The sequence below is a fragment of the Pseudomonas sp. B6001 genome (assembly GCF_013386015.1).
Classification (GTDB): domain Bacteria; phylum Pseudomonadota; class Gammaproteobacteria; order Pseudomonadales; family Pseudomonadaceae; genus Aquipseudomonas.
Window position 1 is genome coordinate 57,672 of record NZ_JACAOX010000016.1, and the last position, 49,215, is coordinate 106,886.

The 49,215-nt window shown below is 61.9% G+C and carries 47 protein-coding genes and 1 pseudogene (1 of these 48 cut by a window edge); 19 read left to right on the top strand and 29 right to left on the bottom strand.

Going from position 1 to position 49,215, the window contains the following annotated elements:
* The 8 genes from HX821_RS16895 to HX821_RS16930 form a co-directional block, all read right to left on the bottom strand.
* A protein-coding gene (locus tag HX821_RS16895) for a LysR family transcriptional regulator (RefSeq protein WP_003209726.1) crosses the window boundary here: on the bottom strand, nt 1-78 show its beginning. The gene continues 816 nt to the left of window position 1, outside the view; the window shows 78 of its 894 coding nt (coding positions 1-78); it begins with the start codon at nt 76-78; the stop codon falls past the left edge of the window.
* Nucleotides 79-159: 81 nt separating this feature from the next.
* Nucleotides 160-1,212 carry an alpha/beta hydrolase gene (locus tag HX821_RS16900; protein WP_008432604.1) on the bottom strand — a complete coding sequence of 351 codons (1,053 nt, stop codon included), beginning with the start codon at nt 1,210-1,212 and terminating at the stop codon, nt 160-162.
* A 47-nt stretch (nt 1,213-1,259) separates the two neighbouring features.
* Nucleotides 1,260-2,204 (bottom strand): alpha/beta fold hydrolase, encoded by a 945-nt coding sequence (locus tag HX821_RS16905; RefSeq protein ID WP_173406085.1) that lies wholly within the window; start codon nt 2,202-2,204, stop codon nt 1,260-1,262.
* Nucleotides 2,205-2,325: 121 nt separating this feature from the next.
* A complete protein-coding gene (locus HX821_RS16910; RefSeq protein WP_003209734.1) occupies nt 2,326-3,099 on the bottom strand; it encodes a carboxymuconolactone decarboxylase family protein in 774 nt (257 codons plus the stop codon).
* Nucleotides 3,100-3,327: 228 nt separating this feature from the next.
* Nucleotides 3,328-3,795, bottom strand: a complete 468-nt coding sequence (locus HX821_RS16915) for a cupin domain-containing protein (RefSeq protein WP_008432610.1) — start codon at nt 3,793-3,795, stop codon at nt 3,328-3,330.
* Nucleotides 3,796-3,857: 62 nt separating this feature from the next.
* Nucleotides 3,858-4,850, bottom strand: coding sequence for an aldo/keto reductase (locus HX821_RS16920; RefSeq protein ID WP_008432612.1), 993 nt, complete (start codon nt 4,848-4,850; stop codon nt 3,858-3,860).
* Between the two features lie 24 nt (nt 4,851-4,874).
* Complete coding sequence (locus HX821_RS16925) at nt 4,875-5,465, bottom strand: flavodoxin (protein WP_102605912.1); 591 nt, start codon at nt 5,463-5,465, stop codon at nt 4,875-4,877.
* Nucleotides 5,462-6,451: an aldo/keto reductase gene (locus tag HX821_RS16930; RefSeq protein ID WP_003209745.1), complete on the bottom strand. Its 990-nt coding sequence runs from the start codon at nt 6,449-6,451 to the stop codon at nt 5,462-5,464. Before HX821_RS16930 ends, HX821_RS16925 begins: the two co-directional genes overlap by 4 nt.
* 316 nt (nt 6,452-6,767) lie before the next feature.
* Here HX821_RS16930 and HX821_RS16935 point away from each other — a divergent pair, with 316 nt between their 5' ends.
* Entirely contained in the window at nt 6,768-8,081 is a 1,314-nt protein-coding gene (locus HX821_RS16935; protein WP_102605913.1) for a phospholipase D family protein, read from the top strand.
* Nucleotides 8,082-8,298: 217 nt separating this feature from the next.
* Here HX821_RS16935 and HX821_RS16940 read toward each other — a convergent pair whose 3' ends face one another.
* Together HX821_RS16940 and HX821_RS16945 are read right to left on the bottom strand one after the other, a co-directional pair.
* Complete coding sequence (locus HX821_RS16940) at nt 8,299-8,628, bottom strand: DUF6124 family protein (protein ID WP_177036107.1); 330 nt, start codon at nt 8,626-8,628, stop codon at nt 8,299-8,301.
* Nucleotides 8,629-8,987: 359 nt separating this feature from the next.
* Nucleotides 8,988-10,214, bottom strand: a complete 1,227-nt coding sequence (locus HX821_RS16945; protein ID WP_003209751.1) for an MFS transporter — start codon at nt 10,212-10,214, stop codon at nt 8,988-8,990.
* A gap of 321 nt (nt 10,215-10,535) precedes the next feature.
* On the opposite strand from HX821_RS16945, the gene HX821_RS16950 reads away from it, so the two are divergent.
* On the top strand, nt 10,536-11,795 hold the full coding sequence (locus HX821_RS16950) for a serine hydrolase (RefSeq protein WP_177028428.1): 1,260 nt from the start codon (nt 10,536-10,538) through the stop codon (nt 11,793-11,795).
* A gap of 134 nt (nt 11,796-11,929) precedes the next feature.
* Here HX821_RS16950 and HX821_RS16955 read toward each other — a convergent pair whose 3' ends face one another.
* The 3 genes from HX821_RS16955 to HX821_RS16965 all read right to left on the bottom strand — a co-directional run bounded on the left by HX821_RS16955 (nt 11,930) and on the right by HX821_RS16965 (nt 14,249).
* A complete protein-coding gene (locus HX821_RS16955; RefSeq protein WP_177028427.1) occupies nt 11,930-12,739 on the bottom strand; it encodes an AraC family transcriptional regulator in 810 nt (269 codons plus the stop codon).
* Nucleotides 12,740-12,744: 5 nt separating this feature from the next.
* Nucleotides 12,745-13,284, bottom strand: a complete 540-nt coding sequence (locus HX821_RS16960; protein ID WP_003215583.1) for a kinase inhibitor — start codon at nt 13,282-13,284, stop codon at nt 12,745-12,747.
* A 101-nt stretch (nt 13,285-13,385) separates the two neighbouring features.
* Nucleotides 13,386-14,249 carry a LysR family transcriptional regulator gene (locus HX821_RS16965; RefSeq protein WP_177019879.1) on the bottom strand — a complete coding sequence of 288 codons (864 nt, stop codon included), beginning with the start codon at nt 14,247-14,249 and terminating at the stop codon, nt 13,386-13,388.
* A gap of 114 nt (nt 14,250-14,363) precedes the next feature.
* Between HX821_RS16965 and HX821_RS16970 the strand changes: the two genes are divergently transcribed.
* Entirely contained in the window at nt 14,364-14,972 is a 609-nt protein-coding gene (locus tag HX821_RS16970; protein WP_087694681.1) for a LysE family translocator, read from the top strand.
* A 96-nt stretch (nt 14,973-15,068) separates the two neighbouring features.
* Nucleotides 15,069-15,932: a sensor domain-containing diguanylate cyclase gene (locus HX821_RS16975; RefSeq protein ID WP_177036108.1), complete on the top strand. Its 864-nt coding sequence runs from the start codon at nt 15,069-15,071 to the stop codon at nt 15,930-15,932.
* Here HX821_RS16975 and HX821_RS16980 read toward each other — a convergent pair.
* Both HX821_RS16980 and HX821_RS16985 read right to left on the bottom strand, forming a co-directional pair.
* Nucleotides 15,929-16,555, bottom strand: a complete 627-nt coding sequence (locus HX821_RS16980; RefSeq protein WP_177022092.1) for a LysE family translocator — start codon at nt 16,553-16,555, stop codon at nt 15,929-15,931. The two genes, HX821_RS16975 and HX821_RS16980, sit on opposite strands and share 4 nt — an antisense overlap.
* A gap of 95 nt (nt 16,556-16,650) precedes the next feature.
* Nucleotides 16,651-17,277 (bottom strand): glutathione S-transferase family protein, encoded by a 627-nt coding sequence (locus tag HX821_RS16985; RefSeq protein ID WP_102368774.1) that lies wholly within the window; start codon nt 17,275-17,277, stop codon nt 16,651-16,653.
* A gap of 145 nt (nt 17,278-17,422) precedes the next feature.
* Between HX821_RS16985 and HX821_RS16990 the strand changes: the two genes are divergently transcribed.
* Nucleotides 17,423-17,584 carry a DUF2986 domain-containing protein gene (locus HX821_RS16990; RefSeq protein WP_177036109.1) on the top strand — a complete coding sequence of 54 codons (162 nt, stop codon included), beginning with the start codon at nt 17,423-17,425 and terminating at the stop codon, nt 17,582-17,584.
* Between the two features lie 46 nt (nt 17,585-17,630).
* Nucleotides 17,631-18,163 (top strand): annotated as a pseudogene (locus HX821_RS16995) (hypothetical protein).
* Here HX821_RS16995 and HX821_RS17000 read toward each other — a convergent pair.
* Nucleotides 18,158-18,598: a helix-turn-helix domain-containing protein gene (locus HX821_RS17000; protein ID WP_003215603.1), complete on the bottom strand. Its 441-nt coding sequence runs from the start codon at nt 18,596-18,598 to the stop codon at nt 18,158-18,160. The pseudogene HX821_RS16995 and the gene HX821_RS17000 overlap by 6 nt on opposite strands.
* A 109-nt stretch (nt 18,599-18,707) precedes the next feature.
* Here HX821_RS17000 and HX821_RS17005 point away from each other — a divergent pair, with 109 nt between their 5' ends.
* Nucleotides 18,708-19,487: an SDR family oxidoreductase gene (locus HX821_RS17005; protein WP_177036110.1), complete on the top strand. Its 780-nt coding sequence runs from the start codon at nt 18,708-18,710 to the stop codon at nt 19,485-19,487.
* A 9-nt stretch (nt 19,488-19,496) separates the two neighbouring features.
* Here the strand turns inward: HX821_RS17005 and HX821_RS17010 are convergent, their stop codons facing one another.
* From HX821_RS17010 to HX821_RS17025, 4 genes are all read right to left on the bottom strand, one after another.
* On the bottom strand, nt 19,497-21,062 hold the full coding sequence (locus HX821_RS17010; RefSeq protein ID WP_177036111.1) for a DHA2 family efflux MFS transporter permease subunit: 1,566 nt from the start codon (nt 21,060-21,062) through the stop codon (nt 19,497-19,499).
* Nucleotides 21,059-22,168, bottom strand: coding sequence for an HlyD family secretion protein (locus HX821_RS17015; protein ID WP_177036112.1), 1,110 nt, complete (start codon nt 22,166-22,168; stop codon nt 21,059-21,061). The genes HX821_RS17010 and HX821_RS17015 overlap by 4 nt, the downstream gene beginning before the upstream one ends.
* Before the next feature lie 22 nt (nt 22,169-22,190).
* Complete coding sequence (locus tag HX821_RS17020) at nt 22,191-22,712, bottom strand: helix-turn-helix domain-containing protein (protein WP_177036113.1); 522 nt, start codon at nt 22,710-22,712, stop codon at nt 22,191-22,193.
* A gap of 185 nt (nt 22,713-22,897) precedes the next feature.
* Nucleotides 22,898-24,082, bottom strand: a complete 1,185-nt coding sequence (locus HX821_RS17025; RefSeq protein ID WP_177036114.1) for an MFS transporter — start codon at nt 24,080-24,082, stop codon at nt 22,898-22,900.
* 94 nt (nt 24,083-24,176) lie between these two features.
* Here HX821_RS17025 and HX821_RS17030 point away from each other — a divergent pair, with 94 nt between their 5' ends.
* The 4 genes from HX821_RS17030 (at nt 24,177) to HX821_RS17045 (ending at nt 29,389) form a co-directional block, all read left to right on the top strand.
* Complete coding sequence (locus tag HX821_RS17030) at nt 24,177-25,070, top strand: LysR family transcriptional regulator (RefSeq protein ID WP_177036115.1); 894 nt, start codon at nt 24,177-24,179, stop codon at nt 25,068-25,070.
* Nucleotides 25,071-25,320: 250 nt separating this feature from the next.
* Complete coding sequence (locus HX821_RS17035; RefSeq protein WP_003215609.1) at nt 25,321-25,776, top strand: (2Fe-2S)-binding protein; 456 nt, start codon at nt 25,321-25,323, stop codon at nt 25,774-25,776.
* Nucleotides 25,776-28,028: a xanthine dehydrogenase family protein molybdopterin-binding subunit gene (locus HX821_RS17040; RefSeq protein ID WP_177036116.1), complete on the top strand. Its 2,253-nt coding sequence runs from the start codon at nt 25,776-25,778 to the stop codon at nt 28,026-28,028. The genes HX821_RS17035 and HX821_RS17040 overlap by 1 nt, the downstream gene beginning before the upstream one ends.
* 17 nt (nt 28,029-28,045) lie before the next feature.
* Nucleotides 28,046-29,389, top strand: a complete 1,344-nt coding sequence (locus HX821_RS17045; RefSeq protein WP_003215611.1) for a cytochrome c — start codon at nt 28,046-28,048, stop codon at nt 29,387-29,389.
* 139 nt (nt 29,390-29,528) lie between these two features.
* Here the strand turns inward: HX821_RS17045 and msrA are convergent, their stop codons facing one another.
* The 7 genes from msrA to HX821_RS17080 form a co-directional block, all read right to left on the bottom strand.
* Nucleotides 29,529-30,035, bottom strand: coding sequence for a peptide-methionine (S)-S-oxide reductase MsrA (msrA, locus tag HX821_RS17050; RefSeq protein WP_003215613.1), 507 nt, complete (start codon nt 30,033-30,035; stop codon nt 29,529-29,531).
* Nucleotides 30,032-31,519, bottom strand: a complete 1,488-nt coding sequence (locus HX821_RS17055; protein WP_003215615.1) for an MFS transporter — start codon at nt 31,517-31,519, stop codon at nt 30,032-30,034. Before HX821_RS17055 ends, msrA begins: the two co-directional genes overlap by 4 nt.
* Nucleotides 31,520-31,720: 201 nt before the next feature.
* Entirely contained in the window at nt 31,721-32,191 is a 471-nt protein-coding gene (locus HX821_RS17060) for an Lrp/AsnC family transcriptional regulator (RefSeq protein ID WP_003215617.1), read from the bottom strand.
* Between the two features lie 27 nt (nt 32,192-32,218).
* A complete protein-coding gene (locus HX821_RS17065) occupies nt 32,219-33,526 on the bottom strand; it encodes an FAD-binding oxidoreductase (protein WP_177036117.1) in 1,308 nt (435 codons plus the stop codon).
* Nucleotides 33,527-33,609: 83 nt separating this feature from the next.
* Nucleotides 33,610-34,449: a transporter substrate-binding domain-containing protein gene (locus HX821_RS17070; protein WP_177036118.1), complete on the bottom strand. Its 840-nt coding sequence runs from the start codon at nt 34,447-34,449 to the stop codon at nt 33,610-33,612.
* Between the two features lie 74 nt (nt 34,450-34,523).
* Complete coding sequence (locus tag HX821_RS17075; protein WP_177036119.1) at nt 34,524-35,288, bottom strand: amino acid ABC transporter ATP-binding protein; 765 nt, start codon at nt 35,286-35,288, stop codon at nt 34,524-34,526.
* Between the two features lie 15 nt (nt 35,289-35,303).
* Nucleotides 35,304-36,269 (bottom strand): amino acid ABC transporter permease, encoded by a 966-nt coding sequence (locus HX821_RS17080; RefSeq protein WP_177036120.1) that lies wholly within the window; start codon nt 36,267-36,269, stop codon nt 35,304-35,306.
* Between the two features lie 215 nt (nt 36,270-36,484).
* Between HX821_RS17080 and HX821_RS17085 the strand changes: the two genes are divergently transcribed.
* The 5 genes from HX821_RS17085 to HX821_RS17105 all read left to right on the top strand — a co-directional run bounded on the left by HX821_RS17085 (nt 36,485) and on the right by HX821_RS17105 (nt 42,318).
* Entirely contained in the window at nt 36,485-36,892 is a 408-nt protein-coding gene (locus HX821_RS17085; protein WP_003215625.1) for a VOC family protein, read from the top strand.
* 684 nt (nt 36,893-37,576) lie between these two features.
* Nucleotides 37,577-39,634, top strand: coding sequence for a methyl-accepting chemotaxis protein (locus HX821_RS17090; RefSeq protein WP_177036121.1), 2,058 nt, complete (start codon nt 37,577-37,579; stop codon nt 39,632-39,634).
* A gap of 70 nt (nt 39,635-39,704) precedes the next feature.
* Entirely contained in the window at nt 39,705-40,610 is a 906-nt protein-coding gene (gene gcvA, locus HX821_RS17095) for a transcriptional regulator GcvA (RefSeq protein WP_087693730.1), read from the top strand.
* A gap of 75 nt (nt 40,611-40,685) precedes the next feature.
* Nucleotides 40,686-41,513: a DMT family transporter gene (locus HX821_RS17100; protein WP_177036122.1), complete on the top strand. Its 828-nt coding sequence runs from the start codon at nt 40,686-40,688 to the stop codon at nt 41,511-41,513.
* A gap of 43 nt (nt 41,514-41,556) precedes the next feature.
* A complete protein-coding gene (locus HX821_RS17105) occupies nt 41,557-42,318 on the top strand; it encodes an SDR family oxidoreductase (RefSeq protein ID WP_102368785.1) in 762 nt (253 codons plus the stop codon).
* 61 nt (nt 42,319-42,379) lie between these two features.
* Here the strand turns inward: HX821_RS17105 and tkt are convergent, their stop codons facing one another.
* Nucleotides 42,380-44,440 (bottom strand): transketolase, encoded by a 2,061-nt coding sequence (tkt, locus tag HX821_RS17110; protein WP_177036123.1) that lies wholly within the window; start codon nt 44,438-44,440, stop codon nt 42,380-42,382.
* A gap of 189 nt (nt 44,441-44,629) precedes the next feature.
* On the opposite strand from tkt, the gene HX821_RS17115 reads away from it, so the two are divergent.
* A complete protein-coding gene (locus HX821_RS17115; protein WP_003215657.1) occupies nt 44,630-44,869 on the top strand; it encodes a DUF465 domain-containing protein in 240 nt (79 codons plus the stop codon).
* 125 nt (nt 44,870-44,994) lie between these two features.
* Here HX821_RS17115 and HX821_RS17120 read toward each other — a convergent pair whose 3' ends face one another.
* Nucleotides 44,995-46,353: a VOC family protein gene (locus tag HX821_RS17120; RefSeq protein ID WP_177036124.1), complete on the bottom strand. Its 1,359-nt coding sequence runs from the start codon at nt 46,351-46,353 to the stop codon at nt 44,995-44,997.
* Nucleotides 46,354-46,391: 38 nt separating this feature from the next.
* On the opposite strand from HX821_RS17120, the gene HX821_RS17125 reads away from it, so the two are divergent.
* Both HX821_RS17125 and HX821_RS17130 read left to right on the top strand, forming a co-directional pair.
* Nucleotides 46,392-46,589 carry a hypothetical protein gene (locus HX821_RS17125; protein WP_177022110.1) on the top strand — a complete coding sequence of 66 codons (198 nt, stop codon included), beginning with the start codon at nt 46,392-46,394 and terminating at the stop codon, nt 46,587-46,589.
* Entirely contained in the window at nt 46,549-49,185 is a 2,637-nt protein-coding gene (locus HX821_RS17130; RefSeq protein ID WP_177036125.1) for a glucosidase, read from the top strand. The genes HX821_RS17125 and HX821_RS17130 overlap by 41 nt, the downstream gene beginning before the upstream one ends.
* Nucleotides 49,186-49,215 lie beyond the last annotated feature (30 nt).

Below are 49,215 nucleotides of genomic sequence, written 5' to 3' on the forward strand. Positions count from 1 at the left end.
CGCGGCAGCACGGGTAAAACTGCCTTCGCGGGTGATGACCACGAAGGCTTGCAGGTCGTTGAGATTGGGGCGGGACATTGATGAGAACCTCTCATGAGGAGCGCGTGATTATTCCATGAAAGCAGGTCGCGCACGGATGTGCGACCCTTGGCGCGCTGATCACAAGGTGCGTGCGTAAAAATCCGTCAGTTTGCCGATCGCCGCATCGACATAACGCGGCACCCAGTAGGTTTCAATGTGGGTGGCGCCATCGATGATGAACACTTCCTTGTCGGTGGTGCCGGCGGCTTTGGGAAACGCATCCTGAGTCATGTACAGGCTGTCGGCCTTGCTGCCGGCGATCATCAGCAACGGTTGATTGATCAACTCGATATGGTCGGTGGCGTCGAAACGCATCAGGTCAATAAGGCTGCTGGTGGTGTATTTGAAGGTCGAGTTCGGGTGCGCGTGGGTTTTCCAGTAGTACTCATAGCCTTGGCGATACAGTTCGAAAGGCAGTTTGGCAGTCTGCTCATCGGTGAGGTTGGCATCCCCCGTATACAGCACCGCGCCCCCCGCTGCTTCTTGCGCGCGGGCTGCTGATGCCTGTTGCAAACGTTGCTGGATGCTGTCCAGTTGCGAGTCGCTGTAGCCGTTGCGGCGTACTCGACCCGAGTTGAACATGCTCACCGTTGCCAGGGATTTGAAGCGTTTGTCGGTTTGCGCCGCCGCCAACGAATAACCACCGCCGCCACAAATGCCGAGCAGGCCCAGACGATTGTCATCCACGCCAGCGAACTGGCTGATGAAATCGGCCATGCCGTGAATGTCTTCGATGCGATACGCCGGTTTATCGATGCTGCGCGGCTGACCACCGCTGGCGCCCTGATAGGCCGCATCGGCCGTGATGGTGATGTAGCCCTGTTCGGCGAGGCGCTGGGCATACAGACCGGCGACTTGCTCCTTTACGCCGCCATTTGGATGCGCAACCACCACGGTCGGGTAGGTCTTCTTCGCGTCGTAGTTGGCAGGCGTGTAGACGTTGGCGGCGATGTCCAGACCGTTGAGCTTATAGCTGACCGGGTGGATGTTGACCCTGCCCGGTTCGTTGCGGGTGATCGCGCCGTCGTAGGCGAGGGTGAATGGGTTCTTCTTGTAGTCGGCGGCCAAGGCTTCGCCTGCCGAGAGGCCGACCAATGCCGACATGAACGTGGCTTTGAGGGTGTTCTTCACGTGAAGCTCCTGAGCAAAAAAGGACGGCAGTTGCGAAAGTATTTGGGTCAGTCCAGCTGTTTTTCTTTGAGGAACTGCGCGACCAGGTCAGCGATCTGCACGTTGTTCAGATCCGACATGGGGAAATGGGTATTGCCGTGAATGCCAATCTCCGGCAGGTGTATCAGTCGCACATCACCGCCATGGCGATTGACCGCGTCACGCCAGAGCCGGGCCATTTTCAGGCGTGCGCGCCAACTGTCCTGAGCGGGCAGATCGACTGCCTGTTCCGGGATGTTGTCGCCGTACAGGATCAGAATCGGAATGCGCGTCAGTGCCATGAATTGCTCCATCGGCACCGCTGCGCCTTGCACCGTGTCGAACGCGCTGGGGATCGGCGCCGGCACTTCACCGTCAGCAAACACGAAACTGCTGCCCGGTTCGAACGCCACGATGGCTTTGACCTTGTCGTTCTTGATCGCCGTCAACCAGCCCGGCCCGCCGCCCTGAGAATGGGTAAACAGGATGCCGGGGCCGATTTTGTCGAACAGCGCCGACACACCATCGGAGACCACGCCCATGTCAAACGGCCCGGTGTTCGGTGTCATAGCCCTGAAAAACTGCTCGCGGGTCTGGGCGTCCTGTGCCACTTGCACGCCGTTGAAGTAGCGGGGCCAAAGGCCGATACGGAACTGGTTGAACCACAGTTGTTCGTCCGGCACAGGCTTGATGGTAGTCTCGACCATGCTGCGCCCGGCATCACCACGCCGGGGTTGATCGATCAGATAGACGCCGTAGTGGCGGCGCAGAAAGATGTTCTGAAAACCCTCGCGACCATCGGCGGTGGTTTCCCAGGTCTTGGAAAACTGACCTGCGCCGTGCCACATGACGATGGGCAGTTTTCGCGCGTCCACCGGGATTTGATAGAAGGCGTAGGCGTGGTCACCGTGGTAGGTCTGACCGTTGGGCGTCATCGGTTGGCGCGGGTTGAAGGTGCCCGGTGCCGTGGTCATCGTTCCGCCGGCGGCGAAGCTGCCTTGTTTCTGGATCAGCAGCGGGCCTTCGGAGTGGTTCGCGCAGGCCGCCAACAGGCTCAACAGCATGACGCTCAGCAGACGTTTTGCAGTTCTCATGTCACTTCCTCGACGCCGCGAGGGCTTGGACCAGCGCTGCGTTGGCCCGCTCGGCAGTCTGTGCATCGCCATGCTTTTTCAGCAGTTCGGTGACTAGGTGCAACTGTGCTGCGCTGAGCCCGACGCGCAGGCTCGCCGCCATGTGCGAGCGCAACTGAGGCTCGACCCCCGGCGTCGCTGCCAGCGCTCCGACAGTCGCCAATTCGCGACTTTGCCAGTCGAGGTTGTCGCGCTCGAAGATGTCGCCGAACAGGTGCGTTTGCAGGAACTGGTTGATCACTGGGGCGAACTCGAACACCGGGCCTTTGACCGGGGCGCCGGAGATTTTCGTTTGATTCGCCGTACCCGCTGCCAATAGCTCATCCCCCACCGGTATCACCCGGCTCGGCTCACGCCCCGGCGCATCGTCAAGGCCGCGTTGTTTGCGCGCCTGCACCACGGTCATCAATTCATTCAAGGCGTTGAGGCTGCGCGGGAAGCCGACGTAGGCGTAGAGCTGCACGAGGACTTCGCGGGTTTCGCTAATGGTCAGGCCGGCATCAAGCCCTTGGTTGAGCGCCGTGTTGAGGTTGGGCATGTCGCTGGTCGCCATGAACGCCGCGATCAGTGGAATGGCTTGTTGCTGGCTCGACAAGCGGGCTGCGCTGGCGGGTGTGCTGGTCATGGTGGGCGAAGCCTCGGCTGCTTGAGTGGTGACGCTGAACATCGCCCCGACGCTCAGGCAGAGCGCCATGAGTGTGGGGAGGGCAGTGCGGTTGCGGGTGTCAGTGATCATCGTGAAGGGCTCCATCCATTGCGGGGCGCTGCGGTGTTGCTGGATCGTAAGGAGGATGGTTGTGGCGATTAACCCCGAAATAGCGCATGGACTCATGAGCAGAACTCATGAGTCTACGTGCGATAACCGCTGGAATCCCGGTGCGGGCAGGTTGTTACGGGGCATTGAGGTTACGTGGCGGTTCGCCGCGAACGTGCCGGTCGAGCAGCTTCGACACATTCCGTAACTTTATTGGCCGGCGTATTGCGCCTCCGAGACCTGCTCCGCCCAGGTGACGGTCTTGCCATCCTCGGCTTCAGCGATGGCGATGTGGGTCATGCCGTTGCTGGCCGTGGCGCCGTGCCAGTGACGGGTGTTCGGTGGAATCCAGACAGTGTCGCCCGGATGGATCTCCTGACGCGCGCCACCCTCTTGCTGCACATAGCCGACGCCGGCAGTGACGATCAGCGTTTGTCCCAGCGGATGGGTGTGCCACGCCGTGCGTGCGCCGGGTTCGAAGGTCACCGTGCCGCCACCGATGCGCGCGGGCGCTTCACCTTTGAACAGGCCATCGACGCGTACAGAGCCGGTAAAGTTTTCCGCTGCGCCCTTGATCGAAGGCTGGGATCCGTTCGGCGTAACGCGGATTTCGCTGGCGGCCTGGGACTCTGCCGCCATCAGTGACAAAGCAACGAGTGGCGCAATCAATCGGTTCATCGGATGAGTTCTCCGGTCAGACAGAGAAAGCGACGCCGCACATGGCGCCGCGTCGGGCAGACTCAGAGTCCGGTCATTTTCAGTGCCGACTCCGGCAGACGTTCGCCGTGCACCCGAATCTGTGCCATCTGTTCGTTGATCACGCGCAGATCGTCGCCGTTCAATTGCAGCTCGACCGCGCCCAGGTTTTCTTCCAGGCGATGCTGTTTGGTCGTGCCCGGTATCGGCACAATCCACGGTTTCTGTGCGAGCAACCAGGCCAGTGCCACTTGCGCCGGCGTGGCGTGTTTGCGTTGCGCGACGGCTTTCACCACATCGACCAACGCCAGATTGGCCCTGCGCGCTTCAGGGGAAAAGCGCGGGACGAAATTGCGGAAATCGCTCGCGTCGAACTGCGTGTTCTCGTCGATCTGACCGGTGAGGAAACCGGCGCCCAGCGGGCTGAACGGTACGAAGCCGATCCGCAGTTCTTCCAGCACGGCTAGCAGTTCCAGCTCCGGGCCACGCCAGAACAGCGAATATTCGCTTTGCACCGCCGTGACCGGTTGCACCGCGTGGGCCCGGCGAATGGTTTCCACACCCGCTTCAGAAAGGCCGAAATGCTTGACCTTGCCCTCGGCGATCAGATCCTTGACGGTGCCGGCCACGTCTTCGATGGGCACCTGGGGATCAACGCGGTGCTGATAAAACAGGTCGATGCAATCGGTGCGCAGACGCTTCAACGCCGCTTCGGCCACGGCGCGTATATGCTCCGGGCGGCTGTTGGTGCCGCCGCCACGTGCGCCGGTGATCAGGTCGATATCGAAACCGAACTTGGTGGCGATGACGACCTGCTCGCGGATCGGCTGCAAGGCCTCCCCCAGCAGCTCTTCATTGGCGAACGGGCCATACGCTTCGGCGGTGTCGAACAAGGTGACGCCTTGCTCGTGGGCCGAACGAATCAGCTTGATCATGCTGGCTTGGTCGGCTGCCGGCCCGTAGGCCGACGTCATGCTCATGCAGCCAAGACCCAAGGCGGACACTTCCAGGCCATTACCCAACGTGCGGATTTTCATGGAGTTACTCCGTACAGAATTCGATTAGTGCGTGAGAGGGTGATCTTTCAGCCAGCCGTTCACGCGTTCCATGGTCTTGCGCTCCTGCTCACCCTCCATCACAAAACCTTCCAGCACTTTGGCCTTCGGCGCATGCTTGACCAGCACACGGCGGCTGTTGCCCAGGCCATATCCACCATGGGTGTTGAAGGGGATGAGGGTCTTGCCGGTCAGATCGTGGGCGCTGAGGAATGCGCGCACGATCGGCGGGGCGGTTTCACCCCAGATCGGAAAGCCGAGATAGATCGTGTCGTAGTCGCTGAGGGCGTGAACCGTGTTTTGCAGCTCGGGTTCGAAGCCACTGTCACGTTCCTGGCGCGCCTGTTCCACGGTTTGCAGATAGTCCTCGGGGTAGGCGTGGGCGGGGCGAATCTCGAACAGATCGGCACCCAGTCCACGCTGGATCAGCCCGGCGACCACGCGGGTATTGCCCGAGCGCGAGAAATACGCGACCAGAATCCGCGAGCCCGAACGCGGTGTTTCACTGGCGCCTTGCGCGTCGGCGAGCGACAGCAGCGGGGCGCTGGCCAGTGCGGCGATGACCGTGCGCCGCAGCGGATCGTGATCGGTACTCATCGACCGACGCGCGCCTTGAGAGCCTCGGGATAGCGCTCGCCTTCGATGCGGATCTGCGCCAGCGCGGTATCAATGGCCTTGAGTTCGGCAGCGTCGAGGGTGATGTTCGCGCCGCCGAGGTTTTCTTCCAGGCGATGCAGTTTGGTCGTGCCCGGAATCGGCACAATCCACGGTGCCTGCGCGAGCAGCCAGGCCAGCGCGATCTGGGCCGGTGTCGCTTGTTTCTGCGCAGCAATCTGACGGATCAACACCACCAGACCCTGATTTGCCTGCAGCGCCGACTGGCTGAAACGCGGGACGATGCTGCGGAAGTCGTCACTGCCATAAGTGGAATCGGCCGACACCGTGCCGGTGAGAAAGCCTTTACCCAATGGACTGAACGGTACGAAGCCGATGCCCAGCTCCCAAAGGGTCGGCAGGATTTCCAGCTCAGGCTCGCGCCACCACAGCGAGTATTCGCTTTGCAGCGCCGTGACCGGCTGTACCGCATGGGCGCGACGAATGGTTTGCGCGCCTGCCTCCGACAGGCCGAAGTGCTTGACCTTTCCTTCGCTAATCAGGTCTTTCACCGCCCCGGCAACGTCCTCAATCGGCACGTCCGGATCGACGCGGTGTTGGTAGAGCAAATCGATGTAATCGGTCTTCAGTCGACGCAACGAACCCTCGACGGCTATTCGAATACGTTCGGGCCGGCTGTCCAGAGCCTGTTTTGTATTGTCGGTGCCGACGGCGAAGCCGAATTTTGTAGCGATCACAACCTGGTCGCGAACTGGCGCCAGCGCCTCGCCGACTACTTGCTCATTGATATAGGGGCCGTAGAATTCGGCGGTATCGAAGAACGTGACGCCTCGTTCAACGGCTGAGCGGATCAGTGCGATGGCTTGCTCGGTATCCGTGGCCGGGCCATAGCCATGGCTCAGACCCATGCAGCCGAGGCCGAGGGCGGATACTTCGAGTGAACTGTTGCCGAGTGTGCGTTTGTGCATGTTGATCTCCCGTTGGGCGTGGGGAGACAGTAAGCGCGCTAACGACTGAGGACTAGACGGGTAAATCGGCAAGGCTTCATGAGGTTTGCTCATCAGTCCCGGAAGAGGGGCGGTGGCGACTGTCGAATGAAGGCTTGCCTCACGGTAGGCCATCACCGCTCGTACACAAAAAATCTGACACTCTCTTGATCGTTCGCTTTTGGCTGTTCTCTGCCGATCAAGGTTACAGCCTGTGATGGTCAGCTGCGCCGGCGGTATACTGGAGGGATTGCAATATACCCCGCGCCTCGCGCCCAGGCAGACCAGGGACGGTTGAATGATCCGCATCAGAACCAATTTGGCTCCTCGATGGAATCGGCAGATCCGAGAAGCCACCACGCCTCTGACAGTGCTGTCCCCCTACATCACAGAAAACAGCACGCTTAAGCTCTTGGCCAACAAGCAAGCAACGTTTTACACACGGTTCGAGGTAAGGGACTTCGTCTGTATGGCGTCAACAATCGCTGCCTTCAAGCTGTTGCTCATCAACAAGTGCACGATTTACGAGGTGAAGGACCTTCATGCGAAAGTCATCATGGACGAGGCTGACTTCGTCACACTTGGCAGCCAGAACCTTACCTTCAGGGGGGCCTCGAAAAATAAGGAGTTGAGTGTTTGTTTCGATAACAGTAAAGCCAATTCTTGTGAGCGAGTTCGGAGCGTGGTCAATGATTGGATTGACGACCCGGATCTGGAATTGATCGACTGGGCCAGGGTGTTGCGGATGGAGAAGGATGTTCGCTTAGCCAAAAAGGCTTTCGAAGAATTCAACGAAGCGATGTCCAAGATTCAGGGTAAAGCCGATACCTACCAAGCCAAGCGAGTCCAGGTTGCTCGGGATCAGCAGGAACAAGAGAGAGCTGCACGAAAGGCTAAGAACCTAGCTGCAATTGGTGCTGCCGTTCGGTCTGGCGCACCTTCCGGCACGAAATACACCGGAACAGTAAAGCCATCTGAGGGCTCTGCACGACTGAAATTTGATGCGAAGGTTGACCTGCTCCAGTGGACCAGGAAGAACGGCATCGTGCTCCCCCGGATGATTAAGTCGAGCCGTTGCCTATGCGTGCTCAATCAACAGAAGGTCGGCTGGGCAAGGCTTGCGAGCCAACAAATCACGAAATTCGCTCAAAGCATGACCATTGGTGGGATTCTGCCTAAACCGTTCGATCGGGTGGATGTGACACTCTCCGTCACCCCAAAAGATCTTGCTCGGGCGCCTTCCGACACGACTCTTGTTGCCATCTTGAAGAACGAGAACGGGACCGAACTGTGCATGGTCCCGGTTCTCTACTCAATCGACGAGATCAGCGTTCTCGACACGCTAGGACCCAAGCGAAAGCCGTCGGGTAAAAAGCTCAAGCCAATCGAGCAGCTCAGAACCGATCTGAAGAGGTGGATTGATAGCAATAGGGCTGACTTTGAAAGCCTACTGAGCCGCCACATCACCAGTACTACCCCTCTGAAGAAACGGCTCGATGGGGTCAACGCGGATGTGTTTTTTGAGGGAATGGATACGGTGGTCGATGTGACAATGGTCTTTAAAGGGCGCAACGGTACAAAGCCCATTCTTGTCGCGACCACCAGAAGCTGAAATCCCACACCTGCCTGACATCAGTGGAGTGTCCGTTTGGAGTCGAAAACGGCGTTTCGTAATGGCGGCAAATGGCCTGAAACCGCTATTGAGCGCAGCATGAGCGGCGACTTACTCAACTAAAGCGGCATCGTCGTCGCTGAGCCGCCGTAGATGCCTACAGCGCCTCGGCGATCAGTCGATTGAGCTAGTTGAGTAGCCTGGACAGCGTCCGGTTTCAGCTAGACGGCACCTCCCGATCCATCAACTTACCCATCAACAGCACCCCCAACTCACTAAGCTGGTGAATAGCCAACGCCACATCACGGTCTTTCCCGCTCAGCTCTTCCGACAGATCAAGCAGCAACGCGCTGACCGAGGCAAAGGTTTCATAGCTATTGATGATCAAACTTTCACTGCTGGCATCAGCAGCCACACTGAACAACGCACCCGACGGCGGGGCGGTTTTGGCGGAGGAGGGATTGAGATAGTGATCCAAGGCGCGCTGCGCGGCTTGGTTGAGTTTCAAATCGGGAGTGCCCGGAGGATTCGGCGTTACCTTGAACATTGTTTGGATTCTCTATGTGGGCCGCCACCTTTTCGCTACTAAACGAATGGGGTGGCAGCTGTGCACAGGTTAGTAGACCGGGAATCCAAACAAAGACCGGCGCGCCCGAAGACGCCCTGCGCACAGCCACCATCAAGCACAGACAGAGACGTCTGATTGATGAAGCTCATGCACATTGCTTGGATAATCTAGGGCTACTAAACCCGATCACTGAGTTTTCAGCGACCGAGCAACCTTAGAGACGCCCACCCAGGTGCACAAGCCGGCGGATTCTGACGCAACTGTAGGCAATGGAGCAAGGTGCGGTGCTCACTGCCTCCAGCCACGGGACTGAATTCAATCAGTCCCGTTTTCCTCGATTAAGCAGGCTGAGCCGCCAGGCTATTACTCACCTTGCGCCCCAACACCAGCACCGTCACAAACCCGGCGCCCACCAACGCGGTCGCCAAACTCAACAGCACCGACGTCCCCATCTTGTCGACAATCTGCCCGCCAAAGAACGAGCCCACGGCAATGATCACCTGGAACAACGCGACGAACAGCGGCATGCCACGCTCCACATCCTTGGGCGCAACCACAAACATCCAGATACTCGCGCAGGCCGGGAAGGCACCGAAAGCAAAGCCCCACAGGGCGATCAGCATTACTGCGCCGCTCATGCCGGTGGCGAAGTAGGGGAACAGGGCGGTGCTGGTGCCGATCATCAGCGCGACCAGCAGCAAGGTGTGGCGCACGCTGCGGTTGGCGGCGAAGCCGGCGAAGACGTTGCCCATTACGCCGGCCACGCCGTAGAGCAGCAGCAGGGAGCCAATGGTCGGGCCGTCGAAGCCGGAGCTGTTTTTGAAGAACGGGGCGACGTAGGTGTACGCGGCAAAGTGGGCCAGGCCGATCAGCAATACGGCGATCAAGCCAACCCGGGCTTGTGGGTTGATGAACAGGGCCGGCAGGTCGGCGATGCGAATGGCTTTTTCCGGTTCGAGGCGGGGCAGCAGGAACATCTGTGCCAGCAGTACCGGTATGCCCACCAGTGCGGTGACGAGGAAGGTCATGCGCCAGCCCATCAGGCCGCTCAGCCAGGTGCCGACGGGTACGCCGAGGACGGTGGCCAGGGTCACGCCCATCATGATGATCGAGGTGGCCTTCGCGACGCCCACGCCCTTGGGCGCCAGGCGGCCGCTGAGGGCGATGGCGGTGGCCCAGAAGCCGCCGATGCTGATGCCCAGCAGGACGCGGCCGAACAGCAGCAGGCTGAAGTCGCTGGCGTAGGCCACTACCATGTTGGCGATGATCATGATCAGGGTCAGGCCGATCAGCAGGTAGCGACGGTCCATGGCGCCAATGCCCACCGACAGCAACGGGGCGGCGAGGGCGGCCATGATGCCGGGCAGGGTGACCATCAGCCCGGCGTGGCCGGCGCTGATGCCGAGGTCGGCGGCGACGTCGTTGAGTACGCCCACCGGCAGGAACTCGCTGGTGACCAGGGCGAAGGCGCCCACGGCCACCGAGAGAATCGCCAGCCACTGCTGCAGGACGGTTTGTTGATTATGTTCGGGGAGGCCGCTAGGGGCCCGGCTTGCGCTTGGCATGGTGTTGGGTTCCGGGAGGAGATTTCGCCTGCGGACAGACGGGAGGGGGAAAAGTGGAGGTGATTATAGGAATCGGTTTTGGTAAGCCAATAGGCGACCGGTTCGATAGTAATCATCAGTCTCGTTGATAAGACTGCCTGCGTAGAGCGTTCTCTTCCGTATAGACCCTCGCGATTGCCCATGGCCCGACTCCGCGCGTAATCCGGCCCGATCCCGCGCGCCAGAAAAAATCCCCCGCTGCATCCTAAGCCTCGGCATGTCGGTTTTTGCTGATGTGCCGAAGCGTTTCAAGGCCGATCAAACAATAATAAAGAGGTGCTTATGCCCGTGCTTCATCGCCCTTCATCCCCGGTTGAACGCAGCGCGCTTCATGTGTTGGTGTGTGCGTCGACACTTGCGCTGTCGTTAACCGCCTGCGCGGCCACCCCGGATCCCGCGAAGCCTTATCCCCATGCACAGGAACCGATCGGCGACGTGCAGGCCATCTATGACGGCAGGCTCAGCGAGGACTTGGCCGTCACTACCTTCCGTAATACCGACCGGTTGTTCCCGACGCGCACGATCAAGGCCGGCGGCCATCCGTTCCCGTTACCCCGCAGCAGCCAGCCACTCGGGCCGGTTGCCTTTGACTACAAAGGCAAGCATTACAGCCTCGATGACTACGTGGCGATCAACCGGGTAACCGGGCTGTTGGTGCTCAAGGACGGCAAGATCGTTGATGAGCGTTATGAAAAAGGCAACACCGCCGACACCCGGTGGATGTCGATGTCGGTGGCCAAGTCCATCACTTCGACGCTGGTGGGCGCGGCGCTGCAGGACGGCGCCATCAAGAGCCTGGATGACAAGGTCACCCGTTATTTACCCGCGTTGGCCGGTAGCGGTTATGACCAGGTCACCGTGCGCCAGATTCTCTCCATGCGCTCCGGGATCAAGTGGAACGAGCAATACACGGACCCTACCTCGGACGAGCGCCACTTGATCAAACTGCGTAGTGAACAAGTGCCCGGGTCGCTCCTCAAGTTCATGGCCAGCCTGCCCACCGCTGCGCCGCCTGGCACTCGCACCAACTACAGCACCGGTGAAACTCAAGTGTTGGGGCAACTGGTGAGCGCTGCGGTGGGCAAGCCACTGACGCAATACCTGAGCGAGAAGATCTGGGCGCCTTACGGCATGCAAACCGATGCCAAGTGGTGGCTCGACGGCCTCAATGGCAATGAAGTGGGCGGCAGCGGTATCAGCGCGACGCTTGAGGATTACGGGCGTTTTGGGCAGTTCGTGCTTAGCGGTGGCAAGGCCGGTGGGCAGCCAGTGTTGCCTGAAGGCTGGTTGAGTTTTGCCAGCGCGACTACGGGTTCAGATGCGGCGTACGGTGACTTTGCGTCCATGTGGTGGCCAGGTTGGACCGACGCCTCCAAAGCGGATAAAGCCTTTACGGCGGCCGGTACGTTTGGTCAGTACCTCTACATCAATCCGACCAGGAATGTGGTGATTGTGGTGTGGCAGGCGCAGACCAAACCCACGGGTGGCAAGGTGATCGACGATATGTTTGCCTTTGATGCGGTTGCCAAAGCGCTTCAATAACCGCGAAGTACCTGTGGCGAGGGAGCTTGCTCCCGCTGGACTGCGCAGCAGGCCCATTTTTTGGGGCCGCTGCGCGGCCCAGCGTGAGCAAGCTCCCTCGCCACAGGCTACGGGCTACTCAGCGAGTGTGTACCTCACATCGCCGCCCGCAACGAGCGCGGTGAAAGCCCGTAATGTGACTTGAACCTCACCGCAAACCGCGACGCCGACGCATACCCGCACGCACTGGAAATCTCCCCGATGGAATCCCTGGAGGTTTGCAGCTGTTGCAACGCCGCCCCCAGCCGAACATTTTCCAGGATGGCCCTGAAGCTAGCATCCTCATTGGCCAACTGCCGACGCAACGTCGATTCCCCCAGATTCAACTGCTGCGCAACCGTGGCAACGGTCCAGTCCCTGGACAGGTTGCTGCCGATCAACCGCTGCACGCGTTCACTCAAGGGGTCGTTGCGATCCATCAGCAACGGTCCCGCCTGGCCGGCCAGGCACAGGCAGAGCAACACGGCCTCGCCATAGTGGGTGCACAAGGCCGACGGGGCGCCGGTGCTCAGTGCGGTCAGCAGTTGGTCCCAGGCTTGTCGGGTCTGTTTGTCCAGGCGTACGCACAGGTCGGCATGCATGCTGCCCTTGAACTGCGCGCCATACCGGGCAACGAAGTTACGCAACACCGGCACCGGAAACGACACCACGTCGGCGATGTAGTCACCCTGGGCACCGGGAAAGTTGGTCACCCCAAGCTCGCGGCCCGCCGGCAGTAGAATCAGGTGCTGTGGGCCGGCGCGCATTTCGCGCTCATCCCACTGCATCAGTTTTTGCCCCTGGCGCACGCGGCACAGGGCGGTCATGAAGATCGGCACGCGTTGCAGGGTATGGTGTTGCCGGGCCCTGATCACGCAGCTTTCGATGATGCTTTCCCGGTGCCGCAGACCTTCGTGAACATCCATCGTGACTAGCGTCCGTAAGGGGCCGTGATTGTGGCCTTGGCCAAGCTGTTGGCATTGAGCATGTAGCCGACCAGGGCGCCGCTGGATTGATTGTCGATCGGCAGGGTGTCGACTTTCAACGCCCACACGGTGAATTGATAGCGATGCGGTTTATCACCCACGGGCGGGCAAGCGCCGCCGAAGCCGGGTTGGCCGTAGTCCGTGCGGCCTTGCACTGCCCCGGCCGGCAGGTGGGTGCCGACATTGCTCGGCAGGCTGGAGACGGTGACGGGCAGGTTCACCACCGTCCAGTGCCACCAGCCGCTGCCGGTCGGGGCGTCGGGATCGTAGACGGTGATGGCGAAGCTTTTGGTGCCCGCCGGGGCGTTGGCCCAGGACAGGGCAGGGGAGGTGTTGCCCCCGCTGCAGCCGAAGCCGTTGAATTCCTGCAGGTGCGTCAGCGGGCGTTGGTCGGCAATGTCCGGGCTGTTGAGTGAGAAGCTGGCGGCGTGTCCGCTGGCGGCCATGATCAGGGTGATCGCGGGGGCAAGTGCTTTGAGTTTCATTGCGGTGATGTCCAGGCGTGGTTTGAGCCTTGATCCTAAACAGCGCGTAGGCACGGCACTGCGCCGAAGCGCTCGATGATTGTGCCGAAACGCTCTGCTCACTAAGGCTGAGCCCTCAGCGTTCGGATGATGAACGCATGCAGGCTATTGACCGCCTTGGACCCGCGGGACGCCCGGCTACGCAGAATCGAAACCTCCATGGGCTCAATGCTGCCCAAACCGTGCTCGTCACCGAGTACCTGGAGCGAATCCTGCACGGTGCATTGGGTGATCGCGGCAATCGCGAGCCCGCCCTCGACGGCGGCCACCTGGCCGGCAAGGCTGGAGCTGTTGTACACCACCTTGAATTCGCGGCCTTGCTGGGTGAGTGCGTTCACCGCATATCGCCGGGCGAGGCTTGCGCTTTCGTAGACGGCGATGGGGATCGGGTCGCGCCGCCACAGTTCGAACTGCGGTGAACCTACCCATACCATGGGCTCCTTGAACAGGAAGGTGCCGCTTTGGGGCGAGTCCCGAGACACCAGCGCCAGGTCAAGATCGCCGCTGCGCAACTGTGGGATCAGCGTGGTCGACTGTTCACAGGTCAGTTCGATTTCCACACCGGCGTAGCGCGGCGAATAGCGTTTGAGCAGCGGCGTGAGGTACCGGGCCGCGTAGTCTTCGGCAACGCCAAGGCGGATGCGCCCGGTCAGCTCTTCACCGTGAAACGCCGCCTGGGTTTCAGCGTGCAGGGCGAGCATGCGCCGGGCGTAGCTCAGCAGCGTCTGGCCATCGGCAGTCAGTTGCAGGTGCCTCGGGCCGCGACTCAAGAGCTGTCGTCCAAGGGCGGCTTCGAGTTTCTTCATCTGCATGCTGACGGCGGACTGCGAGCGGTTGACCTCGTGGGCGGCGCCAGACAACGAGCCGGCATCCACCACGGCCACAAAGCATTTGAGCCAATCGAGTTGCAAATCGCTGGCGGGCATCGCGCTGACCTCTATTCGTTAATCGAATGGCTAAGGCCTGAATTATGCGCTTTTCATGGACGCTTGTTCACCCGCAACATTCTGCCTTGAACCAACACCTTCTGGATCGGATCCATGCCCTTTGATACCTGGTTGCTTTACCTGGTTACCTGCTTCGGCATCTCGGTGGTGCCAGGGCCCAATGCGTTATTGGCGCTGACCCACGGTGCCCTTCACGGCAGCCGCAAAACGCTGTTCACCATCAGCGGCGGCGTGCTCGGTTTTGCGATTGTGCTGGCGCTGTGTGCGTTGGGGTTGGGTGCGCTGATCCAGGCATCGGCCAGTTTGTTCACGGCCTTGAAGGTGGCGGGTGGGCTGTACCTGATCTGGCTGGGCTTCGGGCTGTGGCGGGCGGCACCGGTCAGCCTTGAGGCGACCGGCACTACCAGCTCGCGGAGCTGGCCGCTGTTCCGCCAGGGGCTGGTATCGGCGATCTCAAACCCCAAGGCCTTGCTGCTGTTCACCGCGTTTATTCCACCGTTCTTGGACCCGCACCGGAGCATCATCGCGCAGACGCTCACCATCGCCCTGACCTACGCCGTGGTGGAGTTCATCGTCGAGTACCTGGTGGCCAGCGCCGCGCACCGGGTAAGGCCCTGGCTGGCGCGAACCGGGCGCCGATTCAATAAAGTCTGCGGCGGTTTTTTTGTGCTGTTCGGGTTGGCCCTGCCTATCCACGCCTGAGCACGGGCTCACCGGTCGGGCCGTGATGATTCCTTTTTGCCATCCATCATGATCGGGCTATGATCGGCAGATCCGAACCAGACGCTTCCCAGACCTATGCCCGTTGACCTGCAAGCCCTCTATCCGAAACTGATCCACTTGATGCTGGATACAGTGTTCGTGGTCGACAGTGAAAACCAGATCGTGTTTGTGAGTGATGCCTGCGAAGCGCTGCTGGGGTACCGCGCCGAGGAACTGACCGGCACCCTGATCACCCACTACATGCACCCTGAAGACCTGGCCCGCACCCGGGCCTCGATTGTGCGGGTCATGAATGGCAAACCCCACGTCGACTTCCGCAACCGCTACATCCGCAAGGATGGCAGCGTGGTGCATATCCTGTGGGCTGCTTTCTGGTCTGAAGAGGTGGGCGCGCGGATTGGTGTCGCGCGGGACATCACGGCCCTGACGCAAGCCGAGGAGGAGCTGCGCTTCCTCGCCCACCATGACCCGCTGACGGCTCTCACCAACCGGTCACTGTTCAATGACCGGCTGGACGAGGCCCTGCAAGTGGCGCGCCACCACAAAAGCCCATTGGCCTTGCTGTTTCTGGACGTGAACGACTTCAAGGGCATCAACGATGTGCATGGGCACGCCATGGGCGATCGCGTGCTCTGCGTGATCGCGCGGCGGCTGGAAGGCTGTGTGCGTGAAACCGACCTGGTGGCCAGGATGGGCGGGGATGAATTTACGGTGCTGCTGACGGATATTCAGTCGTCGGACGCCGTGTCGGCGAAAGTGCAGCAGATACTCGCGGTGATGGCCCAGCCACTCAGCGCGGAGTTCGGCGCGGTGAAAATGCCGTCCTGCAGTATCGGCGTGGCGTTTTATCCGGCGGACGGCGAGGATGCCGACAGCCTGCTCAGCCACGCGGACGGTGAGATGTACCGGGTTAAAAGGCAGCGGTTTGCAACCGATTAACGCTGCTGGAAAGCAATCTTCAGCCCCAATCCCATGAACAACGTCCCAATGATCTTCCCCTCCCAACGGCGCAGCCTTGAAAGGCCCACCATCCATTGGCTCAACGGACGAATCGCCACCGAAATCAGCGTGGTGTACACCGCACTGAGCCCCGAGAAGATCAACCCCAACACCGCGAACTGCGCCAGGGAAGAACCCGATTCCGGGTGAATGAATTGCGGCAGGAAGGCCAGGAAGAAAATCGCGGTTTTCGGGTTCAGCACTTCGGCACCCACCGCCTGGAAATACGCCTGGGTCGAGGTCACCGTGGGCAGGTCTTTGCGCGTGGTTACGCCAGGCTTGGCCATGAAGGCGCGTACGCCCAGGTAGATCAGGTAGCAGGCACCGACGATTTTGACCACGTTAAACGCCACGGCCGAGGTCATCAGGATGGCCGACAGGCCTAGCGCCGCGCACAGCGTATGGATCAGGTCGCCCGAGGCCACCCCCAGCCCGGTGGCAATCCCGACCTTGCGGCCACCCTGGAGGGTGCGGGTGATCACCAGCAGCACGGCTGGGCCGGGAATCAGGAAAAGGCCGATGACCACGGCGACATACGTCAGGATGGGGGCGAGTTCGAACATGCTGTGTTATCTCAATGCCGGATGCGTCCTACAGTAATCCTCATCCCGGGGATTAACGCAATACAGATGAACTCCCGCCGGAACCGCCTGGCCTTTTACTTCGCGAACGCGTATGCGCCACCCTGTTCCAGCGCCTTGCGATACGCCGGCCGTTCCTGAAAGCGTTGCACCCACGCCGCCACATTCGGGTAGGCCTGCAGCTTGCCCTGAGCCCGGGCGATTTCGCCGATGAAGCTCATCTGGATATCCGCGCCGGTCAATTCGTCACCCACCAGGTACGGCGTGAGCCCCAGTGCGTTGTCCAGATAACCCAGGTAGTTCGCCACCTCGGATTCGATACGCGGATGCAACGGCGCACCCGCGTCACCCAGGCGCCCGACGTACAGGTTGAGCATCAGTGGCAGCATGGCCGAACCTTCGGCGAAGTGCAGCCATTGCACGTATTCGTCATAGGTTGCAGTGGCCGGATCCGGTTGCAGGCGGCCGTTACCATGGCGGCGAATCAGGTAGTCGATGATGGCGCCGGACTCGATCACCACGTGGGGACCGTCTTGAATCACCGGTGATTTGCCCAGGGCATTGATCGCCTTGAGTTCAGGGGGCGCGAGGTTGGTTTTCGGGTCGCGCTGGTAGCGCTTGAGCTCGTAGGGCAGGCCGAGTTCTTCGAGCAGCCACAGGATGCGTTGCGAACGGGAGTTGTTGAGGTGGTGGACGATGATCATGGTGGCTCCGCTGGGCGAGAATAGAGGCGTATAGGGACAGACCGCGGTGGCGCTGTGGAGTGCCGTGAATTAAATCTGCTTCGATAAAGGCATGAAAGATGGATAATCACGCCGGCAAGCACTGATTACACACCGGATAGAAAACATGAATCGTCAAAAAAAACTACAGCAGCTGTTCAAGGCCAAGGCCAAAAAGGCCAGCGCCAAATTGGCACCGGCCAAAAAGGATAAATACATCAGTAAAGCAGACCGATTGAAGCTGGCTGCCGACTCCGGTGATGAGCCTGTTGTTACCTCTGAGAGCTGATCCAGAAGGCCTAAGCATTACCTGATAGGGAGTCGACGGAAAAACCATGAACACTGCTCAACTCGCGATTCAGCACTACATACTCGCCAAGGACGGCAACCGCCCGCATTTGCTCAGCCGGGCGTTTGTTCCCGAGGCAATCCTGGACATGGTGGTGCGCACCGGGTCCATCTCGTTTCCGCCCCACGTCGAAGGGGTGGGCGGCATCGGCGATGTGCTGGTGAGGCGGTTCGGGCAGACCTTTGAAAACGTCTATACGTTTTGCCTGGGGCAGCCACCGCAGGGGGGGGCCCAAACCTATCAGTGCAAATGGCTGGTGGGCATGTCCGACAAGAACTCCGGCGAAGCCCGGGTTGGGTGCGGAGTGTATGAGTGGCAGTTCAGTGTCGAATCGGGGCTGGTCGAAAGGCTGACGATTACCATCGAGCATATGAAGACACTGCCGGCGTCAGACTTGGGAGCGTGATGAGCTGGGTGTCCGGCCTGAGTTACCCATGGTGCAGCCCGCAAGCCGCCGTGAGCGAGGCTCCCGATATTGACGGGATTGGAGAGGTGCTCCAGTACCTTGCGGCCTTATGACTCGGTGTTGCACCGTAGATCGAAATCCGCCCGTGCCTGTTCAATCTCCTCCAGGTTGTTTGCCGCCCAGACCCACACGCCACAAAAGGCGGCACCCAGCGTAAAGCCGAGGGTTGTCAGGCTGTATTCAACCTTCGGCGGCACGACGGGGTAGACCTTGCGCACCACCAGGCCGTCCCTCTCCATCCCCCGCAAAGTCTGCGTCAGCATTTTCTGGCTGATGCCGCCGACTCGCTCACTCAGGCGCGTGAAGCGCAGCGGCGTCGTCTCGATCAAGGCTTCAAGAATCAGCATGGTCCATTTGTCTGCAACGCGACCTATCAGGTCGGTCACCAGGGGCGCGATCCGTGGGTCCAGATCCTTCGGGGGTGTTTGCCGGGCATAAAACTGGGCGGCGGCAATCTGCTCGTCGGTAAAGCCAGGGTGTTTGTTCATTTGTTGGACACTCTCTTTCAGGTGCGTATAGATCTTTTGGGTGCCTACTTACTTAAGGCCAGTGTATCCCTCAAGCTCCTTGCGTGTGACCCACCATTGGAGAGTGTCGATGAAGATGACCGGACGAACAGTGCTAGTGACGGGAGGTTCGAGTGGTATCGGGCTTGAGCTTGCACGCCAGCTTGTGGCACGAGGCAATACCGTGATCGTGACGGGCCGCGATCAGCACAGGCTGGACGAGGCGCGGCAACTGCTGCCGAGCCTGCACACGTTTCAAAGCGACGTGCGCGACCCCGCCAGCATCCAAACGCTGTTTGCGGCAGTCACCGGTCAGTTCCCTGGGCTCGATACGCTGGTGAATAACGCGGGCGTGATGCGCAATATCAAGCTGGCCGGAGAGCGGGCGCTGGCGGACGTGACTGAAGAGATCGAGATCAACCTGAACGGCCCGATCCGGATGATCCAGCAATTTCTTCCCTGGCTGCTCAAGCACCCGCGCGGCCTGATTGTTAACGTCTCGTCCGGGCTGGCGTTTGTGCCGTTTCCGGCGGCGCCCGTCTACAGTGCGTCCAAGTCCGCATTGCACGCTTACACCCAGTGCCTGCGGGCACAGCTTCAGCACAGCGCCGTCACCGTGGTGGAGCTTGCCCCACCCGGCACCGAAACACCGCTGCTCAGGGCCGAGTTCGCGGAAGAAATGAAGAACGAAAAAGGCATGGACCCGGTGCTGATGGTGCAGCACTGCATCCGGCAAATCGAAGCCGGCCAACTGGACATATGCCCGGGGTTGAGCAAGGTGCTGAAGGTAGCCAGCCGGGTTGCGCCTGGCCTGATATTCAAACAGATGACCAAGCTCAGCCGGCTGGCGCCGGTGCGGCCTTTAACATGATCGGACGATTCAATGCGCATCCGCAGTCGGCTGCTTCGGCGGCTGCACCTTGCGCATCAACGGCACCAGCAACACGGCGACGACGAAGCACACCATGATCATCAGGAATGCGTCCGCATAGGTCAGCGTTTGCGCCTCGCGCCAGGTCAGCGCCCACAGCTGACTCAGCGCGAACTGGCTCGAATCCAGGCTGTTTTGTCCCAGCAACTGGGCATTCCCGGAAAGCTGGTCAAGCCACACATTCATCGATTCGTTCCGGATGTTCAGGTGTTCAGCCAGGCGCAGGAAGTGCAGGTTGGTGCGGTCATTGAGCACCGTGGCGCAGGCGGCGATGCCGATGGCGCCGCCGAGGTTGCGCATCAGGTTGAACAGGCCCGAGGCGAGCTTCAGGCGGTCGGGGGCCAGTGCGCCGAGGGTCAGGGTGACCACCGGCGGCACTGCCATTTGTTGAGCAAACCCGCGTATGGCCTGGGGCAACAGCAGCTCCCTGGCGCCCCAGTCGTGGGTGATGGGGGAGAAGTCCCACATCGACAGGGCGAACAGCGATAACCCGAACATCAGGATCCAGCGCAGGTCGAAACGATTGGCCAGCAAGGCGTACACCGGGATCGCCAGCAACTGGAACACCCCCGTGGAAAACACCGCCAGGCCGATATCCAGCGAGCCGTACCCGCGCACCCGCCCGAGAAACAGCGGCGTGAGGTAGATGGTGGCGAAAATGCCGATGCCGGTGATAAATGAAAACAGGCAGCCCAGGGCGAAGTTCCTGTCCCGAAGCGCGCGCAGGTCGACGATCGGCTCCTTGATTTCCAGGCAGCGCCAGATAAACAGCCCGCCGCTGATGGCGGCTATCCAGGCCGTGGTCGAGATGGTGCTGTCGCTGAACCAGTTCCAGCGCGGGCCCTCTTCAAGGGTGTATTCCAGGCAGCCGAGAAACACCGCCATCAACGCCATGCCGATATAGTCGGCGCCCTTGAGCAATGACGGGTTGGGGCGGTCGACCTTGACCAGCATCGGCACCGCAAAGGTCACGAAGAGGCCGGGCAGCAGGTTGATGTAGAACAGCCAGTGCCAGGAGGAGATGTCGGTGATCCAACCGCCGACGGCCGGGCCCAATGTGGGGGCCAGGGACGCGATGGCGCCGATGGTGGAGGCGGCGATCACCCGCTGCTTGCCGTTGAAGTACATGAACGCGGTGGTGAATACCAACGGAATCATCGAGCCCCCCAGGAACCCCTGCAAGGCGCGAAACGCGATCATGCTCTGGATGTTCCAGGCCATCGCGCACAGCAGGCTGGTCAAGGTGAACCCGGCCGCCGACGCCGCGAACAGCCAGCGCGTGCTCATCACCCGGGAGAGCCAGCCTGACATGGGGATCACGATGATTTCCGCGATCAGGTAGGCGGTCTGCACCCACGCCGTATCGTCCGCGCCGGCAGACAACCCGCCGCCGATGTCCTTGAGGGAGGCGGAGACGATCTGGATGTCGATCAAGGCGATGAACATGCCCACGCACATGGTGGCGAAGGCCGCGACTTTTTGTGCGGTGCTGAGGGCGGGCAACGGGCTGTTCATAGCTGGGCCTTGAGGGCGCTGGCCTGGTCCTCGAACGCCTCATCGGTGTTGACCTTCGCCATCACCGACAGGCCCGGACGCAGGGCGCCGAAGTCGGCATCGTTGCTGTCGAGGCGCACGCGCACCGGCACTCGCTGCACGATCTTGGTGAAGTTGCCGGTGGCGTTTTCCGGCGGCAGCACACTGAATTGCGCCCCGGTGGCGGGGGCCAGGCTCTCGATGTGCCCGTGGAATTCACGGCCGGGGAGGATGTCGGCGCGGATGCTCACGCTTTGCCCGACCTGCAGGCGCCCCAATTGGTCTTCCTTGAAGTTGGCATCCACCCACAATCCTTTCGCGGGCACCACCGAGATCAGTTGGCTGCCGGCCGCGGCGTAGGCACCGACCCGGGCGCGGCGGTTGCCCACGTAACCATCCACCGGCGCCCGCAGTTCGGTATAGCTGATGTTCAATTGCGCCTGGTCGCGTTCGGCCTGCGCCTGTTGCAACGCGGCACGTGCCTGGCCGCGCTGGGTTTCAATCACGTCGATTTGCCGGCGCGCCGCCATCAACCCGGCCTGTGCCCGGGAGTGGTCGGCGCGGGCGGTCTTCCATACGGCGCTGACCCGCTGTGCGCTTTCGACCGATACGGCCTGGCTGCGCACCAGGTTCTGGTAACGCGTTTGATCGTCGCCGGCCCGTTGTGCTTCGGCATCGGTGGCGTCGATCTGTGCCTTGGCCTGGTTGATCACCGCCAGTTGCAGTTGTTCGGTGGCGTCGAGGTTGGCAAGCGAGGCCTGTTGCGCGGCCACGGCGCCGTCGGCCTTGGCCAGGGCCGTGCGGTAGTCGCGCACATCGATGCGCGCCAGCACGTCGCCGGCCCGAACGAACTGGTTGTCCTGCACCGTCACTTCGCTGATATAGCCCGGCACTTTGGCGCTGATCACCGTCACATCCGCCCCGACATAGGCGTCGTCGGTGTCTTCGATAAACCGGCTGACCAGCCACCAGTGACTGGCGTACCACACGCCGCCCGCCACGGCCAGGGTCAACAGCCCCAGGCGTAAAACCTGTTTGCGCCGGGATGGTTGGATGGGTTCGGGCACAGCGCTGACTGGAGCGTCCATGACGAAATGACCTCGTTGAGTATTAGTGGGGGAAGGGGCTGACCAGCTGGTCTTTTTCGGCGTAGGCCCGGCCGGTTCGTGCGCGCCACAGGGTCAGCGGTTCGGCATCGGCGCTGACATGTACGCGGTGGCCCGCACGGGTGATGGGGTTGCCGGTGTTGGCATCCATCAACGCCAGCACCACCGGGCGCCCGGTGGCCTCATCGGCGAGAAACACCTTGGTCGAGCCCTCGGCATGCCGCGCGCCCCAGGCCATCAGCGTGAGGATGACCTGGCGCAAGTCCCGGCCCGCTTCGGTGAGGTGGTACTCATGGCGCGGCGGGTTGTCCTGGTACGGGCGCCGTTCCAGCAAGCCGCCGGCCACCAACGCATTCAGGCGGCGGGTCAGGGTGTTCGAGGCGATCCCGAGGCTCTGCAGGAACTCGTCGAAACGGCGTAGCCCGTAGAACGCATCACGCAGGATCAACAGGCTCCAACCATCACCGATGTGCTCCAGGGCACGGGCGACCGGGCAGGGCATGGGTTGGAAGCTGGCTTTCTTCATGAGGGGCTCCGGGAACTGTTGCTAAATATTACGAAAGTAATATTGCACAGTGGATTTCATAATGAAAGTCACTAGTTGAAATTTTTTGCAGCGATGGATGGCGGCCAGGCAGACGCAAAAAAGCCCCGGGATTCGGGGCTTTTCAGAGGGGAGGGTGTAGGGGGGCCGTTTGAGCGCGGCTGTCCTTATGCCTGCGCCGGTGCCTGGCAGATACGTGAACCTGTGCGCCGCGAACGCCAGCCGAGCCCCAGCACCATCAGCAAACCCAGGGCCGCCATGATCGCACCAGCCAGCGAAATGGCCGGGTAGCCCAGCCCTGCGTTGATCACTGCTCCCCCCAGCGCCGCGCCAATGGCGTTACCGAAGTTGAACGCACCGATGTTCATCGCCGAGGCCAGGTTGGGTGCATCCTTGGCGGCTTCCATCACGCGCATCTGCAGGGGAGGTACCAGCGCAAAGCTGGCGGCGCCCCACAGCAGGATCGACAAGGCGGCGGGCAGCGGCCATTGCATGAGCACAGAGAACGCCAGCAGCACGGCAATCAGGACCACGAGCGACGTTATCAGGGTGCGGTCCACCGAACGGTCCGCAGACTTGCCGCCCCAGACGTTGCCGAGGGTCAGGCCGATCCCGAACAGCACGAGCATTGCGGTGACGAAGTTGGTCGAGGCGTGGGTGACATCCCGCAGAATCGGCGCGATATAGGTAAACACCGTGAACATGGCGCTGGACCCCACCACGGTCAACGCCAGCGCTGCCAGTACCGGCCCGCGGCCCAGTACGCGGATTTCGGCCATCAGGCTTCCCCCTTTTGGAGCGGGCGTATTCGGTAGCGCCCACCACAGGGCCACCATCACGAACGCCCCGAGCCCGCTGATGCCCCAGAACGCCGTACGCCAGCCGAAGTTCTCGCCGAACCAGGTTGCCAGGGGCACGCCACCGATGGTCGCCAGGGTCAGCCCGAGGAACATCGCGGCGACGGCCCCCGCGCGTTTGTCGGGCGCCACCACACTCGCTGCCACGATGGAGCCGATGCCGAAGAATGCCCCGTGATTCAGCGATGTCACCAACCGGGCGACCATCAGGGTCTGGTAGTCGGTGGCCAGGGCGGACAGCAGATTACCCAGGGTGAAAATGGCCATCAGGCCCACCAGCAGATAACGGCGCGCCACCCTGGCTGTCGCGAGGGTCATGATCGGGGCGCCGATCAGCACGCCCATGGCATAGGCGCTGACCAGCAGCCCGGCGGCGGGAATGGAAACACCGAGGTCGGCGGCGATCCCGGGCAACATGCCCATGGGGGCAAACTCGGTGACCCCGATGCCGAAGGCGCCGATGGACAGTGCTACAAGGGGTGGGTTGATACGCATGGGTGACTCCTCATCTTTGTATCAAATGCTACAATCACGACTTTTCAGGCGGTAGCCCTCGGCAGGGCACTACAGCTTTGCGTGGAGATCACAAGTGGACATAGGCGGTCGGTCGGGGGAGATGGCGGTGTTCGCCATGGTCGCGGAGCAGGGCAGCCTCTCGGGGGCGGCTCGGGTGCTGGGCCTCACACCGTCATCCATCAGCCGCATCATCACCCGCATCGAGGGGCGCATAGGCACCCGCCTGCTGCTGCGCACCACCCGGGCGATCACGCTCACCGCCGAAGGCGAAGCGTATTTGCGCGGCGCCCGGCGGATCCTGGCGGACATGGCCGAAGTCGAGGATGCGATCACCGACCAGGGCGCGCCACGGGGGCGGCTGAGGGTCAGCGCGGCGCTCGCACACGGGCGGCTGTCGATCGTGCCGCTGGTTGCCGCGTTCAGCGCGCGCTACCCGGCCATCGTGGTTGAGTTGCGGCTGGAGGATGAGGTGGTGGATATCCTGGGCGGGCAAGCGGACGTTGCAATCCGCTTCGGTCAATTGGCCGACAGCCCCTTGACCGCTCGCCTTATCGGCTCCATCGGCGAGGTGATCGTGGCTTCCCCGGACTACCTGGCGCGTCACGGCACGCCGCGGCTGCCGCAGGATTTGCTCAACCACAACTGCCTGCGTTTCAACTTCCGCCGGGCAGCGCCCGACTGGCCGTTTCGCGTGGACGGGCGCGATTTTTCGCTGCAGGTGTCGGGTACGATCGAGGGTAACAGCGGGGAGGTATTGTCCCAGCTGGCCAAGCTGGGTGCCGGCATCGCGCGCATTGGCGCATTCAGCGTGGCAGATGACCTGGCCAGCGGTGATCTGGTGCCGTTGCTTGAAGCGTACAACCCCGGAGACCAGGAGCCGATTCACGCGGTGTTCGTCGGCGGCGCGGCGATGCCTGCGCGGGTCAGGGCATTTGTCGACTTTCTGGTGGAACACCACCCGGCGTGACCGCCACTGACACCACAGGCCGCTCCTCCTGACGCAATCCTCTTGAATACTTGCCTAATCCTGCGATCTTGCCCACCCCTGCATAGCGCCTTGATGAACCAGGGTCTAAAGTCATTCCCATCGCCCGCTAGACTAGTCAAACCACGCGCGCGCGAACCAGACGGGCCATCGATGCCCAGCGGCGAGGCCCCGTCTTGCCGTCTAAAAATACTAAAAAATGCAACACCAACCGATGATCAGCGGGTGAGCCATGGAATTACGAATTAACCAGCAGACCCACCAAGTCGACGCCGAACCCGACACGCCCCTGCTCTGGGTCATCCGCGACAACCTGGGCATGACCGGCACCAAATACGGCTGCGGCCTGGCGCAATGCGGTGCGTGTTCGGTGCTTGTGGACGGCAATGTCGTGCGTTCCTGCGTCACGCCCGTTTCCGGCGTGGTCGGCCGAGAAATCACCACCATCGAAGCCATCGAGTCCGATGACGTCGGCAAGCGGGTCGTCGCCACCTGGGTGGAATACCAGGTCGCCCAATGTGGCTACTGCCAATCCGGCCAGGTAATGGCGGCCACCGCGCTGCTCAAGCACACGCCCAAGCCCAGTGATGCGCAGATCGAGGCCGCCATGGTCAACCTCTGTCGCTGTGGCACCTATAACGCCATTCATGCCGCCGTGCATGACCTTGCGCAGAAGGGAGAGGCCTGATGAACATTCGCATTGATCCCACTGCGCTGCCCTTGGTCGCGGCGCTGACTGACCCGGTGAACCTGTCCCGCCGTCGCTTCCTGGCCAGTACGGCCGTGGGCGCGCTGGTGATCGGTTTTGGCCTGCCGCTGGGGTCTGGCCGAGTGCAGGCGGCCACCGCCGCGGCCACGGCCGAACGCGGTACGCAGGTGCCGGCCTTCCTGGAGATTCGCCCGGACAACACGATTCGTTTGCTCAGCCCGTTTATCGAAGGCGGCCAGGGCACGTTCACCGCGATGGCGCAGATTGTCGGCGAGGAGTTGGACGCCGACCCGGCCACGTTCCTGGTTGAGTGTGCCCCGCCCGGTGAAGCCTTTGTGGTGATGGAGAACGGCATGCGCATCACCGGCGGTAGTATGTCGGTGCGGATGAGTTACCCCACGATGCGCCGGCTGGGCGCGCTGGCCCGGGCGATGTTGCTGGAGGCCGGGGCGCAGGCGCTGAAGGTACCGGTGAGCGAGCTGTCGACCGAGCCGGGCAAGGTGGTACACGCGGCGTCCGGGCGTTCCCTTGCGTATGGCGAGTTGGCCGGGCGGGCGATGGACCTGCCGGTACCGGATGTGTCCAGTGTGAAGCTGCGCGACCCAAGCCAGTTCCGTTGGATCGGCAAGCCGGTGAAGCGTCTCGATGCGTATGACAAGTCCACCGGAAAGGCGCTGTACAGCATTGATATGAAGGTCGACGGCATGCTCCATGCCGCCGTGCAGCATGCGCCCCGGCTCGGCATGACCGTGGGCAGCCTGCGCAACGAAGACCAGGTCAAGGCCATGCCGGGCGTGCATTCGGTGCATCGCCTGCCCGGTGCGGTGGCGGTGGTGGCCGAGCGTTGGTGGCATGCCAAGCGTGCGGTGGAGTCGATTCAGGTCGACTGGCTGGAGCCGACGGCTGATTCCAAGGTGCGCGGGATGCCGAAGGACTTTTCCAGCGACGAGCATTTCAAGCGCCTGGCCGCAGAAACCGGCCCGGCCCGTGATGATGAGAACGAGGGCGACGTGGCCGGCACACTGGCCAATGCCAAGACCAGGGTCGAGGCCACTTACCACAACCAGTACCTGCACCATGCCCAGTTGGAGCCGCCTTCGGCGCTGGCGCGCTTCAACCCTGACGGTTCGCTGGAGATCTGGCTGCCGAATCAGGCGCAGGACATGTTCCTGGCCGATATCGCCAAGCGCACCGGCCTGGCCCCGGAGCGGATTACCCTGCATTCGCCGTTGTTGGGTGGTTTTTTCGGGCGGCACTTCCTGTATGACTCGGCCAGTCCTTACCCGCAGGCCATCGAGTTGGCCAAGGCGGTGGGGCGCCCGGTGAAGTTGATCTGGAGCCGCGAAGAAGAATTCCTGCGGGATGTGCTGCGCCCGGTCGCAGCGGTGAATTTCCGCGGGGCGCTGGACAGCGGCGGCTGGCCGGTGGCGATTGAAGCGGTGAGCGCCACGGAGGGACCGACCGAGGCCCTGGCGGGCAAGCAGGGCGAGAAGCTCGACCCGACGGCCCTTGAGGGACTGTCCGGCAAGTCCTATGCGATTCCCAACAAGCGTATCGCGCAGATCTATGTGAAGGGCCCGGTGATGCTGGGCTACTGGCGTTCGGTGGGCAATTCGCTGAATGACTTTTTCTACGAATCCTTCCTGGATGAACTGGCCGACAAGGGGGGCAAGGACCCGTTCGAGTTGCGCCTGCATCTGTTGCGGGATAACCAGCGGCTGACCACCCTGCTGAAGGCGGTGGGCGAGTTGTCGGGTGGCTGGAAACGTGGGCCGTTTGTTGCCGAGGACGGCAGCAAGCGCGCACGCGGGGTGGCGATGGCGTCACCGTTCGGCACCCAGACGGCGGTGATTGCCGAGGTGTCGATCGAGAACGGCCAGGTCAAGGTGCATGACATCTGGCAGGCAGTCGACCCGGGCAGCATCGTCAACCCGGCGATTGTCGAGGCGCAGGTGAATGGGGCGGTGTCGCTGGGCTTGTCCCAGGTGCTGTTGGAGGAAGCGGTGTATGTGGACGGCTTGCCTCGGGCGCGTAACTACGATTTGTACCCGGTGTTGCCGCCTTCGCGGATGGCCCGGGTGCACGTGCGCGTGATCGAGAGCGGGGAAAAAATGGGCGGTATTGGCGAACCGCCGCTGCCCGCCGTGGCGCCTGCCGTGGCCAACGCCGTCGCGGCGTTGACCGGGCAGCGCGTTCGCAGCATGCCGTTAAGCCGCCACTCCTTCACCTGACCGGGGCCTGAGCACTTATGAACAACCGTCGATTCGCAAGAACCGTTGGCTGGCTGGCGCTGCCGTGCCTGGTCGCCGCAGGCCTGCTGGCCTGGTATGTCACCCGCGAGCCTGTCTCGCCGCTGGGGGCCGAGCCCGTCGCCACGGACCCGGCGCTGGTCGCCCGAGGCGAGTATGTCGCCCGGCTCAGCGACTGTGTGGCGTGCCACAGCGTGCCCAACGGCAAGCCCTTTGCCGGTGGCCTGGAAATGGCCACGCCGCTGGGGGCGATCCACGCCACCAACGTCACGCCAGACCCGGAAACCGGCATTGGCAGCTACAGCCTCGCCGACTTCGACCGCGCGGTGCGCCAGGGTGTCGCGCCGGGTGGGCGCCGCCTGTATCCGGCGATGCCGTATCCGTCCTACGCCAAGCTCAGCGACGATGATGTGCGCGCCCTGTACGCGTTCTTCATGAAGGGCGTGGCGCCGGTGCAGCAGGCCAATATCAAGAGTTCGATCCCGTGGCCATTGAATATGCGATGGCCGATCGCGCTGTGGAATGGCGTGTTTACCGACAGCAAGCCGTATGTCGCGAAGGCCGGGAAGGATGAGCTGTGGAACCGGGGCGCCTACATCGTGCAGGGCCCGGGGCATTGCGGCAGTTGTCACACACCACGGGGCCTGGCCTTCAACGAGAAGGCACTGGATGAAAGTGGCAAGCCGTACCTGGCCGGTGGCTTGCTCGACGGCTGGTACGCACCGAGCCTGCGGGACGATCCCAACACCGGCCTGGGGCGCTGGAGCGAGCCGGAAGTGGTGCAGTTCCTCAAGACCGGTCGCAACAAACATGCGGTGGTTTATGGCTCGATGACCGAGGCGTTCAACAACTCCACGCAGTTCATGAGCGACGATGACCTGGCGGCGATTGCACGCTATCTGCGGTCGTTGCCGGGCGACGAGCAGCGCGATGGTGCGGCCTGGCAGTATCAGGCGGTGTCGGCTGCGCAACGCCTGGATGCGCCGGGTGCGCATACCTATGTGACCCGCTGCGCCTCGTGCCACGGGCTGGAAGGCAAAGGGCAACCGGACTGGATGCCGCCGCTGGCGGGCGCCACCTCCGCACTGGCCAAGGAGGACGCCTCGGCGATCAACATCACCCTCAATGGCTCGCAGCGCGTAGTGGCGGCCAATGTGGCGGACGCTTATCGCATGCCGGCGTTCCGTGAGCAGTTGTCGGACCAGGAGATTGCTGAAGTGCTGACGTTTGTGCGCGGCACCTGGGGCAATCAGGGTGGGGCGGTGGATGCCAAGGCGGTGGGCAAGTTGCGTGAGCACACGGGCCCGGCGAGCAGCAGCCCGATCATTCTGCAAATGCGCTGAGGGAAATGCGCCTTGTGAGGGGGGCGCTTTGTGTAGGAACTGCTTTATGTGGGAGCGGGCTTGCTCGCGAAAGCGGTGGGTCAGTGAAGAACTTGCTGACTGACACACCGCCTTCGCGAGCAAGCCCGCTCCCACATTTTCAACCGCGTTTCGGCAGCTTCCAGTTGGGTCGGATGAAGTGGCAGGTATAGCCATTCGGAATCCGCTCCAGGTAATCCTGATGCTCCGGCTCCGCCTCCCAGAACGGCCCCGCCGGTTCGATCTCGGTGACGACACGGCCCGGCCACAGCTTTGAGGCGTCGACGTCGGCTGCGGTGTCTTCAGCGATGTCGCGTTGCTGTTCGCTCAGGTAATAAATCGCCGAACGGTAGCTGGGGCCCAGGTCGTTGCCCTGGCGGTTGGGCGTGCTGGGGTCGTGGATCTGGAAAAAGAACTCGAGGATCTGCCGGTAAGTGATCACCGTCGGGTCGAAGACGATCTCGATGGCTTCGGCATGGTTGCCGTGGTTGCGATACGTGGCATTCGGCACATCGCCGCCGGTGTAGCCGACCCGCGTGTGCAGCACGCCGGGGTAGCGGCGCAGCAGGTCTTGCATGCCCCAGAAGCAGCCGCCGGCGAGCAGGGCGGTTTCGGTCGGGTTGGTCATGGTCTGTGCTTCCCCTTGTTGGATACCTCGCTAGTTATGGGGGCAGGTTGGACGATTCCAAGGTCGAGGGGCGCGCCTTCGATCGGCTTCGTCCGCGTTGCCCGCAGCGCCATCAACAGCGCCAACACGGGTGCCAGGGTAAACAGCGCGAACAGCCAGCGCGCGGCATGGGCGATGCCGCCATTGCCCGCCACTTCATTGATGCCCGCCATGTTCGAGATCACCCCCGCCAGCGCCGCGCCCATGGCCATGGCGAACAGTTGCAGGGTGGTGATCGACGAAGCGGCCGTGTCCTTGTCCTGTTCCGAAGCCACTTGCAGGATGCGCGTCAGCAGGTGCGGCCAACCCAGGCCGATGCCGAACCCCACCAGGAACAGCCCCAGGCAGATAGGGGCCAGCAATGTCCATTCGCCCTGGCTGGCGATGGGCGTAGTGATCGCCAGCATCATCAAGCCCGCCACGATAAACAGCGGCCCCGCGATGATGGCGCGATGTGGACCGCGGCCGGTCCAGCCGGAGCTGATGATTTCCGAGACCGTCCAGCCGGCCGCCATCAGCGCGGCCATGTAACCGGCGATCAGCGGCGACTGGCCATGCAAGTGCTGCAGAAAGTACGGCATGAAGATCTCGCTGCTCATGCCGATCACCAACAGACAGGTGGTCGCATAAAGCGCGCAGAGCGGGGTGCTGAACTTCAATGCATCCCGGGGCAAAAGACGCACGGTGGCGCTGGACTCCTTGCGGATCAACAGCACCACCAGCACGACGCAGGTGGCGATACCCAACAGGTTCCAGCTCGGCAGTGCCGAGACGCTGCCGGCACACACCGCCAGCACCGCGCCCGCCAGCAGCACCAGTTGTGGCACCGGCAAACGGGCGGTGGCGGTCGCCGTGGTGTCGCGTGGGGGCAGGGCGCGGCTGGTGAGTACCATGTACGCCAGGCTCACCGGCACCATCGAGCCGAAGGCCAGGCGCCACGCGTCCATCTCGGCAAACACGCCACCCACCGCCGGCCCGACGAGCGTCGCCACGCCCCACATCCCCGACACCAGTGCCATTGCGCGCGGCCACAGGCGCTCTTCGAACACCAGTTGGATCATCGAGTAACACAGGGCCAGCAAGACCCCGCCGCCCAACCCCTGGATGGAGCGCCCCGCGAGCATCACCGGCATGTTCGGCGCCAGGGCACAGATCAGCACGCCTACCATGAACACCAGTGTGGCCAGCGCATACGCCAGCCGTGGACCGGTGCGTTGCAACAGCTTGGAGGTGAGGGCGGAACCGAGGATCGAGGCCACCACGTAGAGTGTGGTGCTCCACGCATAAAGCGCCAGGCCGCCGATTTCGGCCACCACCGACGGCAGGATAGTGGTGGCGATATAGGTGTTGGTGGCATACAGCGCGATGCCGCCTGAAAGGGCAATGGAGCGCGTAGCGTTCTTGCCGCTAAGCAACTCGCCCCAACTGCTGTCTTGGGTTTGCATCAACGATTCCTTGTAATGCGTTCGCGGTATGGAAGCCGGCGAAGGGCTAAGCGTCAGGCTTGAGGTAATTAACCAAGCAATTGCTTTTAATATTGCGTTGAGGCGAATTATTTTGCAAGGAATGACTTGTCAGGTGGCTGAGTCGCTATGGCAGTCGAGGGGGGAGCGTGAGACGCGCGGTTTCCCACGGCCGGCAGCACTTCACACCATCAGTTTCCGGCTGAACTTGGTTTCCATCACGATATGCGAAGCGGTGTGCGCCACCCCTTTGATCATGTTGATCCTGATGAGCTCGGCATTGAGTTCGCTCAGGGTGGCGGTGGCCAGGTGAATGATGAAATCGGACTCTCCCGAGACCGCGTAAACGGCCTGCACCGCTTCCATCCTGCGCAGCGAGGTCATCACATCGGTGTAGCTCTTGTTGGTGCAGGAGGTCATGGTAAAGCAGGTCACCGTCTGCTGAAGCCGGTCCTGGTCGATGCGCACGCTGTAGCCGGTGATGACGCCGGCCTTTTCCAGGCGGGTAATCCGCTCCTGCACCGCAGAGCGCGAGACCCCGAGCTTGCGGGCCAATGACGCGGTGGGTTCGCGTGCGTTGGCTTGCAGCAGGCCAAGCAATTGCCTGTCCTTGTCGGTGAGGTTAAACAATGGACCGGGATTCTGCGTATCCATGGACACGTCCTTGACCCTCGCTGGGGTTCAGTTTTTATGAGTCGCCCTGTGTTGCGAGCGCTTTTCCTGAAACATATCCATCATTTTCAGGCCGGCGTAAACCGTTTGTGCGGCCGCCGGGCCCAGGGGGCCGCCATTCCATTCCAGGCCGTAGGCATCGAACAGGCGGTAGCGATCGGTTTCGCCGCAGATCGCCTCGGCGATGACGCGTGCGCCGATCGGCGCGGTGTTCATACCATGGCCACCAAATGATGTACACGCCCACAATCCCTGCCCCAGCGGGCCAATGTGCGGCATCTTGTGCCGCGCATAACCCATCAACCCGGACCAGGCCTTGTCGATCCTGATGCCGCGCAATTGCGGATAAACGTCGAGGATATCCTGCGTCAGCAATTGCCCCAGGCGTTTCTCATCCTGCAGGTTGCGCGTGGTAATGCGGCCGCCCCAGAGCAGGCGGTCGCCCTCGACGATGCGGTAATAGTCCGAGGCCCGGCGGTTATCGCCCACGGCATCGGAGGTACAGACCGCCTCGGCCAGGCGATCGCCCAGGTGCTCGGTCAGCACTGCATAGGTCGCGATGGGCAGGAAGGCGCGGCGTAATTTGCCGAACTCAGGCCCCCCATAGCCGCCGCAGCAGTACACCACGTGGGCACAATCGACAGTGCCCTGATCGGTGATGACCCGGTGTCGCCCGTTGCGGCTTTCGACGGCGGTCATGGGCGAGCGTTCATGGATTTTGCCACCACTTTGCTCGATCAGTCGGGCCAGGCCGAGGCAATAGTTCAAGGGGTGGAAGTGAAAGCCATGGTTGTCGCGCAGCGCCTGGAAATACCGCTCGGTCTTGAGCTTTTCGCGCACCGCCTGGCGATCCAGGTAGTCGAGGTGAAAGTCGAAATCCGCGGCCATTTTGTCCCGCACGCGCTGCAGGTTGTCGCCATCTTCGTAGCGCACCACACTCAGTTTTCCCGGGGTTGGCGTGCAGCCGGGCAACTGATGATGGGCGATCATGCCCCGAACAATCTCGACGCCTTCAAGCGACAGTTTGAACAGCGCGGCGGCCGTCGGTTTGCCGCAGCGTCGCTCGATGGCGGCCAACCCTTCGGACCAGCCCTGGAGCACGAAGCCACCGTTGCGCCCCGACGCTCCCCAGGCCACGCGACCGGCATCCAGCAGCACCACCGACTGCCCGCGGGACACCAGCTCCCACGCCGTGCTCAGCCCCGCCAGCCCGGCGCCGATCACGCACACATCGGCCCGGGCGTTGCCACACAGCGCCTGGCGTTCAGTCGTGTCGCGCATCGTGGCGGTGTAGTAATTGTTGTTATAGGTGAACATGAAGTCGGCCGTCCTTTTTTCGCGGCGCAGGCGTACAGCGCGCCGCGTCGGGGACGGGGCGCCTGTACGGCCTGTGAGGGTTTTTACTGCACCTGGGTGAGGTCGGCGCCGTACCATTTCTCTGACAATTGCTTGAGCGTGCCGTCGGCTTTCATGTCGGCGACGATCTTGGTCAGCGCGCTGTTGAACGCCTCATCGCCCTTGTCCACGGCGATGGCCAGGGGTTCGTAGTAGGCGGGTTTGCCTTGCACCCTGACGATGGGGTAGCCATTCTTGACGGCGGCGACGATGGTGGGCAGGGCGGACAGGGTTGCGTTCAGGCGCACCCCGTCTCCCATGCGCAGGTCATCCAGCGGGCCCATGCTGTCGCCGTACGTGCGAACCTCGCCGGGGGTGACTTCGTAAGTGAACGGCGGCACATCGGCGGCGTCGATCTTCAGGCGGCGGTTGATATAGTCCTCCGAAGTCGTACCGGCTTCGACGCCGATGATCTTGCCGTTCAGGTCCGCCACTTTGGTCTCGGCCGCGTCCTTGTGCACCGCGAATACATACGGCGTGTAGTAGTAGATCGCGGGGAAGTCGAGCACCCGGGTGCGCTCGGTGGTCGGGGTCATGGAGCCGACCGACAGGTCCCAGCGGCTCGACCAGCGCCCGGCGGTGATGATCCCGTATTCGGGCGTCACGAAGTCGACTTTGCTGCCCAGGCGTTTGCCGATTTCGCTGGCGACGTCGATATCGAAGCCTTGCAGCTTATTGTCCGGGCCCAGGAACGATTGCGGTGGCCAGTTGGCCGACGTGGCCACCTTGATCACCTTGGTTTCATGGATGCGGTCGAGGGTCGAGCCCGCCCAGGCCGCGCCTGTGAGGCTGGTGAGGGCGGTGGCGACAGCGGCTGCGGTGAAGAAGCGAGTGAACGAGATCATGGGTAAGCCTCCAGTATCTTGAGTGCGGTGCCTGTTGTTTTTATCGGTGACTTCGCAAGGTTCGACGGTGCTGCTCAGTGGCTGAGAATCTGCGACAGGAATTCCCGGGCACGCTCGTGCTGCGGGTTGTCAAAAAACTCGGTGGGTTTGGCTTGCTCGATGATGCAGCCCTGGTCCATGAAGATGATCCGGTCGGCCACCCGCCGGGCGAATCCCATCTCGTGGGTGACGCAGACCATGGTGATGCCGTCCTGGGCCAGTTCGCCCATCACGTCCAGCACTTCCTTGACCATCTCGGGGTCAAGGGCCGACGTGGGCTCGTCGAACAGCATGATGCGCGGGCGCATGCACAAGGCCCGGGCAATGGCGACGCGCTGCTGCTGGCCGCCCGAGAGCTGGCTGGGGTATTTGTCGGCCTGGTTCCCGATGCGCACCCGGTCCAGGTATTCATAGGCCAGTTCGCGGGCCTGGGGCTCGCTGAGCTTGCTCACCAGGCGCGGTCCCACCATGAGGTTCTCCAGCACCGTCATGTGCGGGAACAGGTTGAACTGCTGGAACACCATGCCGACCTGGCGCCTTATGCCCGCCACGCAGACGGCATCACGGGTCAACTCGGTGCCCTCGATGAACACGTGGCCTTTCTGGAAGTCTTCCAGCAGGTTCAGGCAGCGAATCAACGTGGACTTGCCGGAGCCCGACGGCCCGCAGACCACCACGATTTCACCGCTGGCAATGTGCAGGTCGATGCCCTTGAGCACATAAAAATCGCCATACCATTTATGCATGTCCTGGATCGATATTGCAGGGTATGGAGCAGGGACTATTGAGGGCTGATTCATCGTCATGCTCCTGGTTCAGCGATGGGCGCGGTTGAAGTGCTTTTCCAGGCGGGCCTGGACGGTTTCCAGCACGATCGACAGCAGCCAATACAGCACGGCGGCGGTGATCAGCATTTCCAGGTGCCGGAACTCGGCGCGTCCCTGGGTTCGTGCCAGGAACATCAGCTCCCAGACGCCGATCACCGACACCAGCGAACTGTCCTTGAGCATCGAGATGAACTGGTTGCCCGTCGGCGGAATGATCAGGCGCATGGACTGCGGGAGAATCACTCGGGTCATCGTCTGGAACGGGTTCAGGCCAATCGCCCGCGAGGCTTCCCACTGGCCCCGCGAGATGCTGCTGATACCGGCGCGGAAGATCTCCGTCATGTAGGCGCCATAACACAGCGAGAGCGCCAGGATCCCGGCTGGAACCGCCCCGACGACATACCCCAGTTGAGGGATGCCCAGGTAAATCAGATAGATCTGGATCAGCAGCGGAACGCCGCGGAAAAACGAGGTGTAGAAGCTCGCAATCGCAATCGCGAAGCCGTTGGAAGACAAGCGCGCGGTGGCGCCCAGCAGCGCCAGGACGAACGCAATCGCAATCGAAATCGCCGACACGTAGACGGTGGTGAACACCCCCTGGGTGATCATGAAGCCGATTTTGGTCGCGATGAAACTGTAGGAAAGGTTGAAGGTGTCGAAGAACAACAGGAACAGCACCAGCAACTCGCACCAGACCGTGATGATCTGCGCGCGCAAGGGAAAGCGGCCAAGGATGAACAGGTTCAGCACCACCGTCAGGGTGAGCGTGCCGCCCACTGCAATGTCACGCGCCAGTGGTGCCTTCAGGTCGAGAACGATGGGGCCCATCAAGTGGGAGAGGCGGCCTTCACCGACGCCGCAGGCGAGCGTGATGATGAAAATCACCACGGCCACCGCGCCCATGAATACCGCGCTGTCCGTCATGCGGGTCTTGACGATATGGTCTCTGTACATGGCTTACACGCCCCGGGGTGAGCCCCTTTATTGTTGTAAGCCCATTATGGGTTGACGAAATGCCGGGCGGCACCCTGCGCAATGTTGGGATTTGCGGTTTTTATTGGCGTATGAGGGGATGGGAGCCGTACATATGCCGGGCGGAGTCATCAAGCTTTCGCCAGCAATCATTTCGCGCCAGACTCATGGGCATTCATTGCCCCAGGGTAGCCACCATGATTTCCCATGTGTTTTTAGGTACAGGTGATTTTGATCGGGCTTTTGCTTTCTATTCGAAGGTGATGGCTGAGTTGGGCCTCAGGTTGAAATTTTGCGATGCGGATAAACCGTGGGCCGGTTGGGTGGCTGAAACCGCACCTCGTCCGATCTTCGTCATTGGGGCGCCATTTGATGGCAACCCGAGTGCACCCGGGAATGGGCAGATGGTGGGGCTACTTGCGCCCAGTCGGGAAGCGGTTAGAAGAAGTTATACAGCGGCGTTGGCGCTCGGCGGGATATGTGAAGGAGAGCCTGGATTAAGGCCTCACTACCACCCCGATTATTACGGCGCGTATTTTCGAGATACTGATGGCAACAAGCTGTGCGTGTGCTGCCATGATCCACAAGCAAATTACCCTCGGTGAGGGTGAGTTGAACGAGTAAAAGCTGAGGCTGGGATTTCGCATAGGCCAGGACGCTACGCAGCAGTTTGTTTCCGATGCCTTTCTGGAACGTACATTCCGAAGAGCGTCGACCCGAAGCACCCTCTCAACACGTTTTGTGAGGACCCGTCGCCAACGTCTGCCATGTGAGTCCGAGCTGCATCAATTTCCCCACAGCAAAAGGTTCACCAGGTTCGGCAAACCCAGAAAGTAAATCCCGCTCTCCGCCGAAATTCCGCGCGCGCCGTCCATTGGCACTCCTGATTCAGCAAGCACTCACCCTGTGGCGAGGGAGCTTGCTCCCGCTGGGCTGCAAAGCAGCCCTGAACCCTGCAATCGATATCGACCTGACGGAACACCAGTGCCTGCTTTGGGGCCGCTTCGCAGCCCAGCGGGAGCAAGCTCCCTCGCCACAGGTTGTCGGCTGCCCTTACGCTTGCGGTATTGGTCAGACGGTTACCGTTCTGCCACCTGCGCTGAGTGCTTTCGCCCCATTTTCGCGCACGGTACAGCGTGTTTTGCACGACGTCCCGCCTATCCAGCGGGCCCGACAACAGCGGTCCGTTTCTTGCTAGAGCCAGCTTAATCAATGACATGGCATTTTGCCGTCAATCATTTCAAAGCTTGATTCGCTGTTGAGGCGAGTGGTTCTAGGAGTAGTCGGACATGCAAAGTGTGTTGTCGCCAGGTATCCGCCTGCTCGGACGTTTTGGATTCGCGCGCAAGTTCCAGATCCTTTTTTTCCTGTTCATGCTGCCCCTGGCGGGCAGCCTGTGGATGATCGCGCAGGAGTACCGCACCAAGCTGACGGTGATTTCCAATGAGCAATCCGGGGTGCGCGAACTGCTGGCGCTGGATGCCCTGGACGCCCAACTGACCGCCCAGCGCAACCTGGCGGCGCGCTGGAAAGCCGCCGACATCCTCCACGACCAGACACCCGCGGCCAAGGCGGCCATGACTGCGGTCGATACCAATTTCCCGCTGATCCTGCAAAGCGTGCAGGCCCTGGGCGAGGCCCTCAAAGCCCAGAGCGCCCGCCCGGATACCCTTGCACGTTTTGAGGCATTGCAAGCCTCGGTCACGGGCATGGATTCCCAATCCCTGCGCACCGTGGGCTGGTGGCCGGATGGTTATGACCGCTTCACGTCTGCGCTGAGCGCGATGCAAACCCTGCGCGAACAGATCACCATGGACACCGGGTTGATCCTCGATCCGTGGCTTGAAACCTATTTGCTGATGCAGATTTCCACCCAGCAAACCCCCGACCTGATCGAGCGTATCGGGCGTATGGCGAGCGTCGGGCAGTCATCCATCGCATCGGGGCAGTTCACCCTGCAAAGCCGTTTGCAGATGCGTGATTTGCGCGGTCGCATCGGCGATGCAAGGGACCAGTTGGTCAAGGCCGCCGCATCCCTCAAGGCCAAGCAATACCCGGGGCTGCAAACCTGGATCGCGCAATACGACGACAGCTTGCAACTGCTGGACAACGAACTGAAGACCCTGGACGAAGGCGTGTTCGGCGGCACCATCAAGCTCGATACCACCGGCTTCGAACGCAGTGTGGATGGCATGCTTGGCGCCCTCGGCGCGTTGCGTAAACAGTCGCTGACCTCGCTGGACGCGCGCCTGGGTTACTACCGCGACAGCTCGCTCAAGCAATTCATTCCGGTGGCGGTGACGTTCAGCGTGCTGGCGCTGGCAGCCCTGTACCTGTTCGTGTGCTTGCAGGCATCGATTCGCCGCAGTGCCAGCGGCATCACCACCCTGGCCGAATCCCTGCGCGACGGTAATCTGTGCGTTGAAGTGGCGGTGGAAGGGCGCGATGAACTGGCGGCCATCAGCACGGCGCTCAACGTGGCGGTGGTGCAGTTGCGCACCAGCCTGCTGGGGGTCAATCACGAGACGCAGCAGTTGGGCTCTGCGGTGCTGACACTCAATTCGCAATCGGGCAGCACGCTGACCGAAGTGGAAGACCAGCAACAGCAGATCAGCCAGATTGCAGCGGCCGCCACACAGTTGGCCGCGACCTCCATGGGCGTCGCCAAGAGCTGCGAGCAGGCCTCCGGCAGCGCGCAGAAAACCCGGCAGATTGCCGAAGACAGCAGCCGTGACAGCCAGCGCACCACCGCGAGTATCCAGCAACTCAACCAGCGCTTGACCGACACCTCCGATGCATTGGAGCGCGTCAGCCAGCAGGGCCAGCAGATCCAGTCGGTGGTTGACACCATTCGGGGTATCGCCGAGCAGACCAACCTGCTGGCGCTGAACGCTGCCATCGAGGCTGCGCGGGCCGGTGAACAGGGGCGGGGATTTGCGGTGGTAGCCGATGAAGTGCGCAGCCTGTCGCAACGGACCCAGGCCTCCACGGCGCAGATCGCCGGCACGGTCGACAGTTTGCGCGCGACGGTGAGCCAGGCGGTCACCCTGATGGGCGTGGCCTGTGAGCAGGCGGTGACCGATGCCGAGTCCGTCACGGGCCTGGGCCATCGCCTGGGGGAGATCGCCAGCGCGGTGCAGAGCGTCACTGACACCCTGGCGCAGATCGCCACGGCGGTTGAGGAACAGGCAGCGACGGCGGATGAAGTGAGCGGCAATATCCAGCAGGTTGACCAGGCCGCCGGGCGCTTGCTCGACGGCGCGCGGGCGGTGAACCAGGCGGCGGATAGGTTGAGCAAGGGCAGCCGGGCGTTGAGCGACAACACGGCGCGGTTCCAGCTGGGTTGAGGGGCGGCCTACAGCGCAATGGATAGATGTTCTATCATGAGCATCTATTCATAAACGGTGAAGCAATGCCATGAGAGACCTGCCACCCACCTCGACATTGCGCGCCTTTGAGGTTGCCACACGCCACGCAACCTTCACCTCGGCTTCAGAAGAGTTGCATGTCACCCAGAGTGCCGTCAGCCATCAGCTCAAGCACCTTGAAGAACTCTGGGGATTGCAGTTGTTCCAGCGGGGCAAGTCACTCAGCCTGACGCCTGCCGGAGCAGCCCTTGCGCCGATCGTGCGCGAGTTTTTCATGAACCTTGAGGCGACACTCGCGGACCTGCGCGAGCAAAAGGGCAGGGTCCGGCTCAAGGTCAGTACCACCTATTCCTTCGCGCTGAAATGGCTGCTGCCCCGACTGCCAAGCCTGGCCCAACGGCACCCTGAAATATTGGTCACCCTCGACTCCAGCGACAAGATCATCAACTTTTCAAGCGCGGAGGCTGATGTTGCGATCCGCCTGGGCAACGGGAATTACCCGGCGCTGTACTCGGAGTTCCTGTTCCGCGAGCAGATTTTTCCGGTGGCCAGTCCCGATCTGTTGAAACGCTTTGGCCGGCCACACACACCCGCCGAATTGCTGCGCTATCCCTTGCTGATGCGCGACGGCGCCGACCTGGTGCCGAAGTGGGAAGTATGGTTCCAGCACGTCGGGCTCGCGATTGCGCCGCTCAAGGAAAGTGTCAGGTTTGCGGATACCAACATGACGATCGAGGCGGCCTTGCTCGGCCAGGGCATTGCATTGGCGCGCAGTGGGCATGTGGAGTCAGAGCTGAGCGATGGCAGTCTGGTGAGGCTGTTCGATGTGCCGTTCCCGTCACCGGTCGCTTATTACTTTGTCTGCCCCAAAGGCATCGAGTCCCAGCCGCATATCGTCAGCTTTCGTGATTGGCTGATGCAGGAAGCCGTAAACGCCGGACTGGCTTACGAATAAAGCATGAGGATTTGCTCATTCTTCAATGAGCAGACTTCGCTTCAGTTAAGGCGCCGGTTTGCTTAGGATGGGCGCATGCCTTATCCCATTATTCTCCTGGTCCTCTTCGCTGCCTTACTGCACGCCAGTTGGAATGCGCTGCTGCGTGGCGGCGCCGACCGACTCTGGTCGATGACGGTGATGTGCCTGGCGGTCGCTATCGCCAGTGGCGGCGTTGCGGTGTTCCTGGACCCTCCGGCGCCAGCCAGCTGGTTTTATGTGGTGCTGTCAGCGGTGCTGCACGTGGGCTACAACCTGTTCCTGGTGCGTAGCTACAAAGTCGGAGACCTGGGGCAGACCTATCCGATTTCACGGGGCTCCTCGCCGGTGCTGATCACCCTGGGTGCCGCCGTGTTTGCCGGGGAGAGTGTCTCGGCCAGCTCGCTTCTGGGCATTGCCCTGGTGTCGGGCGGCATCATTTCCCTAGCGTTCAGGGGGCGCCGGCTCGCCGTTCCCAGCCTGCCATACGCCCTGGGCACCGGCTGTTTCATTGCCGCCTACAGCGTGACAGACGGCATCGGCGCGCGCCTGTCGGGTGCGCCGATGGCCTATACGGTATGGATGTGCGCCTTGTGGGGCGTGTTGATGCCGGCGGTGTATATCGGCCTGCGGGGCCCGAAAAGTCCGTTCAGCCTGCGGCCCGGGTTTTTCACGGCCTTCGCCGGTGGGCTGGTGTCGCTCCTGGCCTACGGAATCATTATCTATGCCATGGCCGGTGCGCCCATGGGCGCGGTCTCGGCCTTGCGCGAGACCAGCGTGCTGTTTGCGGCACTGATCGGCTATTTCTTCCTGGGCGAGACACTGACGGTCCGCAAGGTGCTGGCGTGCGTGGTGATTGCCACGGGCACCATCCTGATCGGCTGACAGCAGGCAAAGCATTTTCCACCACCACATGAAGGTTCGCGCAATGGATACCGTCCCGCAGGCACCGCTGATTCTGATAACAGGTGGAAGTCGTGGCGTTGGCGCCGCCACCGCGCGGCTGGCCGCCGCACAAGGTTATGACGTGGCGATCAGCTTCGTTTCCGATGAGTCTGCCGCCCTCGCGGTGGTTGCGGATGTAGAAGCGGCAGGGCGCCGGGCGTTGGCTGTACGCGCGGACAGCGCAGACCCGGAGCAGGTCGTCCAGTTATTTGCGGCGATAGATCGGGCGTTCGGGCGCATCGATGTGCTGGTTAACAACGCCGGGATCAACGCATTGCAGTCCCGGGTCGAAGACTTACCGTTCGAGCGGATGCAGCGGATTTTCGCGGTCAACGCGATCGGGCCGATGCTGTGTGCCCAGCAAGCGGTGAAGCGCATGTCGTTTCGTCACCAGGGGCGGGGTGGTGCCGTGATCAATATCTCGTCGGCATCCGCCCGGCTGGGCAGCCCCAACGAATATGTCGACTACGCCGCATCAAAGGGTGCTCTCGAGACCTTCACCATCGGGTTTGCCAAGGAAGTGGCCAGGGAGGGAATACGCGTCAACTGCATCCGCCCCGGGCATATCTACACCGACATTCACGCCAGTGGCGGGGAGCCAGGGCGGGTTGATCGCGTAAAGGATTCGATTCCCATGGGCCGCGGCGGCCAGCCTGAAGAAGTGGCTCGGGCGATCCTGTGGCTGGCAGGCGCCGAGGCGTCCTTCATCACCGGTACGTTCCTGGATGTCACCGGCGGGAAATGAGCAGCAGGGCGTGGCACCGAGTTTTCCCTCGGTAGGCCACGCCCGGCATGCATGCACTGGCTCAGCTGTTGAGCCTGACTTGCTCCTTCGCCAGCTTCACCACATTCTCCAGGGTAAAGCCGAACTTGGCCTGCAACTTGGACAGCGGTGCCGAGGCACCAAAGCTGTTCATCACCACCTTGGCCCCGGTTTGCCCCACGTAGCGGTCCCAACCCAACGGGCCGGCCTGTTCCACCACCAGGCGTGCCTTCACTGCGGGTGGTAGCACGCTGTCGCGATAGGCCTGGTCCTGTTCTTCGAACAGTTCCCAGCTGGGCATCGACACCACTTGCGCCGCCACGCCTTCAGTCTTCAGTTGCTCATAGGCTTCCACGGCCAGGCTGACTTCACTGCCGGTGGCCATCAGGATCACCTGGGGCTTATCGGCGCCGGCCAGCACATAAGCACCACGGGATGTACCCGTCGCCGCTGCGTATTTCGTGCGGTCCAGGGTCGGCAGGTTCTGCCGCGACAGCACCACGCAGGTTGGCCGATGGGTCTGGGCCAGGGCGATCTTCCAGGCTTCCAGGGTTTCATTCGCGTCGCCCGGGCGCAGGGTCAGCAAGCCCGGCGTCGCCCGCAGTTGGGTCAGGTGTTCGATGGGCTGGTGAGTGGGGCCGTCTTCGCCGACACCAATCGAGTCATGGGTAAACACGAACACCACCGGCAGTTCCATGATCGCCGCGAGACGAATCGGCGGTTTCATGTAGTCGCTGAACACCAGGAAGGTCGAGGTGTAGGGCCGCAGGTATGACAGCGCCATGCCGTTGGCAATCGCGCCCATGGCATGTTCACGAATGCCGAAGTGCAGGTTGCGCCCGCCGTAGTTCTCGGCGCTGAAGCGCCCGGCGTCGTCGAACGTCAGGTTGGTCTTGGTGGACGGCGACAAGTCGGCCGAGCCCCCCAGCAGCCATGGGATCTGCTTGGCAAACGCATTCAACACCTCGCCACCGGCGGCACGGCTGGCGACGCCTTTGGCATCAGTGGCAAAGCTCGGCAGTTGCTCCTGCCAATGCTCGGGCATCTCACCGGCACGCATGCGGCGCAGTTCATCGGCCAGTTCCGGTTCGTACTGTTCGAGGTGGGACAGGGTCTCAGTCCATTGCTCATACAGCGGCTTGCTGCGCTTGAGCAGCGCATCCCGCAGGACCGTGCGCGCTTCATCCGGCACCAGGAAGCTTGAGTCTTCGGGCCAGCCGTACGCGGCTTTGGTCAGGCGGATTTCTTCTTCGCCCAAAGGCTCGCCATGGGCCGACGCGGTGTTGTGCTTGTGGGGCGAGCCATAGCCGATCACGCTGTCGACCACGATCAGCGTCGGTGCCCCAGTGTTTTTCTGGAACGTGCTCAGCGCGTCGCTCAGGGCCAGCAGGTTGTTCGCATCGGTGACGTGCAAGGTGTGCCAGCCATAAGCCTGGAAACGCTTGATCACGTCTTCGCTGAAGGCCAGTTCAGTGTGGCCTTCGATGCTGATGGTGTTGTTGTCGTAGATCCAGCACAGGTTCTCCAGCTTCAAGTGCCCGGCGATGGACGCGGCTTCGCTGCTGATGCCTTCCATCATGTCGCCGTCGCCGCACAGGGTGTAGACGTTGTAGTCGAACAGCACCTGGTCGTCACGGTTGAAACGCTTGGCCAGCCAACGCTCGGCCATGGCCATGCCGACGCTGTTGGCGCACCCCTGGCCGAGGGGGCCGGTGGTGGTTTCCACACCGGTGGTCATGCGGTATTCGGGGTGGCCGGGGGTTTTGGAGCTCATCTGCCGGAACTGCTTGATGTCGTCCAGGCTGATGGCCGGTTGGCCGGAGCGCTTGCCGTGGGCATCAATCTCCACCACACCGGCCAGGTGCAGCAGCGAATACAACAGCATCGAGGCATGGCCCACCGACAATACGAAACGGTCACGGTTGGGCCAGTCGGGGTGCTCGGGGTGATAACGCAGGAAGCGGCTCCACAAGGTGTAACCGACGGGCGCCAGGCCCATGGGCGTGCCGGGGTGGCCGGAGTTGGCCTTTTGCACAGCGTCCATGGCGAGGGTACGAATGGTGTTGATGCACTGGGTGTCGACAGCGTTGGCAGCGTGATTCATGGAACCTGTTCTCCATCGGGTGACGATCTACAGTGGAGGGCAGCGTGCGCCAAAGGTTTTATGAAATCGTCTGCCCCGCGACGAACGGGGACGCAAACGCGACAGGTTGATCTCAAACATGACAAGAGCCCGCCGGATGGGCTAGCTTCAAGGGGTATTCAGTCAATGATCAACTTGCGGAGGTACTCCATGCCAGTGAAACACGACCTGTATCAGGACCTGGGTTTGAGCAAGGAAGCTATTCATGAACGCAGGGCGAGCGATAACCGATTGGATTCGCTGCTCCACCAATACGACAGCGCCGACAAGGAGGTGCTGGAGCTTGAGTCCTCAAGCGGCGGTGACGAGGAGCTGGAGAAGCTGAAGAAGAAACGCCTGTTGATCAAAGACAAGATCGTCGAGCAACTGGAGAAAGCGACGGCCAAGTAGAAGATTTGTTCAGAATTGCCCGAAAGACAGCAGCACCGCCGCTGCCTATCATGCCAACCGTTCGCCCGGCACTGGGGCTCTTAGACGGCGCATGGAATGCGCTGTGGCCGGGCGAACTCTCTCTTTCAAGCCAGCAGCGCGCGCTTGCATTCGTCAATCGAGCGCTGCTGGGTTTCACCGTACAACTTCAACTCGTCGATAGTCTGGCGACCCAAGGCCTTTTCAAACTCGGCCTGGTTGGAGTTGGCCGCGTAGTGACTCTGCGCCGCATCCCCCAGGTTCGACTGGAAAATCCCCGCCGCACTCACCGGCAGAAAATCTTCGTACACCAACGGCTCCACGTCCACGTGGCCGGCGGCGATCAGTTCGTCCAGGGTTTTAAACTTGTCCTGGGCGGCCAAGCCTTTCTCGGTTACGAAGTAGCGGAAGTACGCCAGCTCCTGCTCACGCATCTGCTGGTAATTATCGGGAAACGCCTGGAAGTGCTGCTCCATCAATTCGGTGTAGCGCCCGGCATTGGCCTCATTCGGAAACGCGCCCAATTCGTCCCGTGCGGCATTCAGCAATTGGTCGTACAGCGCGCGGCCCTTGGGGGTCAGCGCCACGCCGCGTTGTTCGATTTCACCAAAGCGCGCGCTGTGGCTGCCCTTGGCATCGGTAAAGGCAATGGCTTCATCCAGGGCCTTGAAGCTGGTCTGGCGCAGCAGTATCGGGCACTGGCGGCGGGGCGGGCCTTCGATCACCGCCTTGGGGGTGATGCCTTTGCCGGGCATTGCGGCCTGCACCTGGTCGATGTCCAGGGTGCGCGGTGTCAGGTGGTTGATGTGCGGGCCCTTGAAGGCGACCACGTCGGCGATCAGCCGGTGCTGGTCGCTCAGTTGCTGGTATTGCGCGGCCGTGACGGTGGCGGTGTGGTGCCAGCGGAAGGTTTCCAGGGCTTGCTGGATAAACTCTTCGGCATGGGCGGCATCGAGGCCGCCGTCGGCTTCGGCTTGTTGGATCAGCTCAAGGGCGCGTGGGGTGAAGATCGAACGCTTGACCAGGGCTGACTGAGCGAAGGCCCGCAGTTCCGGGTTTTCGATCAGTTCCAGGCGCAGCAGCGAAGTGAACACCCGGAAGGGGCTGGTTTGCAGGGCGCTTTCATGCACGGCGCGAAAGGCGGTGGAGTGCACCGGTACCCCGGCCGGCGTGAGGTCGTAATAGCCCACCGGCTGCATGCCCATCACCGCAAACAGGCGGCTGATGGTCGCCAGTTCTTCAGCGGTGCCCAGGCGGATGGCGCCGTGGCGCTCCCTGTCCAGGCGCTGGATTTCCCCGGTGCGTTGCAGTTGATGAGCCAGCCCCGCGTCGGTGTCGAGCACGTGGGCATTGGTCTCGGCCACCAGTTCCATCAACGCTCCGTACAGCGGCACTTCATCGCGGTACATATCGGACATGGCTTTGGAGAAGCCTTTGCGAATCTCGTCAGGGCTGACGGTGGGCATAGAAAAATTCCTGGCGGCTATAGAGAGGAAAAGCACGGATGCCTGATTTTGTTGGGCCTGCCGGCGCCTTGCAAACGAAGATTCCTCTGGACTTCATTCTGCAAATGAATGAGCTGGATGACGTCAGCTTCACGTGCATCTCACCGTCGAAGGGCTCTACACTGGCCGTCACCTCTGAACGCGACGGAAGACTCGATGACGGCACAGCCTGCGACGAACATTCTGGAAACGATTGAAGGCCAGCGCCTGGCCAAGCCTGACGGCGAGCGCTGGCGTGACTGGGGCCCCTATCTGAGCGAGCGGCAATGGGGCACGGTGCGCGAAGACTACAGCGCCGACGGCGATGCCTGGCGCTACTTCCCCCACGAACATGCCCGCAGCCGCGCCTACCGCTGGGGCGAGGATGGCCTGGCGGGCTTCAGCGACAAGGCCCAGCGCTGGTGCCTGGGCCTGGCGCTGTGGAACGAGCACGACGCGATCATCAAGGAGCGTCTGTTCGGCCTGAACAACGCCGAGGGCAACCACGGCGAAGACGTCAAGGAACTGTACTTTTTCGTCGATGGCGTGCCGAGCCATGCCTACATGCGCATGCTCTACAAATACCCCCACGCGGCTTTTCCCTATGACGACCTGATCGCCGAAAACGCCCGGCGTGGCCTGGGGGATGCCGAATACGAAATCCTCGATACCGGGGTTTTCGAAGACAACCGCTACTGCGACGTCACGGTGGAATACGCCAAGCACCAGCCCGATGACGTGTTCATGCGCATCACCGTGCACAACCGATCGGACCAGCCGACACGCTTGCAGGTGATGCCGCACCTGTGGGCGCGCAACGACTGGAGTTGGACCCACGATGCCCCCAAGCCTGAATTGCGCCTGGAGGGCGAACAGGTGGTGGCGCGGCACCATGAGCTGTTCGATCGCCACCTCAGTGCCTGGGGCCAGGACGGAGTGGAATGGCTGTTCTGCGAGAACGAAACCAACTACCCCAGGCTGGACGGGCAACCGGCGCCGGGGCCGTTCAAGGACGGGATCAACGACTATGTGACTACGGACCTGGAATCGGCGATTCGCCGGGATTCGGGGACCAAGGTGGCCGCGCGTTTCATCCTCGAACTGGCGGGCCAGGAAAGCAAAACCCTGTACCTGCGCTTCGCCCCGGTGGAGGCGCCGTGGATCAATGCGCGCAAGCTATTCGAAGAGCGCCGCCAGGAGACCGATGACTTTTACGCGGCGCTGCAACAGGGCATCGCCGATGAAGACGCACGCAATGTGCAGCGCCAGGCCCTGGCCGGGTTGCTGTGGTCCAAGCAGCTGTACTACTTCGACGTGAATCAATGGCTCGACGGCGACCCGGCCCAGCCCGCGCCGCCGCCCGAGCGTTTGCATATCCGCAATACCCATTGGCGGCACTTGTCGAATTTCGACATTCTCTCGATGCCCGACACCTGGGAATATCCGTGGTATGCCTCCTGGGACCAGGGGTTCCAGGCGGTGGCCGTTGCCCTGATCGACCCCGGTTATGCCAAGCAGCAACTGTTGCTGTTGGTGAAAGACCGCTTCATGCACCCCAACGGTCAGTTGCCGGCCTACGAGTGGCGTTTTGACGACGCCAACCCGCCGGTGCATGCCTGGGCCAGTTGGCGGGTGTATCAGCAGGACAAGGCGCTGAATGGCGTGGGCGACATGGATTTCCTGGAGCGGATCTTCCACAAGCTGCTGCTGAATTTTTCCTGGTGGGTTAACCGTAAGGACGCCGAGGGCCGCAACCTGTTCCAGGGTGGGTTTCTCGGGCTGGACAACATTGCGCTGTTTGATCGCTCGGCTGATTTGCCGCCGGGTTATCAGTTGGACCAGGCGGACGGCACTGCCTGGGTGGCCGCCTATGCCCTGGACCTGATGCGCATCGGCCTGGAGCTGGCCAAGCGTAACGTGGTGTATGTGGATATTGCGGTGAAATTCTTCGAGCACTTCCTGTACATCGCCGGGGCGATCAACCGCGTCGACAATGGCGATGAAGGCTTGTGGGATGAGCAGGACCAGTTTTTCTATGACGTGCTGCATCGGCCTGGCGGTGAAAGCGAACCGGTGCGCCTGCGCTCCATCGTCGGCCTGATGCCGCTGTTTGCGGTGCTGGTGCTGGAGCAGCGCGAGCATGAAGGGCTGGAGGGGTTGCGCGAGCGATTGCTGGGTTTTATGAAACACCGGCCGGACCTGGCCAAGCTGGTGTCGCGCTGGAACGAGCCGGGGCAGGGTAATCGCCTGCTGCTGGCGCTGTTGCGGGGGGAGCGGACCAAGGATTTGCTGCGGCGGATGCTGGATGAGTCGGAGTTTCTCTCCACCTTTGGGGTTCGTTCACTCTCGAAAGCGTTCGCCGAGGAACCGCTGGCGCTGAAGATGAATGGCAATACCCTGTGTGCCCGCTATGAGCCGGCGGAGTCCGATTCGCGGCTGTACGGCGGTAACTCCAACTGGCGCGGGCCGTTGTGGATGCCGGTCAACTACATGCTGATTGAGTCGCTGCGGGAGTTTCACCGCTACTACGCGGATAATTTCTCGGTGGAGTATCCGGCGGGGAGTGGGTATCTGGCGTCGCTGGAGGAGGTTGCGCAGGGGCTGAGCCAGCGGTTGACGAGCCTGTTTCTGAGGGATGAGAACGGTTCAAGGCCGTCGATGGTGGGGTATGCACAGTTGGAGGCGGACCCGGCGAGCCGCGACCTGGTGTTGTTCCATGAGTATTTTCATGGCGAGACCGGGCGGGGGTTGGGGGCTTCGCATCAGACAGGGTGGAGTGCGTTGGTGGCGCTGTTGTTGCAGCCAAAAACCTGAAAAAAGCACAATCAAAATGTGGGAGCGGGC

Coding starts and splice junctions, on each gene's coding strand:
- HX821_RS16935 (WP_102605913.1), top strand. CDS start 6,768: ATGATCCGCATCAGAACCAATTTGGCTCCTCGATGGAATCGGCAGATC.
- HX821_RS17100 (WP_177036122.1), top strand. CDS start 40,686: ATGCCTTATCCCATTATTCTCCTGGTCCTCTTCGCTGCCTTACTGCAC.
- HX821_RS16960 (WP_003215583.1), bottom strand. CDS start 13,284: ATGAAACTCAAAGCACTTGCCCCCGCGATCACCCTGATCATGGCCGCC.
- HX821_RS17120 (WP_177036124.1), bottom strand. CDS start 46,353: ATGCCCACCGTCAGCCCTGACGAGATTCGCAAAGGCTTCTCCAAAGCC.
- HX821_RS17115 (WP_003215657.1), top strand. CDS start 44,630: ATGCCAGTGAAACACGACCTGTATCAGGACCTGGGTTTGAGCAAGGAA.
- HX821_RS17040 (WP_177036116.1), top strand. CDS start 25,776: ATGAACATTCGCATTGATCCCACTGCGCTGCCCTTGGTCGCGGCGCTG.
- HX821_RS17085 (WP_003215625.1), top strand. CDS start 36,485: ATGATTTCCCATGTGTTTTTAGGTACAGGTGATTTTGATCGGGCTTTT.
- HX821_RS17010 (WP_177036111.1), bottom strand. CDS start 21,062: ATGAACAGCCCGTTGCCCGCCCTCAGCACCGCACAAAAAGTCGCGGCC.
- HX821_RS17020 (WP_177036113.1), bottom strand. CDS start 22,712: ATGAAGAAAGCCAGCTTCCAACCCATGCCCTGCCCGGTCGCCCGTGCC.
- HX821_RS16915 (WP_008432610.1), bottom strand. CDS start 3,795: ATGAACCGATTGATTGCGCCACTCGTTGCTTTGTCACTGATGGCGGCA.
- HX821_RS16990 (WP_177036109.1), top strand. CDS start 17,423: ATGAATCGTCAAAAAAAACTACAGCAGCTGTTCAAGGCCAAGGCCAAA.
- HX821_RS16980 (WP_177022092.1), bottom strand. CDS start 16,555: ATGTTCGAACTCGCCCCCATCCTGACGTATGTCGCCGTGGTCATCGGC.
- HX821_RS17035 (WP_003215609.1), top strand. CDS start 25,321: ATGGAATTACGAATTAACCAGCAGACCCACCAAGTCGACGCCGAACCC.
- HX821_RS17055 (WP_003215615.1), bottom strand. CDS start 31,519: ATGCAAACCCAAGACAGCAGTTGGGGCGAGTTGCTTAGCGGCAAGAAC.
- HX821_RS17025 (WP_177036114.1), bottom strand. CDS start 24,082: ATGCGTATCAACCCACCCCTTGTAGCACTGTCCATCGGCGCCTTCGGC.
- HX821_RS17015 (WP_177036112.1), bottom strand. CDS start 22,168: ATGGACGCTCCAGTCAGCGCTGTGCCCGAACCCATCCAACCATCCCGG.
- HX821_RS17130 (WP_177036125.1), top strand. CDS start 46,549: ATGACGGCACAGCCTGCGACGAACATTCTGGAAACGATTGAAGGCCAG.
- HX821_RS16950 (WP_177028428.1), top strand. CDS start 10,536: ATGCCCGTGCTTCATCGCCCTTCATCCCCGGTTGAACGCAGCGCGCTT.
- HX821_RS16940 (WP_177036107.1), bottom strand. CDS start 8,628: ATGTTCAAGGTAACGCCGAATCCTCCGGGCACTCCCGATTTGAAACTC.
- HX821_RS16955 (WP_177028427.1), bottom strand. CDS start 12,739: ATGGATGTTCACGAAGGTCTGCGGCACCGGGAAAGCATCATCGAAAGC.
- HX821_RS16970 (WP_087694681.1), top strand. CDS start 14,364: ATGCCCTTTGATACCTGGTTGCTTTACCTGGTTACCTGCTTCGGCATC.
- HX821_RS16945 (WP_003209751.1), bottom strand. CDS start 10,214: ATGCCAAGCGCAAGCCGGGCCCCTAGCGGCCTCCCCGAACATAATCAA.
- HX821_RS17060 (WP_003215617.1), bottom strand. CDS start 32,191: ATGGATACGCAGAATCCCGGTCCATTGTTTAACCTCACCGACAAGGAC.
- HX821_RS16975 (WP_177036108.1), top strand. CDS start 15,069: ATGCCCGTTGACCTGCAAGCCCTCTATCCGAAACTGATCCACTTGATG.
- tkt (WP_177036123.1), bottom strand. CDS start 44,440: ATGAATCACGCTGCCAACGCTGTCGACACCCAGTGCATCAACACCATT.
- HX821_RS17080 (WP_177036120.1), bottom strand. CDS start 36,269: ATGTACAGAGACCATATCGTCAAGACCCGCATGACGGACAGCGCGGTA.
- HX821_RS17005 (WP_177036110.1), top strand. CDS start 18,708: ATGAAGATGACCGGACGAACAGTGCTAGTGACGGGAGGTTCGAGTGGT.
- HX821_RS17000 (WP_003215603.1), bottom strand. CDS start 18,598: ATGAACAAACACCCTGGCTTTACCGACGAGCAGATTGCCGCCGCCCAG.
- HX821_RS16985 (WP_102368774.1), bottom strand. CDS start 17,277: ATGATCATCGTCCACCACCTCAACAACTCCCGTTCGCAACGCATCCTG.
- HX821_RS16930 (WP_003209745.1), bottom strand. CDS start 6,451: ATGCACAAACGCACACTCGGCAACAGTTCACTCGAAGTATCCGCCCTC.
- HX821_RS17065 (WP_177036117.1), bottom strand. CDS start 33,526: ATGTTCACCTATAACAACAATTACTACACCGCCACGATGCGCGACACG.
- HX821_RS17090 (WP_177036121.1), top strand. CDS start 37,577: ATGCAAAGTGTGTTGTCGCCAGGTATCCGCCTGCTCGGACGTTTTGGA.
- HX821_RS16965 (WP_177019879.1), bottom strand. CDS start 14,249: ATGCCCGCCAGCGATTTGCAACTCGATTGGCTCAAATGCTTTGTGGCC.
- HX821_RS16920 (WP_008432612.1), bottom strand. CDS start 4,850: ATGAAAATCCGCACGTTGGGTAATGGCCTGGAAGTGTCCGCCTTGGGT.
- HX821_RS17125 (WP_177022110.1), top strand. CDS start 46,392: ATGCCTGATTTTGTTGGGCCTGCCGGCGCCTTGCAAACGAAGATTCCT.
- gcvA (WP_087693730.1), top strand. CDS start 39,705: ATGAGAGACCTGCCACCCACCTCGACATTGCGCGCCTTTGAGGTTGCC.
- msrA (WP_003215613.1), bottom strand. CDS start 30,035: ATGACCAACCCGACCGAAACCGCCCTGCTCGCCGGCGGCTGCTTCTGG.
- HX821_RS16910 (WP_003209734.1), bottom strand. CDS start 3,099: ATGATCACTGACACCCGCAACCGCACTGCCCTCCCCACACTCATGGCG.
- HX821_RS16925 (WP_102605912.1), bottom strand. CDS start 5,465: ATGAGTACCGATCACGATCCGCTGCGGCGCACGGTCATCGCCGCACTG.
- HX821_RS17045 (WP_003215611.1), top strand. CDS start 28,046: ATGAACAACCGTCGATTCGCAAGAACCGTTGGCTGGCTGGCGCTGCCG.
- HX821_RS17105 (WP_102368785.1), top strand. CDS start 41,557: ATGGATACCGTCCCGCAGGCACCGCTGATTCTGATAACAGGTGGAAGT.
- HX821_RS17075 (WP_177036119.1), bottom strand. CDS start 35,288: ATGAATCAGCCCTCAATAGTCCCTGCTCCATACCCTGCAATATCGATC.
- HX821_RS17070 (WP_177036118.1), bottom strand. CDS start 34,449: ATGATCTCGTTCACTCGCTTCTTCACCGCAGCCGCTGTCGCCACCGCC.
- HX821_RS16905 (WP_173406085.1), bottom strand. CDS start 2,204: ATGACCACGGCACCGGGCACCTTCAACCCGCGCCAACCGATGACGCCC.